At 40.9% G+C, this 57671-nt stretch carries 46 protein-coding genes and 1 riboswitch (2 of these 47 running past the window's edge); of the genes, 18 read left to right on the top strand and 28 right to left on the bottom strand.

Annotated elements, in window-relative coordinates:
* Together ABIS04_RS02940 and nrfD are read left to right on the top strand one after the other, a co-directional pair.
* Positions 1-587 carry the 3' portion of a 4Fe-4S dicluster domain-containing protein gene (locus tag ABIS04_RS02940; RefSeq protein ID WP_350432546.1) on the top strand. 100 nt of this gene lie to the left of the window's left edge, so only the last 587 of its 687 coding nucleotides appear in the window; its start codon lies beyond the left edge, outside the window; the stop codon is at positions 585-587.
* A complete protein-coding gene (nrfD, locus tag ABIS04_RS02935) occupies positions 584-1525 on the top strand; it encodes an NrfD/PsrC family molybdoenzyme membrane anchor subunit (protein ID WP_350432545.1) in 942 nt (313 codons plus the stop codon). Before ABIS04_RS02940 ends, nrfD begins: the two co-directional genes overlap by 4 nt.
* A 219-nt stretch (positions 1526-1744) precedes the next feature.
* On the opposite strand, the gene ABIS04_RS02930 is transcribed toward nrfD, so the two are convergent.
* The 5 genes from ABIS04_RS02930 to ABIS04_RS02910 form a co-directional block, all read right to left on the bottom strand.
* A complete protein-coding gene (locus ABIS04_RS02930; RefSeq protein WP_350432544.1) occupies positions 1745-2425 on the bottom strand; it encodes a Fe2+-dependent dioxygenase in 681 nt (226 codons plus the stop codon).
* 14 nt (positions 2426-2439) lie between these two features.
* Complete coding sequence (locus tag ABIS04_RS02925) at positions 2440-4761, bottom strand: TonB-dependent receptor domain-containing protein (RefSeq protein ID WP_350432543.1); 2322 nt, start codon at positions 4759-4761, stop codon at positions 2440-2442.
* Between the two features lie 181 nt (positions 4762-4942).
* Positions 4943-5329 carry a VOC family protein gene (locus ABIS04_RS02920; protein ID WP_137223045.1) on the bottom strand — a complete coding sequence of 129 codons (387 nt, stop codon included), beginning with the start codon at positions 5327-5329 and terminating at the stop codon, positions 4943-4945.
* A gap of 414 nt (positions 5330-5743) precedes the next feature.
* Positions 5744-7813 carry a PhoX family phosphatase gene (locus ABIS04_RS02915; RefSeq protein WP_350432542.1) on the bottom strand — a complete coding sequence of 690 codons (2070 nt, stop codon included), beginning with the start codon at positions 7811-7813 and terminating at the stop codon, positions 5744-5746.
* Between the two features lie 205 nt (positions 7814-8018).
* The gene (locus ABIS04_RS02910) at positions 8019-9275 is read right to left on the bottom strand and encodes a DEAD/DEAH box helicase (protein WP_350432541.1); all 1257 of its coding nucleotides are present in this window, start codon (positions 9273-9275) and stop codon (positions 8019-8021) included.
* A 280-nt stretch (positions 9276-9555) separates the two neighbouring features.
* On the opposite strand from ABIS04_RS02910, the gene ABIS04_RS02905 reads away from it, so the two are divergent.
* Positions 9556-9738: a hypothetical protein gene (locus tag ABIS04_RS02905; protein ID WP_140233292.1), complete on the top strand. Its 183-nt coding sequence runs from the start codon at positions 9556-9558 to the stop codon at positions 9736-9738.
* A 5-nt stretch (positions 9739-9743) separates the two neighbouring features.
* Here the strand turns inward: ABIS04_RS02905 and ABIS04_RS02900 are convergent, their stop codons facing one another.
* Complete coding sequence (locus ABIS04_RS02900) at positions 9744-10229, bottom strand: GNAT family N-acetyltransferase (RefSeq protein ID WP_350432540.1); 486 nt, start codon at positions 10227-10229, stop codon at positions 9744-9746.
* Positions 10230-10345: 116 nt separating this feature from the next.
* Between ABIS04_RS02900 and ABIS04_RS02895 the strand changes: the two genes are divergently transcribed.
* Positions 10346-10786 (top strand): DUF3429 domain-containing protein, encoded by a 441-nt coding sequence (locus ABIS04_RS02895; protein ID WP_350432539.1) that lies wholly within the window; start codon positions 10346-10348, stop codon positions 10784-10786.
* A gap of 101 nt (positions 10787-10887) precedes the next feature.
* Here ABIS04_RS02895 and ABIS04_RS02890 read toward each other — a convergent pair whose 3' ends face one another.
* The gene (locus ABIS04_RS02890) at positions 10888-13935 is read right to left on the bottom strand and encodes a transglycosylase domain-containing protein (protein WP_350432538.1); all 3048 of its coding nucleotides are present in this window, start codon (positions 13933-13935) and stop codon (positions 10888-10890) included.
* Positions 13936-14222: 287 nt separating this feature from the next.
* Between ABIS04_RS02890 and ABIS04_RS02885 the strand changes: the two genes are divergently transcribed.
* The 3 genes from ABIS04_RS02885 to ABIS04_RS02875 all read left to right on the top strand — a co-directional run bounded on the left by ABIS04_RS02885 (position 14223) and on the right by ABIS04_RS02875 (position 19868).
* Positions 14223-15035, top strand: coding sequence for a DUF72 domain-containing protein (locus ABIS04_RS02885; protein WP_350433374.1), 813 nt, complete (start codon positions 14223-14225; stop codon positions 15033-15035).
* A 141-nt stretch (positions 15036-15176) separates the two neighbouring features.
* Entirely contained in the window at positions 15177-16058 is an 882-nt protein-coding gene (gene rluF, locus ABIS04_RS02880; RefSeq protein WP_350432537.1) for a 23S rRNA pseudouridine(2604) synthase RluF, read from the top strand.
* 375 nt (positions 16059-16433) lie between these two features.
* Entirely contained in the window at positions 16434-19868 is a 3435-nt protein-coding gene (locus ABIS04_RS02875; protein ID WP_350432536.1) for an EAL domain-containing protein, read from the top strand.
* Positions 19869-20030: 162 nt separating this feature from the next.
* On the opposite strand, the gene pyrC is transcribed toward ABIS04_RS02875, so the two are convergent.
* Positions 20031-21062 (bottom strand): dihydroorotase, encoded by a 1032-nt coding sequence (pyrC, locus tag ABIS04_RS02870; protein ID WP_350432535.1) that lies wholly within the window; start codon positions 21060-21062, stop codon positions 20031-20033.
* Positions 21063-21357: 295 nt separating this feature from the next.
* Here pyrC and ABIS04_RS02865 point away from each other — a divergent pair, with 295 nt between their 5' ends.
* The 4 genes from ABIS04_RS02865 to ABIS04_RS02850 all read left to right on the top strand — a co-directional run bounded on the left by ABIS04_RS02865 (position 21358) and on the right by ABIS04_RS02850 (position 25109).
* Positions 21358-22365: a WD40 repeat domain-containing protein gene (locus ABIS04_RS02865; RefSeq protein WP_350432534.1), complete on the top strand. Its 1008-nt coding sequence runs from the start codon at positions 21358-21360 to the stop codon at positions 22363-22365.
* Positions 22366-22571: 206 nt separating this feature from the next.
* On the top strand, positions 22572-22853 hold the full coding sequence (locus ABIS04_RS02860; RefSeq protein WP_137223065.1) for a DUF134 domain-containing protein: 282 nt from the start codon (positions 22572-22574) through the stop codon (positions 22851-22853).
* Positions 22854-22898: 45 nt separating this feature from the next.
* Entirely contained in the window at positions 22899-23363 is a 465-nt protein-coding gene (locus tag ABIS04_RS02855) for a transcriptional repressor (RefSeq protein ID WP_350432533.1), read from the top strand.
* A gap of 36 nt (positions 23364-23399) precedes the next feature.
* Positions 23400-25109, top strand: coding sequence for an FAD-dependent oxidoreductase (locus ABIS04_RS02850; protein WP_350432532.1), 1710 nt, complete (start codon positions 23400-23402; stop codon positions 25107-25109).
* A gap of 135 nt (positions 25110-25244) precedes the next feature.
* On the opposite strand, the gene lysS is transcribed toward ABIS04_RS02850, so the two are convergent.
* From lysS to ABIS04_RS02825, 5 genes are all read right to left on the bottom strand, one after another.
* A complete protein-coding gene (lysS, locus tag ABIS04_RS02845) occupies positions 25245-26747 on the bottom strand; it encodes a lysine--tRNA ligase (protein ID WP_140233277.1) in 1503 nt (500 codons plus the stop codon).
* Between the two features lie 55 nt (positions 26748-26802).
* Positions 26803-27901 (bottom strand): peptide chain release factor 2 gene (prfB, locus tag ABIS04_RS02840; protein ID WP_175405833.1). Its coding sequence is split into 2 segments (ribosomal slippage): positions 26803-27825 and positions 27827-27901, totalling 1098 coding nucleotides; the frame shifts between segments, so codons are not numbered across the junction.
* A 204-nt stretch (positions 27902-28105) separates the two neighbouring features.
* Complete coding sequence (locus tag ABIS04_RS02835) at positions 28106-29770, bottom strand: methyl-accepting chemotaxis protein (protein ID WP_350432531.1); 1665 nt, start codon at positions 29768-29770, stop codon at positions 28106-28108.
* Between the two features lie 144 nt (positions 29771-29914).
* Entirely contained in the window at positions 29915-31066 is a 1152-nt protein-coding gene (chrA, locus tag ABIS04_RS02830) for a chromate efflux transporter (RefSeq protein WP_350432530.1), read from the bottom strand.
* A 327-nt stretch (positions 31067-31393) separates the two neighbouring features.
* Positions 31394-31885 (bottom strand): MarR family winged helix-turn-helix transcriptional regulator, encoded by a 492-nt coding sequence (locus ABIS04_RS02825; RefSeq protein WP_140233273.1) that lies wholly within the window; start codon positions 31883-31885, stop codon positions 31394-31396.
* Positions 31886-32041: 156 nt separating this feature from the next.
* Between ABIS04_RS02825 and ABIS04_RS02820 the strand changes: the two genes are divergently transcribed.
* The gene (locus ABIS04_RS02820; RefSeq protein WP_350432529.1) at positions 32042-32236 is read left to right on the top strand and encodes a cytoplasmic protein; all 195 of its coding nucleotides are present in this window, start codon (positions 32042-32044) and stop codon (positions 32234-32236) included.
* A gap of 115 nt (positions 32237-32351) precedes the next feature.
* Here ABIS04_RS02820 and ABIS04_RS02815 read toward each other — a convergent pair whose 3' ends face one another.
* The 3 genes from ABIS04_RS02815 to ABIS04_RS02805 form a co-directional block, all read right to left on the bottom strand.
* Positions 32352-32732 (bottom strand): STAS/SEC14 domain-containing protein, encoded by a 381-nt coding sequence (locus tag ABIS04_RS02815; RefSeq protein ID WP_350432528.1) that lies wholly within the window; start codon positions 32730-32732, stop codon positions 32352-32354.
* Between the two features lie 313 nt (positions 32733-33045).
* Positions 33046-34473: a multidrug transporter subunit MdtD gene (mdtD, locus tag ABIS04_RS02810; protein ID WP_350432527.1), complete on the bottom strand. Its 1428-nt coding sequence runs from the start codon at positions 34471-34473 to the stop codon at positions 33046-33048.
* Positions 34474-34483: 10 nt separating this feature from the next.
* The gene (locus tag ABIS04_RS02805; RefSeq protein ID WP_350432526.1) at positions 34484-35038 is read right to left on the bottom strand and encodes a TMEM165/GDT1 family protein; all 555 of its coding nucleotides are present in this window, start codon (positions 35036-35038) and stop codon (positions 34484-34486) included.
* Positions 35039-35121: 83 nt separating this feature from the next.
* Positions 35122-35244, bottom strand: a riboswitch (yybP-ykoY riboswitch).
* A 234-nt stretch (positions 35245-35478) separates the two neighbouring features.
* On the opposite strand from ABIS04_RS02805, the gene ABIS04_RS02800 reads away from it, so the two are divergent.
* Together ABIS04_RS02800 and ABIS04_RS02795 are read left to right on the top strand one after the other, a co-directional pair.
* Positions 35479-36681 carry an aromatic amino acid transport family protein gene (locus ABIS04_RS02800; protein ID WP_350432525.1) on the top strand — a complete coding sequence of 401 codons (1203 nt, stop codon included), beginning with the start codon at positions 35479-35481 and terminating at the stop codon, positions 36679-36681.
* Between the two features lie 184 nt (positions 36682-36865).
* Entirely contained in the window at positions 36866-39022 is a 2157-nt protein-coding gene (locus tag ABIS04_RS02795) for a S46 family peptidase (RefSeq protein ID WP_350432524.1), read from the top strand.
* A 50-nt stretch (positions 39023-39072) separates the two neighbouring features.
* Here ABIS04_RS02795 and ABIS04_RS02790 read toward each other — a convergent pair whose 3' ends face one another.
* From ABIS04_RS02790 to ABIS04_RS02780, 3 genes are all read right to left on the bottom strand, one after another.
* Positions 39073-39786 carry a 23S rRNA pseudouridine(2604) synthase RluF gene (locus ABIS04_RS02790; protein ID WP_350433373.1) on the bottom strand — a complete coding sequence of 238 codons (714 nt, stop codon included), beginning with the start codon at positions 39784-39786 and terminating at the stop codon, positions 39073-39075.
* 39 nt (positions 39787-39825) lie between these two features.
* Positions 39826-40518 (bottom strand): hypothetical protein, encoded by a 693-nt coding sequence (locus tag ABIS04_RS02785; protein WP_350432523.1) that lies wholly within the window; start codon positions 40516-40518, stop codon positions 39826-39828.
* 230 nt (positions 40519-40748) lie between these two features.
* Positions 40749-42092, bottom strand: coding sequence for a Na+/H+ antiporter NhaC family protein (locus ABIS04_RS02780; protein ID WP_350432522.1), 1344 nt, complete (start codon positions 42090-42092; stop codon positions 40749-40751).
* A gap of 408 nt (positions 42093-42500) precedes the next feature.
* On the opposite strand from ABIS04_RS02780, the gene ABIS04_RS02775 reads away from it, so the two are divergent.
* A complete protein-coding gene (locus tag ABIS04_RS02775) occupies positions 42501-42791 on the top strand; it encodes a hypothetical protein (RefSeq protein ID WP_350432521.1) in 291 nt (96 codons plus the stop codon).
* Between the two features lie 52 nt (positions 42792-42843).
* Here the strand turns inward: ABIS04_RS02775 and putA are convergent, their stop codons facing one another.
* From putA to ABIS04_RS02755, 4 genes are all read right to left on the bottom strand, one after another.
* The gene (gene putA / locus ABIS04_RS02770; RefSeq protein ID WP_350432520.1) at positions 42844-46038 is read right to left on the bottom strand and encodes a bifunctional proline dehydrogenase/L-glutamate gamma-semialdehyde dehydrogenase PutA; all 3195 of its coding nucleotides are present in this window, start codon (positions 46036-46038) and stop codon (positions 42844-42846) included.
* A 383-nt stretch (positions 46039-46421) separates the two neighbouring features.
* Complete coding sequence (locus ABIS04_RS02765) at positions 46422-47003, bottom strand: TIGR04211 family SH3 domain-containing protein (RefSeq protein ID WP_350432519.1); 582 nt, start codon at positions 47001-47003, stop codon at positions 46422-46424.
* A 139-nt stretch (positions 47004-47142) separates the two neighbouring features.
* Complete coding sequence (locus tag ABIS04_RS02760; RefSeq protein ID WP_137223103.1) at positions 47143-48411, bottom strand: inorganic phosphate transporter; 1269 nt, start codon at positions 48409-48411, stop codon at positions 47143-47145.
* Between the two features lie 25 nt (positions 48412-48436).
* Positions 48437-49117 (bottom strand): TIGR00153 family protein, encoded by a 681-nt coding sequence (locus ABIS04_RS02755; protein ID WP_137223105.1) that lies wholly within the window; start codon positions 49115-49117, stop codon positions 48437-48439.
* A gap of 236 nt (positions 49118-49353) precedes the next feature.
* Between ABIS04_RS02755 and ABIS04_RS02750 the strand changes: the two genes are divergently transcribed.
* Positions 49354-50835, top strand: a complete 1482-nt coding sequence (locus tag ABIS04_RS02750; protein ID WP_350432518.1) for a CYTH domain-containing protein — start codon at positions 49354-49356, stop codon at positions 50833-50835.
* A gap of 156 nt (positions 50836-50991) precedes the next feature.
* On the opposite strand, the gene katB is transcribed toward ABIS04_RS02750, so the two are convergent.
* The 5 genes from katB to ABIS04_RS02725 form a co-directional block, all read right to left on the bottom strand.
* A complete protein-coding gene (gene katB / locus ABIS04_RS02745; protein ID WP_350432517.1) occupies positions 50992-52452 on the bottom strand; it encodes a catalase KatB in 1461 nt (486 codons plus the stop codon).
* Positions 52453-52714: 262 nt separating this feature from the next.
* Positions 52715-52957 carry a YgjV family protein gene (locus ABIS04_RS02740; RefSeq protein ID WP_137223111.1) on the bottom strand — a complete coding sequence of 81 codons (243 nt, stop codon included), beginning with the start codon at positions 52955-52957 and terminating at the stop codon, positions 52715-52717.
* 219 nt (positions 52958-53176) lie between these two features.
* Positions 53177-53614: a PaaI family thioesterase gene (locus ABIS04_RS02735; RefSeq protein WP_137223113.1), complete on the bottom strand. Its 438-nt coding sequence runs from the start codon at positions 53612-53614 to the stop codon at positions 53177-53179.
* Positions 53615-53960: 346 nt separating this feature from the next.
* Positions 53961-54629, bottom strand: a complete 669-nt coding sequence (locus tag ABIS04_RS02730; RefSeq protein ID WP_350432516.1) for a response regulator transcription factor — start codon at positions 54627-54629, stop codon at positions 53961-53963.
* Between the two features lie 477 nt (positions 54630-55106).
* Positions 55107-55727, bottom strand: a complete 621-nt coding sequence (locus ABIS04_RS02725; protein ID WP_140233258.1) for a DUF2238 domain-containing protein — start codon at positions 55725-55727, stop codon at positions 55107-55109.
* Between the two features lie 187 nt (positions 55728-55914).
* Here ABIS04_RS02725 and serA point away from each other — a divergent pair, with 187 nt between their 5' ends.
* On the top strand, positions 55915-57144 hold the full coding sequence (serA, locus tag ABIS04_RS02720) for a phosphoglycerate dehydrogenase (protein ID WP_350432515.1): 1230 nt from the start codon (positions 55915-55917) through the stop codon (positions 57142-57144).
* Positions 57145-57310: 166 nt separating this feature from the next.
* A protein-coding gene (ygfZ, locus tag ABIS04_RS02715) for a tRNA-modifying protein YgfZ (RefSeq protein WP_350432514.1) crosses the window boundary here: on the top strand, positions 57311-57671 show its 5' end (the start). 602 nt of this gene lie beyond the right edge of the window; 361 of the gene's 963 nt are visible here — the first part of the coding sequence; the start codon lies at positions 57311-57313; its stop codon lies off the right edge, out of view.

The raw sequence follows: 57671 nt of genomic DNA, 5'->3' as shown, positions 1-57671 counted from the left end.
AACCAGATATAAACAAGATAAAGTACGCTTTGTTACATGATGAAACCAAATGCATTGGCTGCAATGCCTGTGTTGAAGCATGCCGTGAAGTCAATCATGTACCCGAAGGCGTTACACGATTAAGAATTGAAAGATCGGAACCTTTTGGGGAATATCCTGATCAGTTTTATCATTTTATGCGACATTCTTGCGAACATTGCGAAAACGCACCTTGCGTTTCAGTTTGTCCTACTGGTGCCGCCTTCATTGATAAAGAAACCGGTATTGTTGCCGTAAATGCGGATAGATGTGTGGGTTGCTTATATTGTATTGCGGCCTGCCCTTATGAAGTGCGCTTTATTAACCCAGTGACTAAAGCAGCCGATAAATGCGACTTCTGCCGCGAAACAAATCTCAAACAAGGTAAACAACCTGCATGTGTAGAAGCGTGCCCTACAAAAGCGTTAGTGTTTGGCAATCTTAAAGATCCCGAGTCTGAACTTGTTAAGCTATTAAAAGCTAATCCGACTGAGCGTTATAAACAAAGTTTAGGTACTCGACCTAAAATATTTCGCATCAAAGCGAAACAAGGGGAGATTATATTATGAGTGCTTTTCATTTTGATACACTGGTATGGCACTGGCCCATTGCCATATACCTATTTTTAGCTGGGGTATCCGCAGGTGCTATGTTCTTTGCTGTTATGCTAAAACATGGTTGCCTGAAAGAGAAAGCATATCAATCTGGATTTGTCCAAGCAGCATGTATTGTTGCAGCCATTTCGGTATTGGCTGGTTTAGGGGTGTTAGTATTTGATTTAACCAAACCTTTGCACTTTTGGAAGATACTGGTGTTTTACAACCCTACGTCAGTAATGTCGATGGGTGTAATTATCTTAATGCTTTATCAAGTGTTTATGTATGGATGGATTGTAATCACCTTTAAGCAACCCATTGATGATTTCTGTAAAGAACGTTTACCGATTGTCTGTAAACTCACCAGTATTATTGCTCGTTATGAAGCAGGTATAACCGGTTTACTGGTTATATTCTCAGTGTCGTTAGGTGCTTATACCGGATTTCTCCTATCGGCTCAGCCTCACTTCCCGATGTGGAATACTGGAGTATTACCTTTACTGTTTTTAGCTTCTGGCTTGTCTTCAGGTGCTGCTGCATCACTATTAGGCGGTGTGTTACTCAAAGGTAATCCCAATGGTGCTGAAGTACGTTTTATTCATAAAATAGAGATCCCACTGATTTTAGGCGAGATACTCCTTATGTTCACCTTCTTCCTGGGTTTAGTATTCAGTGGTGGCCAAAGCAAGGTAGCGGCATTCAATGCTATCGGAGTCGGCTTTTGGGGGTTTGTATTCTGGTTCGGTATTATGGGATTAGGATTGTCGGCCCCATTAGCGATGAACTTATTTATGACCGCAACTTCAAAACGCAAGTTTTCCTATGTTGCCGGAACAGCATGTCTAAGTTTATTGGGCGTCATATTATTACGTAACTTTATACTTTATACCGGTCAAATGATAACAAGTTAATACAATTAACGGTGATAGCACGCGTTAGCAACCGTACTGTCACCGTCTATTCAACAAAGAAACTCAGCTTGACGTTGCCACTATTTAATCCCATTTTCAGTTAACTATTTTCTGCTAAGTGAATATAAGCAAATCATTAAAATCGAATAACTAATATTCAGTCACTAAAATCCAGTCATGTAAACTTAGCTATACTCCCCTCAACATTAGTCATTTCAATTACAGCTGAGTAAATTGCCTAATTAAATTATGATACACATTATGTAGGTTATCTAATTCAGCGCGATCGGTATTGTCAGCTTTAATTAAATTTTGAATTGTTTGATCAAGCTGATACAAGGTTTGGCGTAAGTTTGAATCTGCCACCATACTTTGCATCCAAGTAATTGCTGCAATCCGCTGCCCTTTAGTGACCGCAGTGACTTTATGTAAACTGCTTGACGGATACACCACTGCGTAACCAGCTGGTAATTTAATTTGTTGTTGGCCAAACTCGGTAGCTATGACCAACTCGCCGCCGTCATACTCTTCGGGTTCACTCAAAAACACCGTCATGGAGACATCACTGCGGAGCACTTCCGATGTATTCGGGATCCGCATGATGGCCGCGTCGACATGATAGCCATACTCTTCGGTTTCGCTATAGCGATTAAAGCACGGCGGAAATATCTTATGCGGTAATGCCGCTGACACTATTTTGGGCGTTTCGCCAATACGCGCCAATAGCTGGTTAGCTAATTGGCGCACACTGGCATCTTGTGCATCTGCTTGATTGTTATTTTTAACTGAGGCCGCCATTCCCATTGCGGTTTTGCGGCCATCGCCCCACGGACATTCTGCCAGTTGCTGACGATAAGCGCCGACGTCTTGTTTTGTGAGGATTTTTTCAATAACAATCATACAAACACCCTTAATTAAAACTCATATGTCATCGACAGTTTTGAGCTTCTTGCATCACCTAAGTACATAAATGAACCAGAACGATAAGCCGCAGTCCAGTACTCTTCATTCATGACATTGCCTACGTTTATGCGGAAAGTTAAGTCTTCGGTAGCATTGTAACTAGCAAATAAATCAACGACTTGATAGTTAGGCACCACGATACTGTAGCGATTATTGGTACTATCAAAACCCGCTGCAGTATCTGGCTGTCCGCCATACATTTCGCTTTGATAAGTGTAGCTACCACCAAACACAAACGACTCAGTTAACTGATAACGTAATTGTAGGTAAGCACTCTCGTCGGCAAAATTACTCAGGACTAAACCAATGTTAGCTGGATCGTATGATTCTAAAATCTCAGAATCCATTTTAGCCGCTGAAAATTGTATGCTGAGTTGGTCAGTAATATTACCCACCATACCAAATTCGATACCTCTAACACGGTTTTTACCCGTATTAAGTGTACCTAACGTTGAGTAACTGTCGCCAACACTTTCCATGACATCACTTTTAGTGATTTGGAAAATTGATGCTGAGAACATCATTTTGTCGTCAAACAACATCCACTTGGTGCCAAGTTCTAGGTTTTCAACGATTTCGGCATCGGCTTCCGAAGCTTGTTCTGTGGTACCACACACACCGCCATATCCGCAGTTTCCACCCAAGTCAGACTCGCCGCCATTGATGTTAGTTGCGGTGCTGTAGTTAGCATAAATGTTAGCATCTTCAGACAAGTCGTAAACAAGACCGAAGTTGTAGTTATACATGGTGTCTGAGTAGGCATAATCTACTTCACCGCTATTACTCGTCGTGTCATTGCTGTAGTCAAAGCTATCAAGTCTCAAGCCGTAGAATAATGACAGTTGTTCAGTTAGTGCAACGGTATCCATCATGTATGCTGATACAGTTTCGATATCGTAAATCGCATCCGATCCGCCATCAACATAGCTGCGTCCCATTAACTGGTTAATGTTATCTACCGTATCGCCATTGCCGTCGATAATACAGTAAGATTCAGACACCCCACGGCGACCATCGGTTAAACAATTAGAAGCATTGTTGTTGGTATAATCATATACACCGTTATCAACGTTTTCATCTGTGTATTCCAAACCAAAAACCAGCTTATTGCTAAAGCCTAGTATTTCAGTATTCCAAAATAAGTTGAATTGAGTGCTGACGTAATCAACATCTTGATTACCTTGGTGAGTACTTAATGTTAGGGTTTTAACACCAGGCGCGGTTGCATCGGTATCTGCGCGCGTAGTGCCGCCCATACCGGTAGTGATATAACCGTTTTCGGTGTGACCTACACGGGTAGCATTATATAACGTGATGCTGTCATTTAACTCATATTCGGTACGTAGGGTGAACGTGGTGACCTTAGAATTTAAAAAGTCACCATCTTGAGCATAAACAGGGATATCTTCAAGTGGCTTACGGGTGTCTTGGTCAAAATAACTGCCTAAATCAGGCACGTCTTTGGCGTCTAAATAATAACCATCGGCGATAAATGACAGTGCATCAGTGGCTTCATACACTCCCGATAACTGGACTCCTTGGCGTTCACGGGTAATGCCTTCGCGGCCTGGCTTATCTTCTTCGGCCGTTAAACCGTTAAGACGCACGGCGACGGTTTCTGATAACGGTAAGTTATAATCGATAGTTAATCGTCTATGTTCGTCAGTACCAATGCCTAAGTCGACACGGCCAAAATCATACGCAACAGAGGCCTTTTTGGTCACGCTGTTAATCGCACCGCCTGATGAACCACGGCCTGCAAATGTTGAACTTGGGCCTTTGGTAATTTCAACACGTTCTGTTGCAAAACTTTCGCGAGTGGTCATGCCTGGGTCACGCAGGCCATCAACAAACACGTCGCTACGCGCTTCGTGACCACGGATAATATAGCGGTCACCAAAGGCGTTACCGTTTTCACCCGTACCTAAAGTGACCCCAGCTTGAGCTGACAAAATATCTTTTAAGTCAGTATTACCAGACTCTTGAATTTGATCTTGGGTTAATACGGTAATCACTTGCGGAGTATCAACTAATGCAGCCATACGGCGTTTATCGGCTGAGCTATTAAACATATAAACTGAGTTTTGTACCCCATGAACCCGAATTCTTTCTATTGATTCGTCTGTTTCCACAGGTTTACATTTTGCTAAGATATCCTTATCGCAAGTTTCATTATTGGTGTCTGCAGCATAAATTGCTGGGCTACTAAAGACTAATGCAGCGGCAACTGCCTGAGCACCTAACGATAACTTACTGTAACTATTAGATTTCATCTCTAACTTCATCCTATTGTTATTTAGCGTTTGCGAAAATTCAATTATGTGACGCACTTTACATAATTGAAACAAAGATCACAAATACAAATCATTATCATTCGTGTAAATATTGACCTTACAAAAAGTATGAGAATGACTAAATAACTGTAGTAGAAGGTACAATTTGAATAAAAATAGGTTAGTTGACTTGATAAAGCTCTAAAGGCAGGCCGTCTGGATCAGCGAAAAAGGTATATTGTTTGCCGGTATATTCGTCGACGCGAATGGGTTCAACAACTACCCCGTTAAGCTGTAAATGGGTAACCACTTGAGCAATATCATCGACTTTAAACGCTAAGTGACGCAAGCCTTGGGCTTCGGGATAACTGGGTCTTAATGGAGCCTTGTTAAATGAAAACAGTTCAATTTGGCTACCGTCAGGCAATGCTAAATCGAGTTTGTAAGAATCGCGTGCTTTGCGGTAATGCTCGGCAACAACTTTTAGCCCTAAGACTTGTGTATAAAATGCTTTTGAACGTGGGTAATCGGCACAAATAATAGCAACGTGATGAATTCCATTTAGCATGGTGGTCCTTGTAAATAGACTATTGATAATTAAACTAATTTAAAAAAATAAAACCCTGATAGAACAAGTCTATCAGGGTTAATATACGCTTTTAAAGTCATAAAGAAGACTAGGGTCTGTTGATCTTTGCCGGTTAAATTTTATTCGAGATAAAAACGTTTTAATCGAGGCGAGCGGATTGCTGCCTAGCAATCTAAGCTAAATTCGCTCAACAAAGAGTAAAACGTTTTTAGCCGAACCCTTCGGGCAGCGTTTGTTGGTCATTTTTACTGCGTTATCGACTTTTTATGTAGAATAACTACACCACAAAGTCTCTGCCTTGTACAAATGACCAACAATTCGCTGTAAAAACAACCTTGAAAGATCAACAGGCCCTAAAGCAAGGTTAATGCCTTCCTGAGATAGCAGCTTAAATTAAACGCCGATTTCACCACCGTCATCTTTAATAAACATCACTGTGGCTGCACGTGAACGAACCGTTGTGCCTGCGGGCGTTTCTTCATCCGCTCTATCAGAGTATGGCCAGTTGCCAGGATGTTGAATATTAGCAAACATTGCCGTGTAGTCTGGCGACATGGCAAAACCAGTCACTTCACAGCCGTTAGGGCCAACAAAGAAACGCTTCAGTTGGGTTTGGTTGCCGGCGCTGACCACCAGCTGCTTGCCATCGGCATCCACCATGGCAGAAGGCACAATCGCTAACATTTGATCGTTGGTTTCTTCGGTGACTTCAGACGCACCGTTATCGGTTTGCACCCACAAAATACCACGCTGATCGAACGCCAAACCGTCTGGACTAGCAAACTGGTTTAAGTCAGTTAAGCCAGATAAATTGGTTTCAACATCACCATCTGCAGGTGAACCAAATATAAAGATATCCCAACTAAATTCAGTTGCTGCATCACCTTCATCCCAACGAATAATATGACCAAAGTTGTTATTTAAACGCGGGTTAGCAGGGTTAGTGCTGTCGGTACGTTTACTGTTGTTGGTCAATGTAAGATACACAGTGCCAGTGAATGGGTCGACACTTGCCCATTCTGGGCGGTCCATTGGTGTAGCACCCACTAAGTCAGCCGCGCCAGCCGTATTTAAGATAATTGCGGCTTGCGAGTCAAAGGTGCTAGCAAGTGTACTGCCATCAGTGGTTATGCCATCTAGTGTTAAAGGTAACCATTCGCCTACACCATCTTCAGTGAACTTAGCGACATATAAGGTTCCTGCATTCATGTACTTATCGCCTACAGTTAAGCGATTAGTGCTGTTAGCATCTGCTGCGTCCCACACTGCATCAGACACAAACTTATACAGGTATTCAAAACGTGAATCGTGGCCAGAATAGAACGTAATTGGTTTGCCTTCTTCAAGCTTACCGAACACACAACCTTCATGGCGGAAGCGGCCTAATGCGGTACGTTTGGTGGCGCGAGAATTAGGGTTATAAGGATCAATTTCAACAATATAACCATGACCATTGGCTTCGTTACGGTAATCGTTAGCGGCACTAGAGCCCGTTGGCGTAACATCAAAACGTGCAAATTCGTCTAAACGCTCGTCATCATTACCGGCCAAATGGTTCCAACCATAACGAGTGTCAGACGTTGAAATACCAATTCGAGTTTGCTCTGCTGTTAAGGTACCTTTATTAACAAAGTAGCCGGGCCAGTTTTCTTCACATGTTAGATAAGTGCCCCAAGGCGTATAACCATTACCACAGTTATTTAACGTTCCGCGCGCTTGACTGCCATCTGGCGAGTAACGCGTTTCAAGGTACGAGCTGTAGGCTAGCGGGCCAGCGATATCCATTACGGTTGCACCAGTAAAACGACGGTTATGGCTGTCGTTTTCGACCACTTTCCATATTCCAGAAACTAACTTAATACGTACAACTGAAATACCATGGGCGTTGATTTCTTTGCGGATTTCATCAATTACAGTGCGCTTACCATCAGCATCAAAGGTTGGCCCTGTTGGGTGTAAAGCATCGGCATCAATGTATTCGTGGTTGATACACAATAAACCGTCATCTGCTGAATCATTCAACGGGAAGAAATGCATACCATCATGATGCATACCGACTGAGTTTTCCTGATCGATAGCAGTATTACTGCCATCTGCTTTCCACGCTGCAGCTTTCGAATTTAAGGGAGTTCCCCAAGGTGCTAACACATAAGCTGAATAACCAGCAGCTACCGACACGGCATCTATTTTAGAACCGGCAATAGACTCAAAACCTAATACAGCAGAACTCGTTGTTGGTGCTGTTGGCGTAGTAGCTGTAGGCGGTGTTGTTGGCGTTTCTGCAGCGGTATCATTGTCAGATCCACAAGCACTCAATCCGAAGCCACCAAACGCTGTCATAGCACTAAGGCCTAGGCCACGCTTAACAAAATTACGACGTGATAGATGATTATCCATCACTTCATTGAAAGGGGTATTTTTACTATTGTTAAAACGAGTTGGATCAAATGTCGCCTTGCTCATAAAGTGTCCTTAGGTATGCTCTAAAAATAACGGATCAAATATAGGTATAATTATTCGTCAGTTAAGATAAGCGTCTAATGTGACAACTCTGGTCAAACTGGATGACAAAAATATGGCAGTAAAAAGACAATCACCACACAGTCTTATGTAATGAGAGCAGTATTAAGTTCATTTTAATAGCTATGGCATGATGAGTAACACCCTGTTAGCGTTTTTTACCCCGTGAAGATGCCGCTAATGCTTTTTTACGCGCTTGTTGTTTTAATGCGGATTTAGTTGTTTTACGGGTAACTGGAGCAATTAAATCAAGGTCTGGCTCAAAACCTGCCAGCCATTGCTGCGGTAACCGTCGGTCTAAAAAGGCTTCAAGCTTAGTTAACAATGGCTCGTCATCGACGCTTAACAAGGTAATTGCTTGCCCTTGTTTACCCGCTCTGCCCGTGCGGCCAATTCGGTGTACATAGTCTTCAACTTGAAACGGTAATTCCATATTAACGACATAATTCAACTCGTTAATATCTAACCCTCTCGCCGCCACATCGGTAGCGACTAACGCAGTGACTTCACCCGCTTTAAAAGCGGCCAATACTTGTTCACGCATTGCTTGAGTTAAGTCTGCATGGAATGCTTCAGCTGCTACGCCAGCTTGCTTCATTTGTTTTACCAGTGCATCTGCACCTTGTTTGGTACGGCAAAAAATCAAGCTTTGTTGCCAGCTTTCTGTGGTAATCAAATGACATAGCATGGCGCACTTTCGGTTAGCATCAACATTAAATACCCGCTCAACTATACTGCTGGCGGTAGTATTGCGCAGAGCCACTTCAATCACTTGTGGCGAGCGTAATAAACGTCGACTAAAGCTGAGCATGCGATCATCCAACGTGGCTGAAAATAATAAGGTTTGCCGCTTGCTTGGCAAACGTTTAAGCACCTCAACAATTTCATCTTTAAAGCCCATGTCTAACATGCGATCGGCTTCATCAAATACCAAATGAGTTAACTGCGACAATGACAATGCGCGCTTACGTAATAGATCTAATAAACGTCCAGGCGTTGCCACAAGAATATCAGTGCCAGCAGCGAGTTGTTTGATTTGTGCACCAATACCCACTCCGCCATAAACCATCACACTACTGACAGAACTTCCGTCGGCATATTGCTCAATACTATGGTGAACTTGTTGGGCTAATTCCCGCGTAGGGACTAACACTAAACAAGTTATCTGTGTTTTTGATGGTGTTGTGTCAGCAGCTAGATCAACTTGGTGAGTCAATATTTGGTGCAGTATCGGCAAAGCAAATGCTGCCGTTTTACCCGTACCGGTTTGCGCCCCTGCCATGACATCTTTGCCGCTTAATATCACTGGAATAGCCTGTAATTGGATCGGTGTAGCCTGCTGGTAATTCAGCTCAGCTAAACGATGAATCAGTGTGGGATGTAACGATAAATCGGCAAAAGACATAAGGACTCCATTAACAAGAGACATCAGTTTATCATGCTTCATATTCGATTTATTAGTGATTGCAGTGTGAGGTAAAACACACGGTGATAAAATACTCAGACAGCTTGATGGAAAATACTTGACTAAAAAAGTAGGACTTATACACTTTAAACATGCAAAATATATAAATGTTAATAACGTTGATTGCGCAAGCTTATCGCTAAAGCCCGTTGTAAAGGTATGTTGTTAAAGTTTATAGCAGTAATATTGTCACCAATGTTTTATCACGAGAGGTATTACCATGAGTTTTTCAATTAGCGGTATTTTTAAACCAGCCAAGCAAGCTGAATCTGTCAGTAATGTGGCACCTATTGCCAATGAAACACGTGCAACTGAAACTAACGCACCGGAAGCCGAAACTACTGCAAAAACAGAAGGCAATGGTGGCAGTTGTTGCGGTCATTGTGGCGGCGGTAATCATTAATTCCGTTAAATGTGACCACGCTTAAATATGCGTAAATTATCTTTGCTAAACAAGGATACATATTGAGCCGTAACATCTACAAAACCATTAGACTGAGCCACTCTTAACGAGCCTTGGTTATGCTCATCGATATAGGCATAAACAGGGCTAGAAATGTATTGTTGTAAAAACATTTTCACTGCATTAGTGGCTATGCCCTGCCCCCAATATTCGCGACCAATCCAATACCCTACTAAACGCACTTCTGACTCTACTTCTGTGGCTAACTCATCATTAACCCATGACAAAACATTGCCAACTAAAACATTATCTAGCCAGATCCCTTGTGCCATAGCTTGCTCATCAGCAAAAATTTTTTGTTGCCAATGTTGGTAAAAAGCCTCTCGTTCACGTGCAGGAAAGTCTGCCATTTTATTGGCAATTGGGTCGTGCTCAAATTCAAATAATATCGCTAAATCTGCCTCATTGACTGGGCGAAGATAAATATTCATTTCACGCTCACCTTTCCTATGTTGTGACACCAAAATCATTTATATTATATCTATACTCAGTTATATATACGCAATAACGATGAGTCATTGCATCAAGATGCATTAAGGGGCGCACAATGAAAAGCATTAAAACATGGCAATGGTTAGGTGTTGCGGGTCTATTACCTTTTATCATTTTGAGTGTACTGGCTTTCAATCATAGCCTTTTAGCGCCCGAACATACTATGTTGGGATTTGTTAGCTACAGTGCTGTCATTTTAAGTTTTGTTGCCGGTACGCTATGGGGAAAAGCGGTAATATTAGCCCTAGATGATAATATTGCTAAGCTACTTATTATTAGTAATATCATTGCACTTGCCAGCTGGATTGCGCTGATAACCCCTTTTGAATTATCTGCGCTTATTCTACTAGCCAGTGGTTATCTGTATTTATTGTATGTTGAATTTAAAGCCAAGCAATTATCAACTACCACCAGCTATATGACATTACGCACCATATTAACCAGTGTCGCGGTGATATGTCATATTGTGGTTATGCTGAGTCTTTTTAGCGTTTAGCGTTTAGCGTTTAGCAAATGATTGCCTAGCCTGCTGTAAGAGATAAAGCCCATGCTTTACCGCACGGGCCTTATATTTGTTGCAGACAATAATCCGGCGGATTACAACCCTGTTTGACACTGCGCTTGTTGATTTATCATCGGAGATAAAATTGGCATCATACCTTTAAGCACTTGCAGTGGTAGCGCCGAGGTAAAGCTAAAGTCATCAGCCTTTTCACCCGGTACAAACGCCGTTAACGTGCCAAAATAATTATCACCCAGATAGAAAACAAACGTCGCGGTACGGTTAATTGCTGTCGATGACACTTTACGACCGTCACGAATTTCAGTTGCGATACGATTATCACCCGTACCCGTTTTCCCACCCATAATGATGGCCTGGCCGTTATTATCCAACAAGCTGCCTTTGAGTCTTCTTGCGGTACCATTTTCGACTACATTGGCTAACGCCCGTTTGAGTGCCCGCGCGACTTCTTGATGCATTACTCGCGTTACAGTTTGTTTATTGTTAGCTAATGTCACTTCATAAGGCGTGTCTTTGGCAAACTGTAATTCATCGATTCTTACCGTGGGATAACGGTAACCATCATTTTGAATAATACCCATGAGCTCAGCCAGCGCGGCAGGTCTATCGCCAGAACTACCTAGCGCTGATCCTAACGACGGCACCATATATTCAAACGGATAACCCATTCTCACCCAACGCTGATGAATACTTAAAAAGGCTTCTACTTCTAACATCACCTGAATCCGCACATCTCTCGCATTTTGATAGCGGGTTCTAAATAACCAACGATATACCTCTTGTAATTGCGGCTGTGCGTCGTCTAACACTTGAGTTAGTTGAGTTTCTGGATAGTCATTTAAATAGCGTAACACCCATAACTCAAGTGGATGAACGCGAGCAATATAACCTTGATCGGCCAAATTAAATTTATCTTCACCATACTTGTTATAAAGCGCATTAACTTGCTTATCTGTGAAGTTTTTTTCCGGTAAACGCTGAGCTAAAAAAGCTTTTAATTCGCGGGCACCGTCATAAGGCTTTAAATAACGGTATACCGCGGTCAACTTATGCTCTTGTTGTTGAATACCATCAAATAACACCTCAAGACGCTGCTCAGGGGCAAGTTGGCGATATTTACGATAGAAACGTTTTACAAACGAACTTCCCTCACGTTTAGCAAACGCTTTTAAATATTCTTCACGGCGCGGATCTTTGTCATTACGTAATAGCTGCGACACACTGCCTTCGCTGTTATAACTACTGCTGTAACTAACAACGTCTTGCATTAAGCGCACAAATGGCAAGTTTATTGACTCTTGTAATGCTTGGTACAAAGTAGGTATACGGCTATCTTCTTTATGATTAAAATTATTAAACACATGCAAACCGCCACCCGTAAAAAAGCGTTCATCGGGTGAAGCCGAATATTTTCGTAATAGTGCCGCATCTAACATTCGAGTTAAGTTGCGATCACGAGTCGTAATTAAATAATCGACGACCCAACGAGTAATATGGTCTTTACTCTCTACATCAACTTGGCGTAAATCAGCAACCGTCATGGCCGAAAAACGCTGTTGTAATTCGGCAACAATATCTAGGTATGTGGCTAACACCCGCAATTTAGCCGTAGAACCCAACTCCAATTTACTGCCTTCGTTGATATCAAACGGCTGGTCAATGCTGTCGGTTTGAATTCGCACTCGATTGGCGCTGTCGGTACTTTCGTAAAGCATAAAGCTGTATAGCACCTTGTCTAACTGTTGTGGTGACAGTAAACGCTCACCCAGCAATCCGATACGCTCAGCGCTTGGCTCTTTAGCTAAACTACGTAAGTAGTCACTCACTTTTTGCTGTAACTCACCATGAAACGTGCTGTTAACCGCTAGATCATAACGGTCTAAATCATACAAACTTAACCCCAGCATACCTGCTGTGCGTATTCTTACCGCGTTAACCCCTTTATTATTAGCGAGGTTAGTAGAGGCTAACTTACTGGCGTCAAAATGCAGTTTTTGTTCCAGTGCAGACACCATCAATTTCGTTTCAATTAAGCCATCACTGCCCAATAAACGTAAATAGCTGTCCACTAAGGATTCTAAATCATCATGCCCTTGGCGTAGATAATATGATGGACGACGCTGAGCAATCATTAACGCCACAATTTGACGAAATACCTTGCCACGCTCAGCAGCATTTTGTTGAGTATGACGGCTCAATAGCAATTGGTTAGCTTGATTAAAATCGGTTTTAAACCAAGCCCATAAACCATCACCAATACCATGAACTTCACCAAAACCGGGTGCTGATGATAATGGCACTGTGTTGAGGTAATCCTGAACGATACGTTGACGAGCGCCAACAGTATTTTCACCTTGTTGATACACTCGCACAATTGCCGAACCAATTTGTAAGAGTTTATCTTTAATGCTTAAGGTTAACCCATGATTAGAATGTCTAAATTTTTCAATTTGAGTGGCTAAAGTACTGCCCCCCGCTTTAGACATATCAGCGCCAAAGAGCCCTGCTACCTGGCTAGTAGCTGCCAGCACAAAGCGTGGCCAGTCAACCACAGGGTTATATTTAGCTTCTGGACTCAGCATTTCGCGGTTTTCAATAAACAATAAGGTGTTAACAATTTGGTCGGGAATTTTATCTTGGTCTTGATAAACACGTTTAGGATAAGCGTAATCAAACACCGTCATGTCACGGCAATCTTTTATTGCTAAACCAGATTGTGCTTTTTCATGGTAAGGCGGGAAAAAACCTACCTTGGTATAGTCCGTCAACATCGGCGAAAACGCCACTTGCTGAGAGATCTGATAATTTCGCTCTATTAATCGGGCTATTTTTTGCGGTAGTTGACTATAACCATGGCGATCATCAAAGGGGCCGTATGTAGGGTAAATAACCGAATTACTGCGATAATCACGTAATGTATAGGTTAATTTACTGGCATATTGATGCAAAAAATAAGACTGGTAATACGACGTCCGCACCTCGAATGCGACAAGATAAGCTGTTGCTAACAATAATACGATGAATAACCAGCCTGCTTTACTGCGACGAACCGGAACGGGTTTGGCGGAAGATGAATTAGGTCGATAATTATCAAACTGACTGTCTGTATGTGGACTAGACACAAACTCTCCATGTAACGCATAAAATCACAATAACGCACCATTTTAATTTTGGTTGGTATGTTCGACACATCGCATACCTAATTGTGATAATTTTATCAGATGGGTAAAGCGATTAGATATAGACAAAATAACTAAATATTGGTTTTTAGGTCATTTAACTCTTTTATTCGCACAATAACGATTAGCATAATATCGATATTTTTATATAAAACGTATTTATAAGCTTAGGGATTATTTTGGATAATAGCACCTCAACAACCTATCCAGCATTACGATTAGGTTTAGCCATGTGGTCACAAAACCAATGGCAACAAACAATATACGGCAATAGCCAAGCGCATCGGCTCGCGCGCTATGCCGAAATATTTAATACTGTTGAAGGTAACACCACTTTTTATGCCACACCGTCATTACAAAATGTCCAGAATTGGTATGCGGCAACTCATGACGACTTTAAATTTACCTTCAAACTGCCTAAACACATCACCCACGAATTACAGTTACAACATGCAGGTCCAGCTTTACAACAATTTTTTAAGGTAATGGAACCTCTTATCAATCGAACTGGGGTATGGAAAATTCAACTGCCAGCCAGTTTTGGACCACAATCTTTGCCGCAACTGGCACAGTTTTTAACTCAAGTGCCACAGGGACTAACCTATGGTGTAGAAGTACGTAACAGTGCCTTTTTTGCCAAAGGAGAAGCGGAAAAAGCATTAAACCGTTTACTTATCGATTATAACTGTAATCGAATTATCATGGATACAAGACCCGTTTTTGCGGCCCCGCCAACTTCGCCAGCGGTAATTGATGCCCATCAGAAAAAGCCCAAAGTGCCAGTGCATTCTATTGCTACGGCCAACAATCCGGTGGTGCATTTTTTTCAAAATTGGCTTAAACAATTACCTTTGTGGATAGCACAAAACAAGCAGCCTTATTTATTTATCCATACGCCAGACAATCATCAAGCGCCACAATTAGCCGTCGAGCTATATCGATTATTGCAACAACAGTTGGCACACAGTGAATCAACACTAGCAGACATAAATCTGTTACCTCAACACAGCCATACCACGACTCAAATGGGCTTTGATTTGTGACACTTCCCTATATAACATAGGCAACCTCAATAAGTGATAATAAACGGTTATCAAACAGCTCTTTGTCCCGCTATTTTATGATATTATCTGCGCCGATCCTGCCTGCCTTTGCAGTGCGTTTATATTGATAAAGGAACCACCATGAGTGAATCTGCAACCCGTTTAAATAAATACATTAGTGAGAGTGGTGTTTGCTCACGCCGTGAAGCAGATCGCTACATTGAACAAGGTAATGTTTTTATTAATGGTAAACGCGCCAAAATTGGTGACAGCGTAGAGTTTGGAGACAAAGTCAAAGTAAATGGTCAAGACATTGAACCCCGCGATGCAGCTGATTTAATCTTTATCGCACTCAATAAACCCGTCGGCATTGTCAGTACGACCGAAGGTACTGAACGCGATAATATTGTCGACTTTGTAAACCACAGCGAACGAGTATTTCCAATTGGTCGTTTAGACAAAGATTCACAAGGGTTAATCTTTCTTACCAGCAATGGTGATCTGGTTAATAAAATCCTCCGTGCGGGCAATAATCACGATAAAGAATATGTAGTCACGGTGAACAAACCTATTACGGACGCTTTTTTGCAGGGTATGCGAGCAGGGGTACCGATGTTGGGCGTCATCACCAAAAAATGTAAAGTTGAACAAGTTTCAACATTTGTATTTAAAATCATTTTAGTTCAAGGGCTTAATCGTCAAATTCGTCGTATGTGTGAACATTTCAACTTTGAAGTAACCAAGCTTGAACGTCAGTCCATTATGAATGTGTCGCTTAAAGGCTTGCCAGTGGGAGAGTGGCGCGACTTAGATGAACAAGAGCTCAGCACGCTAATGAAGTTAATTGAACATTCATCTTCAGAGGCTAAAAACGCACCTAAAAAAGCCAAGAAAAAACCGACTCAAAGCTTACGAGATAAAATAGAAGGCCCAGAACACTTTATGCAAGGCAGAGGTGCCAAACCTAAAAAACCTGCGGCAAATAAAGGTAAGCCAAATCACTCAAGGAAACCTAAACGCTAGTTAAGATTACAGGAAAAAGGATATATTCAACAATATCCTTTTGCATGAAACTATTCATTTTATTATCTGTAATATCGCTATAATTATGTAAGATCATACTCGATTCATTAAACAAACAACGGAGTAAATACATTATAAACAATTAGTTATTTTATTTACTCCTTCGAATTCAACTCCGTAGTATGACCTGCCTACAATTAAATAATAAATAACTAGAATCCTTCATATTAGGTTATGAGATCAAGACTTAACCTCGATCTAAAAAAGCGAATTAACATGATGATAAAAATGATTTATTTTTTATTTTGGTCTGACATGAGCTACAGTGAATGCAGGCTATAAAAGCTGGCTACACTCTTTTTATTCGGAGAAGAAATGGATAGTTTTTTCAGTTTAATGAGCAACGCCGTATTATTACTGGCACTGGTGGTCATTTACGACGCCATTACATTACAAAAAATAGCACCTAAGCAATATAGAAATATCTTGAGTGGGCTTTTTATTGGGGTGATTGCGATTAGCGTGATGAATTATCCTTGGGAGCTTCGTCCTGGGATTTATTTCGATACTCGCTGGATATTACTCAGTTTAAGCGGTCTGTTTTTTGGTTTTATTCCTACATTGATCGCCGCGATTTTAGCGGCTTGTTTCCGTATTTATCAAGGCGGAGTGGGATTATACGTTGGTACCTTAGTCATTTTTATCAGTTCAGCCATTGGTTTAGGCTGGCGATACTGGGTGCAAAGCTCAAACAAACAACTCAATTGGCAAAATTTACTGGCCATGGGGTTTGTTGTACAAATAGCGGTTATATGTTGTTTATTACTCATGCCAGTGCCAGATAAATATGACATCATCCTCAACATCATCCCGACCTTACTCACTGTCTATACTTGCGGCACCATGTTCCTTGGATTACTGCTTAAACAACATCAACAAAGACAACAATTAGCTCAAGAATTACAACATCATAAAAATCTTCTCGAAACCGAAAAAAACCTGTTACAAAGCATTATTGATGGTATTCCCGATATCATTTTTTACAAATCGACTGACGGGGTTTATTTAGGGTGTAACAAAGCATTCTCTGAAGCACTAAAGCTCAAACCAGAACAGATTAAGTATCAAACGGACTATGGCTTATTTGATCGTCAACAGGCTGACCTCTTCATCAAAGCCGATCGATTTGTATTACAAGAAAACCAGCCGTGGATGAACGAAGAATGGATTACAACACCTGATGGCATCTCACATATTTTTAGCACCCAAAAAACACCTTTTATGAATTCGTCAGGAGAAATCCAAGGTATTGTGGGTGTAAGTAGAGATCTGGCCGATCAAAAAAACATAGAAGCACAATTACGTCGCAGTGAAACAACTTACCATAACATTATCAGTACCGCTCAAGATGGCTTTGTCATTGTATCTGTAGATGGCAAGATCATCGAATCAAATCAGAGCTTCGCAAATATGACAGGGTTCACTCTCGATGAGCTAATTAATAAGCCGATTAATCAATTTGAAACCAATGACAGATATCAATTCCCGAGCTCATATATCACTGCTGCACCACACAAAAAAGCCATTAACTTTACTTCTCGGTACAAAAATAAACTGGGACACTTATTTGATGTTGAAGTGAATATCAGCTTTTGGGATGGTGATGATGGTATGTTTTTCTGCTTTATCAAAGATATTTCTGAGCGGATTGATGCAGAACAAAAGCTATTACGCAGTGAATCAAAATTCAGGCAGATATTCGAAAAAATCCCCGCTATTTCAGTCCAAGGATATGATAAAAATCGAATGGTTATATTCTGGAATCAAGCCAGTGAAAAATTATATGGTTACTCAAAAGAGCAAGCCTTAGGTCAAAAAATTGAAAACCTCATCATTCCATTACCTTACAAAGAGCAAGTGGTGAACAACATCAATGCATGGATTAATGATGGTCCCCCTATTCCCGCAGGAGAATTACTTCTCAGACGAGCAGATGGTAGTCATGTCGCTGTTTATTCATCCCATACATTAATCAACAATACCGACAACGAAGCCGAAATGTATTGTATTGACATCGATTTAAGCGCTCAAAAAAAGGCCGAAGATCAAGCATTAACATTGTCACAAGCAATAGAGCAAAGCCCTATTTCAATGATCCTAACAGATACTGACAGCAAAATTGAGTATGTAAATAGTGCCTTTGAGAATATTTCTGGCTACAGCGAAAGTGAAGTCATTGGTCAGCCAGCCAGCATGCTTAAATCAGGTTTAACCCCTACCTCTTTGTATACCGAATTATGGGAGACTGTTTCAGCTGGAAAAGCATGGCAAGGTGAATTACAGAATAAAAGGAAAAACGGCGAGATTTTTTGGGAACATGCTCATATCGTACCTATTTTTGACAATGCCGGCGTCACTAAACATTATTTGGCATTAAAACAAGATGTGAACCTCTACAAACAACAAGAAGAAAAAATCCTTTATCAAGCCCATTACGACAGCTTGACGGGTCTACCTAATAGATTGTTGTCTCTCGACCGATTAGCTCAAATACTCAAAGAAGCACATCGAGCTGGAACCCAAGTAGCAGTATTGTTTTTAGATTTAGACGACTTTAAAAAGGTTAACGATACCTTAGGTCACTCTGTCGGTGATGAACTACTAAAACAAGCAGCGACTCGATTAAAGAATACCATTAGAGAGAGTGATATTGTCGGTAGGCTGGGAGGTGATGAATTTATCATTATCCTGAACAATATCAATGTACCCGCTGAAGTGGAGACGATAGCTAATAAATTGCTTAAGCAATTTTACATGCCATTTAAGCTAGAAAACCGTGAGTTGGTGTCAACTATTAGTATTGGTATTGCAATGTACCCTAACGACAGTTTGACCCCTAAAGAACTGCTAAGACAAGCTGATTCTGCGATGTATCATTCTAAAGATCAGGGACGCAATACTTACACATTTTATACTCACCAAATGAATCTCGATATGCATCGTAGGCTTAAAGTGGAAGAACAATTACGTGGTGCATTAAAAAACCACGAATTATCAGTCTACTTTCAACCATTGGTTGATATTCGAAGCCGTAAAATCATTGGCGCTGAAGCGTTGTTGCGCTGGAATAATGAGCTACTAGGTCAAGTCACTCCTGATGAATTTATTCCTATTGCAGAACAAACAGGACTTATCATCGCAATAGGTCAATACGTTATAGAAACCGCTTTGACGACAGCATCTCAGTGGCAAATGTACTTTAATCGCCACTTTAAAATTGCCGTTAATGTGTCACCTAAACAGTTTAGGGAAATCAATTTTGTCGATATGCTAAAAGTATCCTTATCCCAATACAATATTCCCCCCAGTACTGTTGAACTAGAGATTACCGAAGGCGTGTTACTGAGTGGCGATCAGATTATCGATAGTAATTTACAAGCGATTAATGATATTGGGGTGAGTATTTCTATGGATGACTTTGGTACCGGTTATTCATCACTCAGTTATCTACGCAGTTATCCTTTCAACACTCTAAAAGTCGATAAAAGCTTTATCAACGACATAACTGTTGACCCTGGAGATTTAGAGTTAGTAGGCGCAGCAATTGCCATGGGGCATGGGCTGAATTTAACCGTGGTCGCAGAAGGCGTTGAAACAGAAGAGCAGTATCATCTGCTTAATGCATTGAAATGTGATTATGGCCAAGGTTACTTATTTAGCAGGCCTTTGCCCCAAGATGAATTTGAAGCCCTATTAGAGGCGCAAATAAAAATAGAAGCTCAAACCAAACAACAACTAAATAACGAATAGCCAATAACGAATAGCCAATTAATAAAAAAACAATAAAGTCCTGATTTTAATGCTTTAAGAAAACGCCCTGTAAACGGCTAAGTATCGAAACTTTACAAAAAAACCAGCAACATGCTGGTTTTATTAATCTTTAATATAAGGTTGCGGCCTAATATTTCAGCACTACTTAACCTTCCAATTCACCGTCTGACCAGCAAAAAATGGCACGATAGGATTGCCATTAGGCAAAATAATTTCTTCTGGCACCGTCCATTCTTGCTTCACCAGTGTCACTGTTCCAGTATTGCGTGGTAGGCCATAAAAGTCTGCACCGTATAAACTGGCAAATCCCTCTAACTTATCTATAACGCCCAAATTATCAAATACTTGTGCATACAGTTCTAATGCGCTCCAAGCACTGTAACAACCGGCACAACCACAAGCCGACTCTTTACGGTGTTTCTCATGAGGAGCAGAATCAGTCCCCAAAAAGAATTTGCTTGAGCCTGTCGCCACCGCAGCTTGCAATGCATGTTGATGAATATTACGTTTTAATACCGGTAAGCAAAAGTTATGCGGACGCACACCGCCCACTAATAAATCATTACGGTTTAACAATAAATGCTGGGGGGTAATGGTTGCAGCAACATTAGCTGAAGCTTCTGCGACAAATTCTGCCGCCTCTTTAGTTGTAATATGCTCAAAGACCACTTTCAATTGCGGGATCGTTTTTACAATTCGACTTAAATACCGATCAATGAAGGCTTTTTCGCGATCAAAAATATCAATATGTGATTCGGTCACTTCGCCATGAACCAATAACAACATGCCTTGCTCTGCCATGACTTCAAATATTGGAAATAATTCATCCAATGCTTTAACGGCCGCATCTGAGTTGGTTGTTGCACCTGCAGGGTATAGCTTTCCTGCCACTATGCCCGCAGCTTTGGCATCGATAATATCTTGCGGGCTAGTATGATTGGTTAAAAATAAGGTCATTAACGGCTCAAAATTACTGCCTTGTGGGCGAGCGGCTAATATACGGTCTCGATAGGCAACCGCCATTGCAGCTGTTGTCACTGGCGGAACTAAGTTGGGCATGACGATGGCACGCTTGAATAACCGAGCCGTAGCAGGAACTGTCTCATTTAACATATCTCCATCACGAAAATGAAGATGCCAGTCATCTGGCGTTGTTAGGGTTATTTGTGTCATGTGAGTTCCTTATTTACGACAACTTTTAATACGACTATTGTGCCAGAAATCGGTTTTTCTTAATAGGTGCATAATTTAAACGCAGACTTTGCTATATCAAAAAGTGATGTCACTTTTGCCAGTAAATTAAGCTAATGATTTAAACTAATGATTTAAACTAATGGTTTAAACTAATGGTTTAAAATAATGATTTAAAATAATAAGTTAAGCTATTAACGTACTGAACAGTGAATACAACTCGCTAAATTACGCTATGCTATTATGTTAAAAGTATCTTTTTTATAAAGGAATTAAATTGTTAGCTAATGTCAGATTAAAATATCGATTCAATGTACGCTTTGTTATTGCCATCATGGTGTCGATAATGACTATCTCTGGCTGTAATCAAGCAGTGAATATAAAAAAACCTGATAATATTGAGCCACTGGTTCATGAGACACTTATTGACGGCGTATTGTCTAACGATGCCAGTATGGCGATCACATTAAGCAGAAGCCGGATATTATCCGTGTGGGATGTAACAACAAGCCAATTGTTACACCAATGGTCTGACGAAGACTTTGATGAAACCAATTATCTATTGGCATTATCAGGTAACAAACAATACCTTGCGACTGCTGGTAAACATAAAATATCTATTTTCAACCTTGAAACGGGCAAATTAGATATACGATGGCCCGCTCAGGGGTTTAATCCTGATGCCAGTATTTCGAGCCTTTTTCTGAGTCGAACAGGCAGCACTATTTTAGTGGGTATGAATGATGGCTCAATTACTGTGATCCAAAGAAGCAGTATGACAATGTCATTGTTTAAACAACACAGTGCAGCCGTTAATCATGTTGAGCTATCTAATTTTGAACAACAGGTATTATCAACAGGACTTGATGGTGATGTACATATATGGGCAGCTTATAGCGGTGAGTTAATCAATAGCTTTTCTCGTCCGCAACAGATTACTAGCGTGAGTTTTGATGAAGCTAATCGCCGTTTGTTTATTGCCGATGCACTCGACAATAATGTCATTATCGATACCCAAACAACACAACCAGTGAGCCAACTTGATTACCTTGAACGCTATCGCTATTTTCGGCAGGCGTTATTTATCAATAATGGCAACAACTTAATTACTGCTACGTCAAAACAACGTGTTATCTATTGGGATGCCTCATCGGGAAAAGAACTCTCTCATTGGGATATCACGGCATACACAGCTGGAACAACAGTGTTTTCAATGGTGTTACAGCCTAATGGTAAGTTATTAACTCTCAGTTCAGACGGCGCGCTTGAGACTTGGAGCTTATAATCTAACCTCCGCTAAGATAATCAATATTTATCAAGCTGTCCTTTAGCCCGTTTGATCTGGTGCAGTGATATCATTAGCATCGTAAAATAGTCAATTTTATGTGTGAGCTCAAAGATCTGTTCATATATCAATCTAAGATAAATATTAATCTTGCATGTGTAAATTAAATTAAGTATAAATGGCATATGCCACAAACGAGGTGTAACATGGCTAGACCCAAAATCCCCCGAACCATATGTGGTCAAGCAGCCAACATCTGTTTCAAACCCAATGGCATTCCGATGACTCAATTAGAGCAGGTCCCCCTTGCTGAAGATGAAATTGAAGCTATGCGCTTAGTTGATGTGCTCGGAATGCAGCAGCAAGATGCCGCTAAGTCAATGGGCATATCCCGTCAAACGTTGGCTAACTTGGTTAAAGGAGCTCGGTATAAGGTGGTTGATAGTTTAATCAATGGCAAAGCCTTGATGACCAAAAATATCAACTGAAGATAATACACTGGTAACACGTATTGACGTGTTTAGGTAAATCTAATGCAAGCAGTATTGAAAAACTCTGGTCTCAAAATAACCATTCAACGATGTAAATTACTTGAGTATTTGACTCAAGTTGATGAGCAGCATTTAACGGTAGAAAATATCTATCAAGGGTTAAATGCACAAGGGGAGACCATTGGCCTCAATACTGTGTACCGCATTATGGCGCATTTTGAGCAAGCGGGACTGGTTGTACGAAGACTTTTTGAGTCTGAGAGTGCTATATATGAACTCAACAATAAGCCGCGTCATGACCATTTAATTTGCTTAACCTGTGGTAAGTTGATTGAATTTATTGATCCCCTGATTGATCTCCGCTTAGGCTTGGCGGCAGAACATCACGGCATGAGTATCCACCACCACAGTCTCAATATGTATGGTCATTGTTTCGAATGCCAGCAAATACTTGAGAACCAATCTGTTAAATATAAAAGCCAGGTAAGTAATAAGTCTTCTAAATAGTCGTTATGTTTATATTACATTTTATTGGAGAAAATCATGACTAAAATAGTCATTATTGGTGGTGTTGCCGGTGGAGCATCTGCAGCAGCAAGAGCAAGACGTGTATCAGAAACTGCTGAAATCATTATGCTAGAAAGAGGCGAATTTGTTTCATTTGCCAACTGTGGTTTGCCTTACCATATTAGTGGTGAAATTGAATCTCGTGACGCACTGTTATTGCAAACACCAGAAAGCTTTAAATCTCGTTTTAATGTTGATGTTCGTGTATTCAATGAAGTCATTGCAATCGACAGACAAACTAAGCAACTCAGTATACGTAACCTTATGACCAATGAAACGTATCAAGAGTCATACGACAAGCTATTACTAAGCCCAGGGGCATCACCCATTAAGCCTCCTATTAGCGGCATCAATAACCATTTTGTGTATAGCCTACGCAATATTCCTGATATGGATAAAATACTGTCTAATCTTATGTTGCATAAGCCTAAACATGCCACAGTTGTGGGCGGTGGGTTTATTGGTTTAGAGATGGTAGAAGCGCTGCGCCATATAGGGTTGGAAGTAACTTTGCTCGAACTCGCGGATCAAGTGATGGGGCCTGTTGATATTGAAATGGCCAACATGCTACATCAAAAGCTGGTCGATAACGGGGTCGATTTACGCTTAAAAACAGGCTTAACCGCAGTTAATGAGTGCCCAATTCCACTGACTGATGCAGATAATACCGATGATTATGATAAACCAGTGATAGCACATAACCATTTAGAACTTGCATTGAGTGACAACAATACCTTAGGAACAGATCTGGTTATCCTCGCTATTGGTGTAAAACCAGAAACCAGCTTGGCATCAAAGTGTGGCTTAGAATTAGGTAAGCTTGGCGGCATTCGTGTTGATGCGCGGATGCAAACCTCTGACCCAGATATTTTTGCTGTTGGTGATGCGATTGAAACCGCGGATTTCGTTACCGGTAATCCCACACTAATCCCACTTGCTGGACCGGCTAACCGTCAAGGACGCTTAGCGGCAGATAACATGCTCGGCGGTGATAAGGTATATAGAGCAACCCAAGGCACGGCTATCTGTAAATTGTTTGATATGGCCATAGCGTCAACGGGATTAAATGAAAAAAGCTTACTAAGACAAAGTATCCCGTTTGAAAAAATCTATGTACACACTGCAAGCCATGCCAGCTATTATCCTGGTGCTCACCCTATTACTTTAAAGTTGTTATTCTGCCCCAAAACAGGCCGAATTTTAGGTGCACAGGCAGCTGGCATTGATGGTGTCGACAAACGTATTGACGTATTAGCCGTGGCACAACGCGCAGGGATGACGGTATATGATTTAGCCGATCTTGAGCTCACTTATGCGCCACCGTTTGGATCTGCACGAGATGTAGTCAATCAAGCCGGTATGGTCGCCGCGAATGTATTATTAGGTGATGAAGTCATTTGTCACACTCAAGATTTACATAACTTAACCGCGCAACAAATCATTGTCGATGTGCGTAACCCAGGCGAATTAACCGCTGCGGGGGCAATTGATGGCGCAATAAACATTCCATTGCCAGAACTTCGAGATAGACTGGATGAACTCCCTAAAGACAAAGAATTATTGGTATTCTGTCAAGTGGGTTTGCGCGGCCATGTAGCTTATCGCATGCTAGTCCAACATGGTTTTAAAGTACGCAACCTCACTGGTGGTTATAAAACTTACCAAATGGTTAATGCGCGCTTTTAATCAGTCATTGACGCTAAAAGAATAAGACCATCAAGCGCTCTTATTCAGTAAGTTATAAAACAAAAAACCAGCCCGCGGGCTGGTTTTGGTTTTATTAATGTCGGCGACTCAATAACAAATAGCCGGCAAATGCATTTACGCTTGTGGGCGCATTGCTGGGAATAAAATCACGTCGCGGATAGTATGGGTATTAGTGAATAGCATCACTAAACGATCGATACCAATACCTTGGCCTGCTGTTGGTGGTAAACCGTGTTCAAGTGCAGTGATGTAGTCTGCATCGTAAAACATAGCTTCATCATCGCCAGCATCTTTTGCATCAACTTGCGCTTTAAAGCGTCGGTCTTGATCTTCAGCATCGTTAAGCTCGCTAAAGCCATTAGCAACTTCGCGGCCACCGATAAAGAACTCAAAACGATCGGTAATGAAATCATTATTATCGTTACGGCGCGCCAAAGGCGAAATATCTGCAGGATAACCAGTAATAAAGGTTGGCTGCATCAATTGAGTCTCGGCGGTTTCACCAAATATTTCTTCCAGCAGCTGACCACAAGTCCAGAATTTTTCTAGCTTGATGCCTAGGCTCGATGCTAAATCGCGCATAAACTCTAGATCTTTAACTTGCTCGTAGGTCATAGCTTGAATGGTCGCGTTGTCAGGATTGTATTTCTGAATCGCTTCTAACATGCTTAAACGAGCATAAGGACCACCAAAATCTACGGTGTGCTCGCCGTATGGCATTTGGGCACTGCCTAATAGATCAATGGCAATTGAACTGAGCATTTCTTCAGTTAAATCCATAAGATCGTTGTAATCAGCATACGCCATATAGAATTCCATCATGGTGAATTCTGGGTTATGACGTGGTGATAAACCTTCGTTACGGAAATTACGGTTAATTTCGAACACTCGCTCAAAACCACCGACAACTAAACGCTTTAAATATAATTCGGGTGCAATACGCAAGTACATAGCCATGTCTAACGCATTATGATGAGTCACAAACGGACGTGCTGAAGCACCACCAGGAATAACGTGCATCATTGGGGTTTCAACCTCCATGAACTCTTTTTTCATCATGAAGTTACGAATAGCAGAAACCACTTTAGAACGCATAATGAATGCGTTGCGAGAATCTTCATTGACAATCAAATCAACATAACGCTGACGGTAACGCGTTTCTTGGTCAGTTAAACCGTGGAATTTTTCAGGTAACGGACGCAATGCTTTGGTCAGTAACTCATATTCTTCCATGTTAACGTACAAGTCGCCTTTACCAGATAAATGCAGCTGACCTTTAACACCAATGATGTCACCGATATCTAAACCTTGATAACGCTCTTTTAAATCGCCTTGTACTGGCTTACCAGCATAAGCTTGAATACGACCAGACACATCTTGAATCACCAAAAACGGACCACGCTTAGCCATAACACGGCCAGCAATGCTGGTTTGAAAAGCTAATTCTTCTAATGCTTCTTTGGTCTGCTCACCATATTGTGCCTGAAGTTCAGCCGCTTTATGGCTGCGATGCCATGTATTTGGGTGAGCATTAGCAGGACAGGTGGTGCGCATGAAGTCTAATTTTGCGCGACGCTCAGCAATCAGTTTGTTTTCATCTTGTACGTGTTCAGTCATGTTATATTCTCGCTTTTACCTACCCTCATTACATGGCAGGAAGTATTAATTTTAATTAAAGTCCTGATTTTAGGCTGGCTTCAATAAACTTATCTAAATCACCATCCAGCACAGTTTGAGTGTTACGGTTCTCAACCCCTGTACGTAAATCTTTGATACGGGCGTCGTCTAATACGTATGAACGAATTTGACTGCCCCAACCGATGTCTGATTTTGCATCTTCAGCGGCTTGCTTGTCGGCATTTTGCTTATGCATTTCTAACTCGTATAACTTGGCTTTTAATTGCTTAAAAGCAGAGTCACGGTTTTTGTGTTGCGAGCGATCGTTTTGACATTGCACCACTGTATTAGTCGGTAAATGCGTAATACGTATCGCAGAATCTGTTTTGTTGACGTGCTGACCACCCGCGCCTGATGCACGGTAAGTGTCGATACGTAAATCCGATGGATTAATATCAATTTCAATATCGTCATCAATTTCTGGGTAAACGAAAACCGAACAAAAAGAAGTATGACGTTTACCTGATGAATCAAATGGCGATTTACGAACTAAGCGATGCACTCCAGTCTCAGTTCGCATCCAACCAAAAGCATATTCGCCAGTAAACTTAATCGTAGCGCCTTTAATGCCGGCTACATCACCATCGGTCACTTCCATTAACTCTGGGCTATAACCATGTGCGTCACCCCAGCGTAAATACATCCGCAGAACCATATTGGCCCAATCTTGTGCTTCGGTGCCGCCTGAACCAGATTGAATATCAAGATAACAGTTTGAAGCGTCACTTTTACCAGAAAACATGCGACGGAATTCTAAATCGGCCAAACGAGAGTCTAAGCTTTCAAGCTCTGTAGCGGCATCATTAAACGTTTCTTCGTCATCCTCTTCGATTGCCAGTTCTAGCAATCCTTCGATGTCTTCAAGACCCGTGTCCATATCATCAATAGTTTTAACAACGGCTTCTAATGCGGCGCGCTCTTTACCCAAGGCTTGAGCACGTTCAGGCTCATTCCACACTTCAGGGCTTTCTAGCTCTCGATTGACTTCTTCGAGACGCTCACTTTTGGCAGCGTAGTCAAAGATACCCCCGAAGTAACTCAGTACGTTCAGCGAGCTCTTTGATTTTGAATTTTACTGGATTAACTTCAAACATGAATATTCAACTTATATTTAGCAGTTAACAAAAGGTGCAACGGCGTATTTTACCCCATGACAGGTACTAAACCTAGACCAGAAGAGCGATTATTAACAAACTAATGCTCAAGGATATTGCACTTATCTCGATTGCGGATAAAACATAAAAAATGAACCCTCAGCGGGTTCATTTTTTATGCAGCACTTACAACGGAAATCAATTTTAAATTTTAAACTGCCCAACCAGCTCAGACAGCGTCTGACCTTCATTCGCCACCGTTTTACTCATACCAGAAGCATCTTGGCTAGCTGTTAATAACATATTCACAATTTCTTGTACTGAATTAATATTACGATTAATTTCTTCAGTTACTGAGCTTTGCTCTGTTGCTGCGGTAGCAATTTGAGTACTCATGTCATTAATACTGGTTACTGATGAGGTTACAGCACCTAAACTCTCAGAAATCGCCCTTGAGGACTCAACCGAACTTAAACAACTGGTTTGGCTTTCGGCCATGGTTTGTACAGCCTTAGTCACGAGCTTATGCAATTCGGCCAGCATTTCGTTAATTTCAACCGTACTGGTTTGAGTGCGACTGGCCAAGTTTCTTACTTCATCGGCAACTACTGCAAACCCTCGGCCTTGTTCGCCCGCTCGTGCAGCTTCAATCGCTGCGTTAAGCGCCAATAAGTTGGTTTGTTCAGCAATGCCACCTATCACACCAAGTACGGTATTAATTTTTGTAGATTGCTCACTTAATGACTTAACATCTGCGGCTGCATTGTCGATTTGCTCCATTAAGTGAGACACTTCAGTTAATGAGGTATCGACACAATTTTGTGCTTTCGCGACGTTGTCTGAGGCCGCATGGGTGGCTTCTGCTACCATATTCGTGTTGTGGGCCACATCATTGGCTGTCGCAGACATTTCTGTGATTGCAGTGACAATTTGATCAACTTCATTATTATGATGATTGAGTTGCTCGGACATCGACATTGTTTGACCACTGATACTTTGAGCGGCATGTTTAACTCTGTCTGTTGCGCCAGCCACATCACCAATAATATGTTGTAATTTATCGACAAACAGATTAAATGCACTGCCTAATTGGCCAATCTCATCTTCACTGGCAACATCTAAACGCTTGGTTAAATCCCCTTCACCTTTAGCAATATCATTAAGTGAAGTCGCCATATTTTTAATTGGCACCACCATTTTATGCGCCATCAACACCACGGCAAAGGCCGTCACACCAGCAAGCCCTAAAGCAATTAATAAAAATAAAAATGCTTTCTGGTTCATCTCTTCAGTTTTATAAACTTCGTAAGCAGCAATAGACTCTTCAATGTCATCAATATAAGCGCCCGAACCTAACATCCAGTTAGTGTTCGGTATCATTACTGCAAAACCCAGTTTTTTAATAAGTTGGTCGCTTCCTGGTTTTTTATAATAATACGAGAAATTACCTGTGCCCGCTTTAGCCGCATCTAACAATCCAACAATAATTTTAGTACCATTGGAATCGGCCATGTCAATTTTATTTTGGCCTTCAAGTTCAGGCATGGTGGCATGAAATATATTTAGGCCAGTATCATCATAAATATAAAAATACCCAGCAGTACCAAAGCGTAAGTCTCTTAAGGCATTATTGACATCACCCTCATCACCTAAAGCCATTTGATATTCAACAACGCCTTGGGCAACCTGAACAGTTTCTTTAAGTTGATTTTCACGCTCTGAAATTAATTCACTGCGAAAGTTTTCAATATCTTTAGTTAAAGATGCGCTTTCATTCACATAAAAAATACTCAACAACACAGTAAGAATTAATAACAGCGGAATTAATGATAGTCCGAGTAGCTTATTACGCAGTGAAGATCCCAGCATAGTGATTAGCCTTAAATAGATAAATGGTTGGTGATATCATCGTCTATTATATTATCGCCTACCTATTATAAAACGTTACATTTTTTGCAATACTTTGATGAAAAAAAGTGAAAGGTGTCTCAAAAAATCAATATATGAGCTGTATTACACTATTGTTAAACCACTTCCTACGATCGCAAATCCTATCACTACCCAAACAAGGCTTGGTTTGAATATTTTTAATATACTAAAACCAATAACAACCATAGCCATGTCTATCGGTTTGACCACCGCACTGGTAAACACCGGTTGGTAAAGTGCCGTAAGCAATAGTCCGACAACAGCTGCGTTCACACCTGCCAAGGCTCCGGCTATTGCAGGATGTTGACTGATTGAATGCCAACTTTTTAGGCCTACTAGCATCAGTAAAAAACCGGGGAGAAAAATAGCCAATGTTGCCACTAGCGCACCTAATATGGGTGATTCCAACCATAAGTCAGCGCCTAAAAAAGTGGCTAACGTAAACATAGGTCCAGGTATGGCTTGCGCCAAAGCGTATCCGGTTAGGAAACGGTCTGGGGTCATATAGTCACCCACACTGGTTTCTAGCAATGGCAGTACCACATGACCGCCACCAAATACTAAACTACCCACTTGATAAAATTTTGCAAAAATCTGCCCCAGGCTATCGGGTTGATTAATGAAATAAAACGATGTAGCTAATCCAATAATAAATAATGTTAACCAGGCATAATTGAGTTCTATTTTTGGTGTGTCTGGCGTGATACTCTCGCCTCGAGTCATCAACACAACCCCAACAACGCCAGCCACTAGCAACACTACTATTTGCATTAATAATGAAGGCATTAATAAAGTTGCAACAGCGGTGGCAGCCATTAATGCTTTGGTTGTTTTACGCTGGCAAAACTGACCAAACATTGACAAGGTCGCATCGGCGACAACCACAACAGCCAGTAGTTTGAGACCGTGAATAGCGCCCTCAACGGCTGTTAAATCTAACCATTGGGCACTAGTCACCGCAAATAAAAACATCAGTAAAAAAGACGGTAAAGTAAACCCTAAAAAGGCCGCTAACCCACCCAATAAACCACCACGATGATAGCCAATGGCAAAACCAACCTGACTTGAGCCCGGGCCAGGCATAAACTGGCTTAAAGCGACAAAACTGGAATATTGTTTACTGTCTAGCCATTGCAATTCATCAACAAATGCTTTTCTAAAGTAACCAATATGTGCCGCAGGGCCGCCAAAACTAATTAACCCTAGCGCTAAAAAACGACTGAATATTTGCCACATAGTTCTGATACCTTTTTATGTTGATAAACAATACTATGACATTAAGATGACACTTTTATGATTGCATATCTTTAGAGCATGTCTTTAGGAAATAGCGAACAATCACATAAGCTATTTGTCATCCTGAGAGGGAGGGAACAAGCATAAATTAGCTTGGTGAACGACCATTTGGGCTGGTGTAAAATGCAGTGCTCGCTTAATACTGGCGCTAACCATTGCTAATAGGTAAGTAGCAATAAAATAGGTTAACGGTTGTTACTTTAGACTTACTGATTCAAGCTAAGGTAGTTGAGTATTACAGCATGAGACCATCGTCGCTCAATATAATCACATTTCACAACTACTCGCCTCTCCAGAATTAAGTGCAGTAAAAGCTTGATCACACAGTTGCTTTAGTTGTTGTAAGTCTTCAATACTACCACCCACTTTACAACGCATTTGCTCTGGAATAGTTAAGGCTTGCTGATATAACTGTTGGCCTTGCACCGTGACATGTAACACACGCACACGTTCATCCAACTCACTGCGTCCACGGGTGACTAACGCTTTATTCTCTAAACGTTTTAGTAATGGGGTTAACGTGCCAGAATCTAAATGTAATTTATCCCCTAAGGTTTTAACACTTATGCCTGGCTCTTTCCAAAGCACCATCATCACTAGATATTGTGGGTAAGTCAGCGACAGCTCATCTAACAATGGTCGATATGCGCGGATCATCGCATTAGCGGCACTGTACAATGAAAAACACACCTGGTTTTCAAGTGCTAGCGGATTTTGTGCCGCAGGTAACTGAGATTCAGTAAACGCTTTACTAGACATGACTTTACTCCACTAACCAATAATATTGATTAATGATAACATTGGTTGTGCACAACTTATAATCAAAAATGCAATAAGCCATTTGTTAATAATGCATCAAGCTTTTCGATGCCCGACCGATATAACATTACTATTCAATTTATATTAAGGTTAACTATGTCCATTAGTATTAATTCACCGTCTTCAATGCCTACAACGATTGATTCAGGAAATAGTTTAATGGTTGCTGTTATCTCTAAAAATCAGCAAGAAATTGAAGGGGAAATGGCTTTGCAACTAATGGAAGCAGCACAATTACCTGTGCCGCAACCTATTGACAACAGCGGCCATAATATCAATACCACGGCATAAATGCTTTATACCGTGATCAAAACCCTAGCCAATAATAACTATCGTATCCTAGGATAAAATCTATTCATCATACAATACATCAACAGATACACACCCGCTTATAATGAACATCTGATTAATAACGAAGCCATTTTAAGGCTTCATCTTGGTCTTCAAAATATTTAATTTCACCCGAAATAAACCAGCTACCTATTTTAGCCGACCACTCAAGCCAGTTTTTACGCCCCCAAATAGCCACTCTTTCAAACTCAGATTTATGTTTTAATCCAAGCTTCAAATCATCCCAAGCGGCATGTAAATCCCAGCCATCTAATTCTGTGGCATCAAAGAACAAACTCACTTTAGGTTGTGCTATTTGGTTCAGTGCTCCTTCTAACATGGGCGTAATGACAAGATAATCTTCGTGGGTTAATGTGCCAACGGCTTTCAATGTAACAAAAAACACATTTTCAATTCGGTTTATGCCTATTGATAAACCATGTCTCTTAATATCCATAACGTGACTCCACTATTATATTTTACATAATCAAATGTAGGGGAAAATTAGAAACGGTCATGTAGATATTTTAAGCGTTTACGGGAGAAAATGTGTGGAGGACTGCACAAAAATGGTGTGAGTTGTGACGCTTTACCTGAGATTGATTGTTTAATGCTTTACGCATATAAGAGTTTAGCGCGAAAACTAAGAATATAAAAACCGATGTTGCCGCTATCGTTAAATAACCAAGGCTAATAGCATCGGATTATGTACGTGGATTGGCTCAACAAACATCAGGACATCTGCGAACAGTATCATGTAACTATGTACCCTAAAGTGCAATGTTATCTTCTGAATCCTTAACCCTTCGGCCAACATCTTTAGACAGTTGTGAAAAAATGGCCGCGGCTAACATCGCCATAATGCCAACAGTGACAAAAGTCAGTTGAAAAGCTTGCAGAACGGTCGTCATATCATCACTGCCAACTTCTGCACTGAAACCGCCTAGCAGAGCACCAGCACACGCAACACCGAGACTTAATGATAACTGTCCCACCACAGACAACAGGCTATTGCCGCTACTGGCATTCACATCGTCTAAATCAATAAGCGTCACGGCATTCATTGCCGTAAACTGTAATGAGTTAATTGCACCAAGAATCGCCAACATGCACAACAACAACCAGTATGGCGTTTGTTCACCTACCAGCCCCATACTTGCAAGCATCAATCCCAGCGCCAAAGTATTAATCGTTAGCACCAAGCGATAACCAAACCATTCGATAATAGGTCGAGCCAGCGACTTAGCGATCATCGCTGCTGCGGCTAATGGCAACATGCTCATCCCAGCTTGAGAAGGTGAATAACCTAGCGCAACTTGCAATAATAAAGGCACTAGGAATGGCAATGCGCCACTGCCCAAGCGCGCAAAAAGATTACCAAAAATACCGATAGAAAATGTTCTTGTCTTAAATAATGAAGGCGCAAATAACGGATTATTTATTCGACCGGCTCGTAGCCAATATGCTATCAAACACGCCATGCCGCCAAATAACAACAACATCACCCGTAAGTGCGGCAGGTCCAGTTCCCCTAACCCTTCCATGGCAATGGTAATCAACAACATTGCACTGCCAAATAACAAAAAACCTAGACTATCAAAACGCGATTTTTCTTTGCCGCGTAAATCGGGAATAAACTTCCACACGGCATAGCAACCGACCACGCCGACAGGGAGATTGATCAAAAAGATCCAATGCCATGTCAGGTATTGCACCATCCAACCGCCCAGAGTAGGGCCGAGCAAAGGACCCAGTAAACCGGGAATGGTAATAAATCCCATGATCCGTACTAATTCCGAGCGTGGATATGCCCGCAGCACCACCAGTCTTCCAACAGGCAACATCAAAGCACCACCTAACCCTTGCACAACCCGAGCGCCAATCAGCATGTCTAATGAATTGGACAATGCACAAAGCAGAGATCCTAAACTGAACAATAAAATCGCACCAAAGAAGATTTTTTTGGTGCCAAAGCGATCAGCAATCCAGCCTGAAGCAGGGATTAACAAAGCAACCGTTAACATGTAAGCGATAATGACGCCTTGCATACGCAAAGGATCTTCGCTTAAATCGTTGGCCATCGCTGGTAACGCGGTGTTCAGAATCGTTCCATCAAGTGACTGCATAAAAAAAGCAATCGCGACAACCCAAGGCAATCCTCGGGCGGCATCACTATCAAGAACTCGACTATCGGGCATTAAACCTCCTTTACCACATCAGCGTTGCCACACCGAGTAGTATAAAAATCACAGCACAGGTTCGATGAATAAGCTTCATGGGTAATTTATTTGCACTAAAACTTCCAGCCAATACAACTGGGACATTGGCAATCAGCATACCTAATGTAGTGCCAATGACAACCCATGTCAGTGCTTGATATTTTGCCGCTAAGACTACCGTCGCAATTTGAGTTTTATCACCCATTTCAGCAATAAAAAACAATATAAACGTTGCAACAAAAGCACCGAGTTTATAGAAGCGATTATCATCATCATCCATTTTATCGGGTATAAGGACCCATAACGCAATAGCAAAAAATGAACCCGCCACCAAATAGGTTGCCAATTGTGGGTCAATCCAGGCAATTGCCCACTGACCTAACCATGCCGCAAGAAAATGATTTAATAATGTAGCGAGTAAAATACCTGAGATAATAGCGGTTTTATTGTGAAATCTGACCGCTAGTAATAATGCTAATAATTGAGTTTTGTCGCCAATTTCAGCGATGGCAACAGTAAGAGTTGAGGCGAGTAAAGCTTCCAATGTGATATTCCTAGGGGTAAATGACAACTAAGCACAAACCACCACATACCCCTTAATGCAGTTACTGTGCTTAGGTCTTGCATGGCAAATCAATTAGTATCAATGATTTGCTGTAAGTACCATGGCATTTGGCCAAGTATGTTGACACTTACTCCTAATCACATCTTGTCGACGTGCTAGGTTAGCTACTCCCCTAAAACAAGCGGCATTATAACTTATGAAAAGATTTAATCAACGCTCACAATGCTGAAGCTATTCTGCGGTACTGATGTAATGCTACGCTATTGCATAAGTCGGGTATAAAACAGTTAAGTATAATGTTATGTAATTGTTTATAAACACGGCTGTTAGCCTTTAACAATCAAAGATCCTTGCCTGCTCATCCCCCCTTCTGCTAATGTCCGACACAAATAAAATAATAATTAGACAGGACGTTTTCTGTGAATTTTAAAACTTTAGGCTCTATTTCAATCGTCGCTGGCACGGCAATTGGCGGAGGTATGCTCGCGCTACCATTAGCAACTGCAGCCTTGGGAATGATCCCCGCATTAATTTTATTAGTGATTATTTGGGCCTTATCGGCTTACACCTCGTTATTAATGTTAGAAATTAATCTTCACAGCGGTGTCGGCGATAACGTCCACGCCATTACCGGTAAAACCTTGGGTAACATCGGCCAGCTAATCCAAGGCGGTTCCTTTCTCAGTTTATTGTTTGCCTTAACCATGGTGTATCTGATGGGAGGCTCATCGCTATTAGAAACCCGCTTAGCCCCCATCGGTATTAATATGAGCAACCAAGTGGCGGTAATATTATTTACGGTTATTTTTGGTGGATTAATTGCCATTGGCGTGAAATGGATTGATAAAGTTTCACGGATTTTATTCACCTCTATGGTGGTGTTACTGGTTATTGTAGTGGCATTTTTATTACCAGACGTTAACGTAATCAGCGCACTAAACAATTACTCAACCGATGTTGCTTCCGGTACTGCTCTGCAACAATTATGGTTAGCGGCCATCCCGGTGGTATTCACCTCATTTGGTTTCCATGTGTGTATTGCAACCATTGTGCGCTACCTAAATGGCGATGCAGTGGCGCTCAGAAAAGTATTATTGATTGGCTCAACCATTCCACTAGTTTGCTACATTCTATGGTTATTAGTGACATTAGGGTCTTTAGGCGGAGAAACTGTGCATAGTTTTGGTGGTTCACTACCTAAACTCGTGACGGCTTTACAGGGCTTAGCCGAGTCACATATTATCAGCCAAGCAATTGATTTATTTGCTAACCTTGCGTTAATTACCTCATTTTTAGGCGTCACCATGAGCTTATTCGATTATGTTGCTGAACTCACTCGAGCCAAAGATGATGTTGCTGGGCGGGCTAAAACATGGTTAATTACCTTTATCCCCCCGCTATTATGTGCGTTGTATTATCCAGACGGATTTTTCAAAGTGCTTGGTTTTGCAGCTATTCCATTGGTAGTCATGATTATTTATTTACCGATTGCAATGGCACTAAAGCAACGCTCAAAACAGCTTGGAGGATATGAGGTGTCTGGTGGTAACTTGGGACTTATTATTGCAGGCTTACTCGGCACATTGATTGTTGTCGCTCAGTTGATGGTGGCGTTGACCTAAATCATATATATCATTAATGGATTTGTAAGCGAGTTTTGCAAACGCTATTAAGATGATTAAACATTTGTTAAAGTCAGGCTTAGCCTGACTTTTTTGTTTCTGTGACTTCATCATTTTGATTCATATAATGAGACAAACTGGCACAATATTTATGACAAGCTCCCTCTTAAAATGGAATTCTATAATGAAAAAATGGTTATTAACTGTCGCAATAGCAGCCAGTTTTGGCGCTGCAGCAGATGAAGGTATGTGGCAGCCACATCAACTTCCCGCAATGGCGGATGAACTCAAAGCAAAAGGCTTAGAAATAAGCGCTGATTCAATTTCTAAATTAACCGAATTTCCAATGAATGCAGTGATTAGCTTAGGGGGTTGCACCGCTTCATTTGTGTCTCCTAAAGGCTTAGTGGTAACTAACCATCACTGTGCTTACGGCTCAATTCAGTACAACTCAACACCCGAAAAAAACTTGCTTAAAGACGGTTTCTTAGCAAAAACATACGCTGAAGAATTACCTGCAACACCGGGCTCACGTATTTTTGTGACCGAAGCTGTGACTAATGTTACCGACAAGGTTAAAGCAAACCAAATGGATAAAGTAGGTAATGACTTTTATAAAGGCATTGAACTACAAGAGAAATCCTTAGTTGCAGAATGTGAAAAACAAGATGGCTATCGCTGCCAAGTTTATAGTTTTCATGGCGGCCTAGAGTATTATCTGGTTAAGCAGTTAGAAATTCGCGATGTACGTTTAGCCTATAACCCAGCAGCAAGCGTGGGGAAATACGGCGGCGATATCGATAACTGGATGTGGCCCCGCCATACCGGTGACTTCTCTTTTTATCGTGCTTATGTATCCAAAGATGGTAAGCCAGCAGATTTTAGTAAAGACAATGTCCCTTACGAGCCAAAAAGCTTTTTAAAAGTATCGGCTAAAGGTGTCAGTGATGGCGACTTCGTTATGGTTGCCGGTTATCCTGGCCGCACTAACCGTTACCGCACTGCAGATGAAGTTAAAAATCAATTTGAATGGGCTTATCCAGAAGGAAAAGTACTGCGCGAACGTATGATTGACATCATCAAAGAAACGGCTCCAGAAGGTACTGATGAACGCATAAAATACGAAAGCCTTATTGCTGGCTTAGCTAACTATGCAAAAAACTTCACTTCTATGATCGAATTTTATGGTAAATCGACCATGTTGGCTGATCGCAATAAAATTGAGAGTGATTTAACTGCATGGATTAATAAAGATAAAAAACGTCAGCAACAATATGGCGAAACCTTGGCGACATTAGAAAAACTCGTCGCTAAGAGCCAGCAAAATCAACAACGTGATATCTTATTAGGTTATATCGGTTACACCACTATGGTGACAACCGCACGTGACCTGTACCGTTTAGCCAATGAAAAAAACTTAGCAGATATGGATCGTGAACCGGGATATCAAGACCGCGACATGACTAACTTTACCTCAAGCATGGAGCGTATTGATCGCCGTTATGCCGCCAGCGTTGATAAGGCCATTTTAGCTGACTTACTAACACGCTATGCAGCATTACCTGCAGCACAACGTATAGCGTCTTTAGATAAAGCCTTTGGTATTAGCAACAAGTTTGATGCAAAAGCACTGGCTAAAACATTAGACAAGATGTACGCCAATACGACACTTAATGATCAAGCGACACGTTTAGCATGGATGAACAAATCTGTTGCAGACTTTAAAGCCTCTAACGATCCGTTTATTCAATTTGCTGTTAATACTTACGCGTCAGATATGGCATTAGAAAAAGCACAGAAGCAACTTACTGGCGACCTAATGAAAGTACGCCCACAATATATGGACGCCATCATTGCTTATAATCGCGAGCTAGGAAAGCCTGTTTATGCTGATGCAAACTCAAGCTTGCGTGTGACTGTCGGTAACGTTAAGGGGTATTCACCACAGGATGGTTTAGTGGCGGTGCCTTTTACCCGTTTAGAAGGCATTTTAGCTAAAGACACGGGCGTTGATCCATTTGATGCGCCAGCTAAAGAACTTGAGCTGATTAAGCAAAAGCAATATGGCGATTACTATGTCAAAGCCGTTGATTCAGTACCGGTTAACTTCTTATCAACTTTAGACACTACTGGCGGTAATTCTGGTTCACCAACCTTAAACGGTCGTGCTGAATTAGTCGGCTTACTGTTTGATGGTGTATATGAAAGTATCATCGGTGACTGGGGATATGATCCACAAACTAACCGTTCAATTCAAGTTGATAGCCGTTATATGCTATGGGTAATGCAGTATTTAGACAATGCTGACAACTTATTAGCTGAAATGGACATTGTTAAATAACGCTTATTTTAACTAGCTGTTTAAATTAATAGCTTATGTGAACAAATGGGTTAACTATCTTGTTCACTCATATTAAGACTCAATAACTCTGCGGCCGTCACTGGCCGCATTGTTTTTTCTGCCAAATCATCAAGACACACATCCATCAACTGAGTGCGCAATAAATCAATCACTTTATAGCCCAGCACCTGACACATACGGCGTATTTGTCGATTAAGCCCTTGAGTTAATATAATCTCAAACTTGTCTTCGTCCATCGCTAGACTTAATGGCCGAATATCACAAGGCCTAGTGTGTACATCACCATAATGAACGCCTTGTGCCATCATCAATAAAAAATTAGCACTAATCGGTTTATCGACTTGGACCACATAAGTTTTTGGGTGATTAAAATCAGGATGCATTAACCTTTGAGTTAATTGACCATCATTGGTGAGTAACAACAATCCACGAGAATCTTTATCTAAACGACCAGCAGGATAAAGCCTTGGTGACTCAGGCAATACATGTAACAGACTACATGGGTCATCCGCTAATAAGCGGCAATCAATACCAACAGGTTTATGATACAACCAATATTGTTTATCTTGCACAGGCAAAATCGGTTTACCGTCTACTAAAACCGTTACGGTTTCAGCGAGGTTTATTCGGTCGGTATGTTTAGCTAATTGATGATTAACACTGACTCGACCACTATCAATAAGTCGCGCGGCTTGGCGTCTTGAGGCCACATCACACACAGCCAAATAATGACTTAATCGCATCAAGGTCATAGACAATACCCAAGTAAGAATAGACAGAAATTAATGGGATTGGAGCAATTGATAATTGTTAATTTGTTGCGTTTTAATGGTAGTCCGCAGACTTAAACCAAGGCAAATACACCATAAAATATTTGCCTGTGTTAATGACCACATCGCTGGTGACACAATACAATACTGGGGGAAATCGACTGAGCAAGCGGTAAAATCCAGTAGTTCCCAATTAAACCGCGTTAACAATAATAATCCACTACACAACGAAATAATGGTTAGGGTTAGCATTCGCTTGGTCATCGTACAGCCCGGTTTGAAATAGTCCACAAAGCAAACACAGTGCAACAAAATAGCGCTAAATAAATAAAGGGTAGACACCTTACGATGCAAATCTAAAAAGTTAATCGGAAATACCCCCATTAACACAATACTAATGCCTACTACACCACCAATAATCGCAAGATAACGGCTCAATAAATCAGGATATGTATTAAACAGCGCCACCATGGCCAGTAAGAAACATGATCCCCCCGCTAATAATGATAAATTAAATACCACTGCAAAAGACGAGTTCATATAGTTGCCAAGGGTATCGGGACGGATCATAAGCATATCTAAATTTATGCTGTCCGCTTGTACAACAAGCGCACTTCCCACTCCCAAAGAGCAGATCACTGCGGCTGCCAATGACATAAATACAATCACTAGATGTAAATCATAATTACGGACTCTATTTGTCACTGGTCGATACTTAGTCAAAAATGGGATGTGAATATTAACGCGGAAAACAAAAAAGTAAAAGCCAATAACCAAAACAACACTGCGCAATAATAACGCTATCCAAAAACCACAATGCCCAATCATGAATGACAGGGCATTGAGGTAATAGACTATGATTCAAATATCACTCATTAACTTTATTCGTTTCAACGTAAAAGTGAATAAGTTATTTACGCTTCGTCACATAAGCGTTACACACGTTTTCGAAAGATTACAATGGTCACAGCCGTTACGGCTAAAATCATACAGTACCACGCATTTGACACTGCGGTTAACGGGCTAATGGTAAACACAGATGCGATTAATAATGCTTGGGCACCGTGTGGAATTAGTCCTTGAATAATACAAGCAAAAATATCAAGAATACTCGCAGCTCGTTTTGGTGGTACACCGTGTTTTTCGGCTAATTCTTTGGCGATATCACCCGTGACCACTATCGAGACAGTATTGTTAGCCACACAGGTATTGGTCGCGGCAACAATGGCTGCCATACCTAGCTCCGCAGCACGGGTTGATGCTTCACCATTGGCTTTTGAAAAACGTTTAATTAAACGCTCTATCTGGTTACTCACAAAAGTTAACCCACCTTGTTGCTGCATTAATGCCGCTAAACCGCCCACTAACATCGATAGAATAAAAATCTCCTGCATATTAGTAAAGCCGGTATAAATGTCATTACCAAATTGAATAAAGCTATAGTTAGAACTCAGCACACCGGTCATTCCTGCGAGCACTATCCCTAATGACAACACCACAAATACATTTAACCCTGCCACTGCTAAAACCAAAATGGTTAAATACGGTAAGACTTTTAGTATTTCAATATCCTGAGCAACAATATCTGCATGCCCTTGACCTGCAAACGAGAAAGCAATCAAAGTCATGATCGATGCCGGAATCGCAAACACTAAGTTTTCACGGAACTTATCTTTCATTTCACAACCTTGAGTACGGGTTGCCGCAATCGTAGTATCAGAAATAATCGATAAATTATCGCCAAATAACGCGCCAGACATTACCGCTCCGGCCATTAATGCGTAGTCAATTTGCGCTTGGTCAGCCACACCTAACGCCACAGGCGCAACCGCGGCTATAGTGCCCATTGAGGTACCCATTGAGGTTGCGATAAAAGCGGCTATCACAAAAAAGCCAGGCAACAATAAATTAGATGGAATAAATGACAAACCAAGGGCGACTGTGGCATCAACACCACCAGTGGCCTTAGCCACTGCAGCAAATGCGCCCGCCAATAAGTAAATTAAACACATGGCAATAATATTGCTGTGGCCAATACCTTCAATAAAGGTTTCTATCGCATTATTGATGTGCTGTTTGGACAACAATATAGCCAGCACAATAGCAGGTAAAATAGCAATCACACTGGGCAATTGATAAAACGCATAATCAACATTCTGGCTTTGAAAATATAAGCCAGCGCCAATAAATAATCCTAAAAACAAAAATAATGGCAACAATGCCACAAACGATGCAGGGCTGTTTACTGCAGTCGGAACCGGTGAAGTAGCTTTGGTCAAAGTGATCTCTCTTTATCTTATCGAATAGGGATTGTCGGATGGAAAAAGCGAGTACAACTCAATCTCGATCATCGGTGGTTATCTAACAATGCATTGAGCATAGCCAAATATTGCAGTTACATCATAACAATTTGTGCCAAGAATAAGAGAACTCTTCACCACTGTCAACACGGACGTCTAGACTTCTTTGCTTCCGGAGTGGTTTTTATTCTAAAACTTGAAAACTGCTACAAACAGTTTACATAAGTATCGACTTAACGCCATTTTTACAGCTAAAAATTGATTTGTATTAATATTAATCCATGGCCGATTTGCTATTGTAATAAGTGTTCACCGATCCCTCTCATGACCCTAAATCATTAAGCTTTTTTTGATAATGATAAGCTCAATTGTTACTCGAGGTGAAATATGAAACATAAACCCGACAGGATCAGTGCGATGAAACAACTCATTGCCCAAGCCAAACAGGCCTTTCCTTTAGACTCACCAGATATCTTTCGATGTGGGTCCGGTAACAGTTGCGTGGGTTGTCCTAAAAAATTATTGGACTTGATCGATTCGGAACTCAGCTATTGGGAAGCGGCTATCGCACAAGGTGTGATCCCCTCTTTAGGTGACATCAGTCATTTTGGTAAATTATGCAAAAATGTCAGTCGAGGATTAGCACGCAATAATATCCAGCTAAATTCATTTCATTAGTGGTATAAAAAAGCCCACACAAGTTGGGCTTAAGAATATGAAAAAAATGACGTTACTCGTCAGCATCACCTAACGACAACAAGGTAGCATTGCCACCAATAGCAGTAATGTTATTCGTGCGCGTTTTTTCGGTCACAAAACGAGTTAAATAATGTGGACCACCCGCTTTAGGTCCCGTACCTGATAACCCTTGACCACCAAATGGCTGTACGCCAACCACTGCACCAATTTGATTTCGATTAATATACACGTTACCCACATTTACTTTATCAGCAAGCGACAACGCATGCCCTTCATTACGGCTATGAATACCTAAGGTTAAACCGAATCCAGTACTATTGATTTCATCAATGACGTTACCTAAGTCAGCCGCTTTATAACGGATAACATGCAGAATAGGCCCAAAGTGTTCTTTTTCTAGCATTTTTATCGAATTGATCTCTACCGCTGTTGGTGCGACAAAATGCCCCTTTTCAGTGCCCGCAGGTAACTCAAGCTTATTGATGAGTTTACCGACTTGGCAGATATGATCGATATGTGCATTTAAATTCGCTTTTGCAGTGGCATCAATTACAGGGCCTACATCGGTTTTAACCGAACTAGGATTGCCTATCACTAATTGCTCCATAGCACCTTTCATGACTTCAATCACTCGATCTGCTATATCTTCTTGTAAGAACAATACTCGCAGTGCCGAACAACGTTGGCCAGCGCTAGTAAACGATGAAGAAACCACATCGTTTACCACTTGTTCTGGTTGTGATGTTGAATCAACCACCATGGCATTTTGACCACCGGTTTCCGCGATTAATGGAATAATTGCGCCATCACGGTTTGCCAAAGTGCGATTAATCAATTTAGCGGTACCGGTCGAGCCAGTAAAGCACACACCACCAATACGTTCATCAGCGGTGATTACAGAACCAACAACAGCACCAGTGCCGGGTAAAAACTGTAATACATCGGTAGGAATACCGGCTTCATGTGCCAGTTGCACTGCACGATAACCCACTAAACAAGTTTGCTCTGCAGGCTTTGCAATAACGGTATTACCTGCAGCAAGTGCTGCTGAAACTTGACCGAGGAAAATCGCTAATGGGAAGTTCCATGGACTAATACACACAAAAATGCCGCGCCCTTGTAAAAACAACTCGTTTAACTCGCCTGTTGGGCCAGGAAGCAATTCTGGTTGAGCCATCATTTTCTTAGCTTGTACGGCATAATAGCGACAAAAATCTACCGCTTCACGCACTTCATCAATACCGTCTTGAATACTTTTACCCGCTTCTCGAGTACATAACACAATCAGCTCTTCACTATTTTCTTCCAATAAATCAGCTAATTTCTGTAGTGTATTAGCACGAGTCTCAACAGGTGTGCGTGCCCAACCACCAAAAGCCGCATCTGCGCCGGCAATGGCTTGTTCAATAGCGTTTGCATCTGCAAAAGCCACTTTGCCTACTGTTAATGACGTATCGTATGGACTAACAACGGTTTGCACTTCACCCGTTAAGGTTTTACCGTTTACTAATGGACCCGCTGTCCACTGGGTATTACTAAATTTGTCTAATGCTGCAAAAAATGGCTCTGATTCAGAAATAATGTTCATGTTTAGTCCTTTAGAGTTCTTACGTTCTGCACCAAAAATATCAGCAGGTTGAGCAATTTGATGGTTAGCTAACGATTTATAACCGAGTAGCGTCACTAATGGGTGAATGACCAAACTGTCTATTGGCGTATTAGGGTCCACCAGTTTATGCACAAATGAGGTATTAGCACCGTTTTCAAGTAAGCGACGGACCAAATACGGCAGTAAATCTTTATGAGCACCAATGGGGGCATAAATACGCACCGCTTTAGCACCGCTTTCAGCAAGCATGGTGTCGTAAAGCTCTTGACCCATACCATGCAAACGTTGGAATTCGTATAACCTGTCGCCGGCCATAGCATCTATACTGGCGACGGTCTGAGCATTATGGGTGGCAAATTGAGGGTAAATAGCGCCACGAGTAGCATCAGACAGCAAATAACGTGCACAAGCCAAGTAAGACACATCAGTGCCCGCTTTGCGGGTATAAAGTGGGTAACCGGCTTCGCCAGCTTGTTGTGCCCATTTAAGCTCGCTGTCCCAGTAAGCGCCTTTTACTAAGCGCAGTGGAATTTCATCACCTTGGTCTTTTGCAAGACGCGTCAACCAACACAACACCGGTAAACAACGCTTAGAATAAGCTTGCACCACAATGCCTAATAAGCCCCAGCCCTTAGCGGCTTCTGACTGATAAAGTTGCTTAAATAATTTCAGTGATAACTCAAGACGATCGACTTCTTCTGCATCGATGGAAATGCCGATATTGAGTTCACGCGCTTGTACAATCAACTTAATAACAGTGCCGTACAATTCGCTTAGTACGCGGTCCTCGTTAGCAACTTCATAACGAGGATGTAGTGCAGATAACTTGATTGAAATAGTCGGTCTTGGCGAATCAGAGTCATCATATTGCTGGGCACCAATATCACGAATAGCTTCGCTGTAATCCATAAAGTATTTTTGCGCATCGTTGGCGGTTAATGCAGCTTCACCTAACATGTCATAGCTGTGGGTATAACCTAGCTTGCGTTTAGCGTCGCTATTTTTAAGCCCTTCTTTAACATCGCGCCCTAACACAAACTGTTTACCCATAATCTTCATGGCCGCAAGCATCGCTTGTCGGATCATAGGTTCGCCGATGCGATTAACCAGACGTTTAAGTAAGTTGCTTGGCGTACCGTCAACGTTACGATCTAATTTTACAATTCGACCTGTTAACATTAATCCCCATGTCGAGGCATTAACCAGAAGTGAACCACTATGATTAAGATGTTCATCCCATTTAGCACCAGACAGCTTATCTTGAATGAGCGCATCCGCGGTTTCAGCATCAGGAATACGCAGCAAGGCTTCAGCCAAGCACATTAAAATAATGCCTTCTTTCGTTTCTAAGCTGTATTGCTGCAAAAATGCATCAATACCCACCATAAGACCTTTTTTTTCAAACTGACGAACTTTGCTTACAAGCTCATGGGCACGACGAGTCACTTGTTCAATATCTTGTTCTGACGAAGGCACAAGTTTAATTAATTCAGATAGGTATTGTTCTTCATCGACAATATAGTTGTTGGTCACTGCAGTAAACAGTTCTTCAAGAGTGGCATTGTCATAGCGACCGCCCAGTACTTCACTCGCTTTGAACATAGTATTCGCTTCCATCTAGGTCAGGTTAGGGATGGTATGTATCGATGTTTAATGGACACTGTATTCACGAATATTTTATTTTGTATACAATGTACGATCTGATTTTCGGCGATTATACCTTCAAAATGTGAGCTTGGACACTATAGTATAAAAAATGATGTTAATCGTTTGATTAATATCATTGAACCAGCTAAAGGCAACATGCTATGGCAGGTATTACACATAAGGGGGAAATACTTATAACCTAATGTTAAGTAATAACTATTACCAATCTACAATCCTGTATAAACGTCATTATTTTTATTCTGTAAAAAAAAGCAAAAAAAAAGACCAACGTTTGAATAGTTGGCCTTTAAGTGTTCATATTAATGACATTAATCTGGTCATAATAAACGATGTTACATCCAGCGATTTTTCTTACGGTGCTGCGGTCGAGGTAAATACACTAATACAATACCAATCAATGCACCAATACCACCAATTAAACCGCCTTGTTGCCACATTTGGTAACGCTTATTATCAGCCGCTTGTTGTACTTTTAACTCGGTTTGATCGCGTTCTTTAACCGCTTCAGATAATGCAGCTTGTAACTCAGCAACCTTATCATTAGCCAGTTTTAAAGATTCTTCTACATTGCCAGTATTATTGGTAATTTGATTCAATTGATCATTAGCCTGCTTCAGTTGCGCTTCCATCTCTGGCAGGCGTTCACGAAAGGTAGGCTGATCAGTCACTAAACTGGCTAAAACCCAGCCTTCACGACCTTTGTGATCAATAATTTGGGTGAAATCACCTTCAGTATTGTCCAAAAGCGTAATCGGTTGACCCGCTTCAACACTACCGATAATACGAAACTCTGTACCTGGTCCACCGTGAATATAGGTAAACACATCATCAGAAATAAAACGCGTTGGTGATTCTGCCGCAAACACGCTTGTTGATGCGAGTATAAATATAAAGATTGAAAGTACTCTTAACACTGTATTTATCCAAACTCAGAAAACTTATTGTCATGCTATTTATTAAATGCTCTGAATGCAAGAAAGAAGTCATATGACTTCCTTCTTAAATGCATTTAACGTTCACATTTTACGAAAACTTTATTATATCTTCATTAAATTAACTGAAAATGTTTTTGATAATGAAGAAGAATAAAATTGATAATGCTGCACCAGCAGGTAAGGTAACAACCCAAGACACAACTATATTCCGTACAACGCCAATATTAATTGCCGCAATACCACGGGCCATCCCCACACCCAACACAGCACCAACTAAGGTTTGTGTTGTCGAGATAGGCAAACCAGTACCAGAAGCAATAACCACAGTCGATGCGGCAGCTAATTCAGCAGCAAAACCACGGCTTGGGGTTAAATGAGTAATGTTTTTACCAATAGTTTGCATTACACGCTGACCAAAGATAGCCAGACCTAACACAATACCGACAGCACCAAGTGGTAAAATCCACCAGGCCAAAACAGCCTTCGCACCAATAATTCCGCCACTTTCAACCACAGAAACCACTGCAGCTAAAGGACCAATCGCGTTAGCAACGTCGTTTGAACCATGGGCAAATGCCATACAGCACGCAGTTACCACCATTAAAATAGCAAATACTTTTTCAACATTACCGTATTGGGTTTTTAGGTCAGATTTGTCGCTCATTTTTAATCGACTAATCGCTATTTTACCTAGTATACCGACTACAGCCGCCACTGCTGTAGCTAACAGATAACCTTCTAGAGCTGAAAAATGTATGCCAACATGCTTTAAGCCTTTGGTAATCGTCACTAGTGACATCACAAAGCCTGCTAATGCCATGTAAAAAGGCACATAACGTTTAGCGCTCGCTAACGGATCATCGGTATTAAAAATGAGCTTTTGAACACTTTGAAAAATGATAAAAGCAATAAAACCCGAAATAGCAGGTGTAACAACCCAAGAGCCAATAATACCGCCAACTTTCCCCCATTCAACAGCATCGGCACTAACTCCTACAGCGGCAAAACCAACAATAGCACCGATAATTGAATGGGTTGTTGAAACCGGCCAACCTAACGCAGACGCTACCACTAACCAAATACCAGCAGCAAGTAACGAACCAATCATGCCGTATACCAACAACTCTGGCGAATCAACAAAATAACTCGCGTCTATAATACCTTTTCGAATCGTACTCGTGACTTCACCACCGGCTAAAAAAGCACCGGAGAACTCAAAGATCATTGCAATAATAATCGCTTGTTTAATGGTAATGGCATTAGAACCCACAGAGGTCCCCATTGCATTGGCAACGTCGTTTGCACCAATTCCCCATGCCATCAAAAATCCAAATGCAGCCGCTATCATAATAAGTATAGGGCCGTTGGTGACTAATACATCAACCATGTTGTTTCCTTGAAAACTTTTGTGATTAGTTACGAGCTAGCATTAGCTCTAGGCGGGAACCGACACACTCAGCAAGATCTGCTAAACCTCCAACCCACTCGATAATTTTATACATGAACATGACATCTATCGGATTTAATTCAGATTCTAATGCGTACAATTGTCGACGCAATTGAATTTGTAAATCGTCAGAATCACCTTCGATAAGATCTAATTCAGTGATCATATTGGCAACTAGCTTAACTTCACGACCACGGAAACCTGTTTCGAGTAAATCATCAAGTTCGTTAATCGCTCGTTTAGCTAAAGACACTGCATCTAAACAACGCTTTAAATAAGCACCAAAGGCATCTTGCATAGGTTGAGGAAGTACTAATTGACGGCCGATAATTCGACCAGAGATGTCTTTTGCCTTATTGGCAATTTTGTCCTGTTGAGTTAATAACTCAAGCAAGTCAGTACGTTCAACGGGCATGAATAGCCCACCAGGAAGTGTCAGGCGAATTTCACGTTTAAGTGAATCCGCTTCATTTTCCAGCAAACTAATTTGTTTGCGTATTTTGATCGCTTCATCCCAGTCGCCTGAATTGGTTGCGTCAAAAAAAGGAACAAGAAGTACTGCGCACTCATGTACTTTGTCGATATGCTGTTCTAAAGGTTTAAGAGGTGATTTTGCAAACACACCTAAAATAGAGTTTACTGGCATTGCCGTTTACCTATTTAATTAATTCCAGTTTGGAAAAAGCGGGCGCATGTTAACCCAAGCGTCCACATAATGAAACTGTGTTTTTTAATTTCGCACGACAGTTTCTCTGTTATCGTTGCTCAGTATATATGATGCGAGCGACGCTATCCTAAGAGATTTTTATTACAGCAATGTGACATTGTGAAGATAATATGACGCATTAGTGAATATTTAATGACAAGGCAAACATAAAGTCAATGGACGCAGAAATAGAGTTAAAACTATTCATTCAATCACAACATCATGATTTATTGAAAAAAGTATTGAATAACTACCCTAATTCGACCCCGCAAGGTCAGAAGAAACTCACCAATGGATATTTCGATACCGATGATTTACAACTGCGCCGTTGGGATATGGGATTAAGAGTAAGAGGATTCGATAATCAGCTCGAACAGACTATAAAAACAGCAGGTAGGGTTGTTGGCGGGATCCATTCACGCCCAGAATATAATGTCAGTATTGATCATAAAACACCGAACTTGTCACTTTTCCCTAAAGAAATTTGGCCAATAGGCAATGATCTGGAAAGTGTATCGACATCGTTAGCGTGTATTTTTGAAACTAATTTTCAGCGTCAAACTTGGCATATTTTTATCAACGATAGTCTTATTGAAGTTGCATTAGATGTTGGTGAAATCATTGCTCAGGATAGAGTTGATCCTATATGCGAACTCGAATTTGAACTACTTGCTGGTGATACTTCTGCGTTGTTAATACTTGCTACAGAAGTGGTTAAGTCTGTACCGTTGCGCCTAGGTAAAGCCAGTAAAGCACAGCGTGGGTATCAACTGGCAGGTAAGTCACAACCCGTCCGCATCGAAAATATTGATTATATCGCACTGTCTAAAGATAATAATTTAGCGCAAACATTTAGCACGATATTAGAAACTGCTCTTGAGCGTTGGCAATTAATAGAAAATAACTTAACAACGGCAACGGATTTACAACAACAATCAATACTATGGGCAAAATTACGTCGTTGCGTGCGCTTACTTAGGCTGACGCTAGATCAATTTGGATTACTCAATCAACACATTAGCCCATTATTTGATAAGCTTGAGCACGCACTACAATTCGTTGGCCCACTGCAAAGTTGTAGTTTATTGTTACGAGACGATGGCAATCAGCTTGGCAACATCAATAATAAGTCTCTCGTTTGCCAACAACTACAAAACCACATCAACTCAATGTCTATATCAACTCAACTAGGCGAAATATGGCAACAGCCTGAGTATGGTCAATTACAATTAGCCTTAGTCAACTTACTATTACGCACAGAAAATGGCCAACTTCAATGGCATGATTATCCTGAATTGAGCCTATTTGCCAACCAGTTACAACAAGCCTCTTGGAAACGTATTGGTAATTCAATGCCCATAATATCTGAAATGAACAGCGTAGATTACCAATATGTTGCAGAAGCCTTGGATGAAAGTATTTTAGTGGGGTTTGCTTATGGAGAAATGTATCAAGCTAAAAAGCGTGAGACTTTTCGGGCACCTTGGCAAGATTTAGCATTAGGGATTAGCACTCTGTCTGCGTATAAAATATTAAGGATCCTTGGTGAGCAGCATCAACTTAATATTGAGGCTTGGTTAGACAACAAAGAAACCAGTCTATTATTTGCCATGGAACACTCACGTAAAAGTGCCTTAAAAGCCCCGATTTATTGGTAAATATAAACGCTAAAGCACTAGCAAATTAAACGCTGTTAAATCTACAAATGATTGATATAAAAACAGGAAGATAATGATTATCTTCCTGTTTTTTTTAATAACCCAATCTATAACGTTAACGCATAAACTGGCGGTTACGTCTTAACAAAACAACTATTATTTGACTAACGCCTGCTTCACACGTCGACCGTAATCAACATCCGCTTTAGTGAAGTGATCAACCATTTTTTGTTGAACATCTAGGGTCGTCTGACTTAGCGAACCCACAATTGTTTCTACTAAACGATTTTTCTCATCGTCACTAAAAATACGATAAAGATTACCCGCTTGAGTATAATCATCTTGGTTATAGCGACTATACCGTGCAGCTTCACCTTCTAAACGTAATGGCGGCTCGGCGAAATCACCGACTTCGGTTAATGGTGCCTGAGTATTTGGACCATAATTCACACTCGCATCACCACCAGTTTGGCTACCTTGGTAAGGACACTGTGTTCCTGCCATTGCCCCCGCACGTTGATGATGATTAGCTTTCGTGGCATGTGGGCAGTTTACTGGTAACTGATTATAATTAGTTCCAATACGATAACGCTGCGCATCAGCATAAGAAAACAAGCGAGCTTGCAACATTTTGTCTGGCGATGCCCCTACTCCTGGCACTAAGTTACTCGGGGCTAATGCGACTTGCTCCACTTCAGCAAAGTAATTTTGTGGTAATCGATTTAACTCAAGTACACCCACTTCAATCAACGGATAATCACTGTGCGGCCATACTTTGGTCAAATCAAACGGATTAATGGCGTAAGTATTGGCATCTGCTTCTGGCATAATTTGTACATTCACAGTCCAACGTGGGAAATTAGCATCAGTAATAGCGGCTACCATGTCACGTTGTGATGAGTCAGGATCGATCCCTTTAAGTATATCCGCTTGTTCACCAGTTAAATTCACTACGCCTTGCTGTGACTTAAAGTGGAACTTAACCCAAAAACGTTCGCCTTTGGCATTCCAGAACGAGAACGTATGCGAACCATAACCGTGCATTTGTCTATAGTTAGCCGGTATACCACGGTCAGACATCAAAATAGTCACCTGATGCATCGACTCAGGATTTAGCGACCAAAAGTCCCACATCGCTTGTGGATCTTTTACATTGGTTTGTGGGTGACGTTTTTGAGTATGAATAAAATCAGGAAACTTAATACCATCACGGATAAAGAATGTTGGCGTGTTATTACCGACAATATCATGGTTACCACGAGCAGTATAAAAACGTAATCCAAAACCACGTGGGTCACGCTCTGCATCAGCGGAGCCCATTTCGCCCCCTACCGTAGAGAAGCGTATAAACGTTTCTGTTTGTTTGCCTACGCCATTAAAATGATCTGCTATGGTAAATTCACTTAAATCTTTAGTTAGTGTAAATGTACCGTATACGCCAGTTCCTTTAGCATGAACCACGCGTTCAGGAATGCGTTCACGATTAAAGTGAGCCAGCTTTTCAATTAAATGCCAATCTTGTAAAAGCAGAGGACCACGTTCACCAGCCGAGATTGAATTTTGATCATCTGCTACTGGGGCGCCATTTTGGCTGGTTAAATAATTACCTTGATTCATTTGTTGCTCCTATGCGCGGTCTTCTAACCACTGCTCAATTAAGTCGTAAACTGTTGCCATGATGATTTTCCTCACTCAATTCATCACTCGATGGAGACATAATAGAAGCTCTGTTCAATTATTAAAAACGATTAAAATAGATAACCACAACCTAAAAAACAGATACTAAATCTTATCAGTAATTGGAAAAACAGATTACGAGTAGACGCAGACAATAAAAAAACCAAAATTTTCATTTTGGCTTTTTTAATAAACGGATTAATTACTCTGGTGGTGAGGGCGGATCGCGATATAACTTAACCAAATAATAAGCATCAATTAACACAATAAAAAAGTTAACCAGTGCCACTGGAATAGCATCAATAGCCAAACCATAAGCCACAAACAACCCAGCACCAAGTAAGTTCCACCAGCGTAGTTTCTTTATGTTGGACATCATCAGCGAAATTGCTACAACCACAGAGGCTAAATACCCTACCCATTCCCAGATGTTGATACTATCCATGGATTTTCCTTATATTGATATGCTACATCCAATGCAAGCGAGCAACGTCGTTAAGCAAAACCAATTAATAGGAGACATAACTTTTTACTTAACGTATCTATAGACATATTCGAACGGACTAAATAAATACTTCGCCTTACATAGTACAAAATCAACAAGGTAAAAACGTTGCTCTATCGTTGATTATAAGGCTTATTTATTTCTAGTATCCATTATAGTTTATCGCTCAACCACTGCTGCAGTCATACGTGAAATACAACATAACTCACCAGCACTATTACGGATCAAAATTTCCCAAACCGAACTGCGTTTTCCTAAGTGCACTGGTTTAGCCGTTGCCGTTAACTCACCATTTCGCGATGCTTTTAAATGATTGGCGTTGATTTCTTGGCCTACACAATAGTAACGGTTAAAGTCGACCACAAAGTTAGCGGCATAACTGGCTACGGTTTCCGCTAAAGCGACGTTTGCACCGCCGTGAACTATCCCTAGTGGATTATGTACAGCTGGGTTAGCAGGCATGGTAGCAACCATATAATCATCACCAATTTCGGTAATCTTAATCCCTAATGTTTGCATTAAGGTGCCCTTTCCGTGCATCCCAGCATCTAAGCGAGCACAATCTTCTAAAGTGACAGTGTTAAACCAAATACTCATTATTAATATCCATCTTTATTATAGTTAGTAATCTCAGTGTACTAATTAGCTTAAGCTTTTAAAAGCTATACCAATCCTATTAAATATGTGATCTTTCAGCGGGAGTTCAAAGTGCTGTAAGCAAGGCAGATGATTGAAGCGAATAGTGATTCTCGGTAACAAGCTACTGCGTTACTCACCCTCCAATATCTGACCTCCATAGAGGGTGGGAATGTCTTATTTTTATGGAAAAAAATAGACCGTGCAGACGTATTTTAAAAATATCTAACGAAGCATAAAGAGCTTTGAAACCAGCCAGAATGGAGTCTATCTCCTAATGTCGTTATTGGATAATACATCCAGCATACTAACTCACCAATTCACAATGACTTTGATAAGTTTGTGCCCATAGCAATAATTCTACACGATTACGAGACTCTGTTTTACGGAAAATAGAGGAAATATGGGCTTTCACAGTATGCTCACTAATACACAAACGTTGAGCAATTTCTTTATTGCGTGCGCCACTGGAAACAAGTTGAATAATAGTACGCTCTCGAGTTGTGAGTTTTTGGAGAATAGCGACAGTATCGGTGGGAATATCAATATTAGTGTCTAATTGTTGAACCAAACGTCTAAAAATTTTACTGATCAAAGGACGGTCATACCACAATTCGTCGGAAACCATTTTACGTAAACCCGTCAGCATTAAGTCCATGCGTTGATCACTGTACAATAAACCACGCACGCCTAAAAGCAGTGCTGATTCTTGATCAAGTGACCCACGCTCAACTTGATATAAGGCAACTGGGACATGTGCCACCAAACGCGATACCAGTAATGGAATACCCTTATTGTCTAGGGCTGCACCTTTTTGTGAGACAAAATAAAAATTATTGGATTTTTTGTCTAGTTCAAGATCTGCGGCATGTTTAACGATTCGGGTATTTAATCCAATAGATTCAGCCAAAATAGCTAAATGGCAAGGTGCAGCAACTTGGTGTACGAACACCAATTCATCAATATTTGAACTCATCACTCTTCTCCCTGAAAAGTACTTTCTTGCTCAACATACCTTGAGCACATCCTGAAGTTACCTACATATGGTACGCAAAAAAATACGTTGACTAGCTTTTAAGCATTGGCTAAGCAGATAATGTACTTTTTGTTATTATATTAGAGCGCTTTATTTGGATAATTATGATGCTCTTAATATCGTGAAGTAAATATCTACACATATGAACATGACGATAAATCACTTCTCAATAACAGTTTTTATTATAAAAACTATTTTATACTGCAAGCATAGTAAAAATTTGCTAGTTATCATGGCTATTTTATCAGTCTAAAGTATTAATAGTAAATTTGACTGACGCTGCATAGACTTTATCATTAGCTTAAGACTGATAAGCTCATACTATCTACTCGCTCAAACAATTATCTATAAAAACAACAATTCTATACAAACAACAAAATAGCCGAACTTGTGATAACACAAGTTCAACCATTAACATTAAACGGAACTTTGTTTAATCAGCATTTTGGCCGCTATTTGCTTATTATGTAATGATGAGAGCAATAAAACCCCGCAAATCCCACCAATCAATGCTAAAAACATATCAGATTGAGTATCCCAAACATACCCTTGTGTGCCCAAAAACGCCTCAGCATTTTCGCCAGTAGCAATGGCTACCCACCATTCAACTAATTCATAAAAAGCAGAGAATGCCAACACAAAACATACCGATAAAAACTGACACCAAGCACCAATTTGTATTACTTGCTTACGGATAAAAATTTCTCGAGCCAATATAACAGGTACAAAACCTTGGGCAAAATGCCCTAATTTATCGTAATTATTTCTATCACTGCCCATCACTTGTGCCAGCCAATCAAACAATGGCACTTCCGCATAGGTGTACCGAGCGCCCACAAATAGCACACAGCAATGCACTAAAATAAGTACATAGGCTAAGGTGGTCAGAGGAAAGCTTTTACGACTAAAAAACAATATTGGTAAGGCGATTAATGCGGGAATAGCTTCCAACCACCAAGTAAACATATCTTTTGGATTACTGACCGACCATATCAACACAAATAGATAAACTACGCACCATAACATCTTGTTATTCAATATAAATCCCTCATTTGTGATATTGTTCTAAATTTAGAATATTAACTTTAGCCATCTAGCCCTCCACAAGCGCTTAAAAAAGTGCTACTTTGATAATGCTTCGCAAGTCCGCATTTATATCATAACTATTGGCTAATGCATTAGTATTAGCATAAGTATCATTTAATGATAAGAGGGTACCCATATCATGGCGAAACACTCGCTTGACAAGGATAAGATCAAAATCCTGCTGTTGGAAGGCGTCCACCAAACTGCGGTTGATGTACTAGAACGAGCAGGTTATACCAACATTGAATATCATAAAGCCTCGCTAGGTGAAGATGCTTTACTTGCATCAATTAAAGATGCTCACTTTGTTGGATTACGCTCCCGCTCTCAAATTACTGCAGAAGTACTACATCATGCAGAAAAGCTGGTTGCCATCGGCTGTTTTTGTATCGGTACCAACCAAGTCGATTTAGCCACTGCCGAGAAATTGGGTATTCCGGTATTCAACGCGCCCTTTTCTAATACTCGAAGTGTTGCTGAATTGGTTATTGGCGAAATCATTATGCTTATGCGTGGCATTCCACAGCGTAATGCTATCTCGCATCGTGGCGGTTGGTTAAAAAGCGCAAATGGCAGTGTTGAAGTGCGTGGTAAAACATTAGGTGTGATCGGTTATGGTCATATTGGCACTCAGCTGGGTATTTTGGCTGAAACGTTAGGCATGAGAGTGATTTTCTTTGATATTGAAGACAAATTACCGTTAGGTAATGCTTCTCAAATTCATTCTATGGACGAGTTATTGTCTCAAGCAGATGTCGTCAGTCTGCATGTGCCGGAAACACCACAAACTAAAGATATGTTTGCTAAGGTTCAATTTGCCCAAATGCGTCAAGGCAGCTTTTTTATCAATGCCTCACGCGGTACCGTAGTCGATATTGAAGACTTAGCTCAAGCGCTAAAATCTGAACATCTTGCAGGTGCAGCGATTGATGTGTTCCCCGTTGAACCTAAATCCAATGATGATGAGTTTATTACACCATTACGTGGTTTAGACAATGTGTTGCTCACACCACATATTGGTGGCAGTACAGCTGAAGCCCAACAAAATATCGGGATTGAAGTTGCAGGCAAGCTGGTAAAATACTCTGACAATGGTTCTACTTTGTCAGCCGTTAATTTCCCAGAAGTGTCTTTAGCACAACATAGCGGTACCTCACGCTTATTGCACATTCACCAAAACCGTCCTGGTGTGTTGATCAAAATCAACCAAGCATTTTCAGAGAAACACATTAACATTGCCGCTCAATATCTACAGACCACTGCAGAGATTGGTTATGTGGTAATGGAAGTGGATTCTGATCAAGCTGAAGAAGCATTAGTTGAATTAAAATCCATTGAAGGCACCATCCGTGCGCGGGTATTGTTTTAAGTTGGCTGAGTAAGTAATTAATTCGAATTAATGATGTTATTTAAAAAGCTATCTTGTTCACAAGGTAGCTTTTTTCTTGGCTTTAAAGCCTTCTCCCCCTGTTGAGTATTCTATTAATCCGTTACACTCCAAACTATACCGTCTTATTCTCACGTTAGGGATAGTTATGACCATTTCAGTAAACCAACCAGATTGGGATTTCATCGCCACGTCTCCTGCATTAATGTTATCTAGTTTGACTCATATGGGATTAATTGAAATCACCGGCGAGCAAGGCCGCAGCTTTATTCATGGCCAAGTCACCACAGACATGACTTCATTAACTGCTGACCAATGGAAATGGGGCGCGCATTGTGATCCTAAAGGTAAAATGCTGGCCAGTTTCCGTACATTTGCAATGGGCGATAGCCTATTTATGTTGCTGCCGAAAAGCACCTTAAGTCTAGATTTACCTCAGTTACAAAAATACGCCGTATTTAGTAAAGCTGAGCTAGCGGATGTCAGCAATGACTATCAAATAATCGGGA

The sequence above is a fragment of the Shewanella sp. H8 genome (assembly GCF_040285065.1).
In the GTDB taxonomy this organism is placed as follows: domain Bacteria; phylum Pseudomonadota; class Gammaproteobacteria; order Enterobacterales; family Shewanellaceae; genus Shewanella; species Shewanella polaris.
This window is presented reverse-complemented; position numbering and strand designations above follow the sequence as displayed.

Bases quoted from the DNA above. Each gene is read 5' to 3' on its own strand.
- ABIS04_RS02900 (WP_350432540.1), bottom strand. From the start codon at position 10,229: ATGAATATTTATCTTCGCCCAGTCAATGAGGCAGATTTAGCGATATTA.
- chrA (WP_350432530.1), bottom strand. From the start codon at position 31,066: ATGTGGCAAATATTCAGTCGTTTTTTAGCGCTAGGGTTAATTAGTTTT.
- ABIS04_RS02905 (WP_140233292.1), top strand. From the start codon at position 9,556: ATGAGTTTTTCAATTAGCGGTATTTTTAAACCAGCCAAGCAAGCTGAA.
- ABIS04_RS02855 (WP_350432533.1), top strand. From the start codon at position 22,899: ATGCAAGCAGTATTGAAAAACTCTGGTCTCAAAATAACCATTCAACGA.
- nrfD (WP_350432545.1), top strand. From the start codon at position 584: ATGAGTGCTTTTCATTTTGATACACTGGTATGGCACTGGCCCATTGCC.
- rluF (WP_350432537.1), top strand. From the start codon at position 15,177: ATGAGTGAATCTGCAACCCGTTTAAATAAATACATTAGTGAGAGTGGT.
- mdtD (WP_350432527.1), bottom strand. From the start codon at position 34,473: ATGCCCGATAGTCGAGTTCTTGATAGTGATGCCGCCCGAGGATTGCCT.
- serA (WP_350432515.1), top strand. From the start codon at position 55,915: ATGGCGAAACACTCGCTTGACAAGGATAAGATCAAAATCCTGCTGTTG.
- ABIS04_RS02920 (WP_137223045.1), bottom strand. From the start codon at position 5,329: ATGCTAAATGGAATTCATCACGTTGCTATTATTTGTGCCGATTACCCA.
- ABIS04_RS02790 (WP_350433373.1), bottom strand. From the start codon at position 39,786: ATGCGATTAAGTCATTATTTGGCTGTGTGTGATGTGGCCTCAAGACGC.
- ABIS04_RS02815 (WP_350432528.1), bottom strand. From the start codon at position 32,732: ATGGATATTAAGAGACATGGTTTATCAATAGGCATAAACCGAATTGAA.
- ABIS04_RS02730 (WP_350432516.1), bottom strand. From the start codon at position 54,629: ATGAGTTCAAATATTGATGAATTGGTGTTCGTACACCAAGTTGCTGCA.
- ABIS04_RS02910 (WP_350432541.1), bottom strand. From the start codon at position 9,275: ATGTCTTTTGCCGATTTATCGTTACATCCCACACTGATTCATCGTTTA.
- ABIS04_RS02835 (WP_350432531.1), bottom strand. From the start codon at position 29,770: ATGCTGGGATCTTCACTGCGTAATAAGCTACTCGGACTATCATTAATT.
- ABIS04_RS02925 (WP_350432543.1), bottom strand. From the start codon at position 4,761: ATGAAATCTAATAGTTACAGTAAGTTATCGTTAGGTGCTCAGGCAGTT.
- ABIS04_RS02755 (WP_137223105.1), bottom strand. From the start codon at position 49,117: ATGCCAGTAAACTCTATTTTAGGTGTGTTTGCAAAATCACCTCTTAAA.
- ABIS04_RS02820 (WP_350432529.1), top strand. From the start codon at position 32,042: ATGTCCATTAGTATTAATTCACCGTCTTCAATGCCTACAACGATTGAT.
- putA (WP_350432520.1), bottom strand. From the start codon at position 46,038: ATGGAAGCGAATACTATGTTCAAAGCGAGTGAAGTACTGGGCGGTCGC.
- ABIS04_RS02895 (WP_350432539.1), top strand. From the start codon at position 10,346: ATGAAAAGCATTAAAACATGGCAATGGTTAGGTGTTGCGGGTCTATTA.
- ABIS04_RS02760 (WP_137223103.1), bottom strand. From the start codon at position 48,411: ATGGTTGATGTATTAGTCACCAACGGCCCTATACTTATTATGATAGCG.
- ABIS04_RS02915 (WP_350432542.1), bottom strand. From the start codon at position 7,813: ATGAGCAAGGCGACATTTGATCCAACTCGTTTTAACAATAGTAAAAAT.
- ABIS04_RS02795 (WP_350432524.1), top strand. From the start codon at position 36,866: ATGAAAAAATGGTTATTAACTGTCGCAATAGCAGCCAGTTTTGGCGCT.
- ABIS04_RS02930 (WP_350432544.1), bottom strand. From the start codon at position 2,425: ATGATTGTTATTGAAAAAATCCTCACAAAACAAGACGTCGGCGCTTAT.
- ABIS04_RS02735 (WP_137223113.1), bottom strand. From the start codon at position 53,614: ATGAGTATTTGGTTTAACACTGTCACTTTAGAAGATTGTGCTCGCTTA.
- ABIS04_RS02750 (WP_350432518.1), top strand. From the start codon at position 49,354: ATGGACGCAGAAATAGAGTTAAAACTATTCATTCAATCACAACATCAT.
- ABIS04_RS02775 (WP_350432521.1), top strand. From the start codon at position 42,501: ATGAAACATAAACCCGACAGGATCAGTGCGATGAAACAACTCATTGCC.
- katB (WP_350432517.1), bottom strand. From the start codon at position 52,452: ATGAATCAAGGTAATTATTTAACCAGCCAAAATGGCGCCCCAGTAGCA.
- lysS (WP_140233277.1), bottom strand. From the start codon at position 26,747: ATGACTGAACACGTACAAGATGAAAACAAACTGATTGCTGAGCGTCGC.
- ABIS04_RS02850 (WP_350432532.1), top strand. From the start codon at position 23,400: ATGACTAAAATAGTCATTATTGGTGGTGTTGCCGGTGGAGCATCTGCA.
- ABIS04_RS02740 (WP_137223111.1), bottom strand. From the start codon at position 52,957: ATGGATAGTATCAACATCTGGGAATGGGTAGGGTATTTAGCCTCTGTG.
- ABIS04_RS02885 (WP_350433374.1), top strand. From the start codon at position 14,223: ATGTGGTCACAAAACCAATGGCAACAAACAATATACGGCAATAGCCAA.
- ABIS04_RS02860 (WP_137223065.1), top strand. From the start codon at position 22,572: ATGGCTAGACCCAAAATCCCCCGAACCATATGTGGTCAAGCAGCCAAC.
- pyrC (WP_350432535.1), bottom strand. From the start codon at position 21,062: ATGACACAAATAACCCTAACAACGCCAGATGACTGGCATCTTCATTTT.
- ABIS04_RS02825 (WP_140233273.1), bottom strand. From the start codon at position 31,885: ATGTCTAGTAAAGCGTTTACTGAATCTCAGTTACCTGCGGCACAAAAT.
- ABIS04_RS02875 (WP_350432536.1), top strand. From the start codon at position 16,434: ATGGATAGTTTTTTCAGTTTAATGAGCAACGCCGTATTATTACTGGCA.